General features: G+C 62.2%; 53 protein-coding genes and 2 pseudogenes (1 of these 55 only partly in view). 29 read left to right on the forward strand and 26 right to left on the reverse strand.

Annotated elements, in window-relative coordinates:
* The 4 genes from ACIPSK_RS24420 to ACIPSK_RS24435 all read left to right on the forward strand — a co-directional run.
* Window positions 1–282, forward strand: the end of a protein-coding gene (locus tag ACIPSK_RS24420) for a sensor histidine kinase (protein WP_206119877.1). The gene continues 1,299 nt to the left of window position 1, outside the view; the window shows 282 of its 1,581 coding nt (coding positions 1,300–1,581); its start codon lies off the left edge, out of view; it ends in the stop codon at window positions 280–282.
* A complete protein-coding gene (locus tag ACIPSK_RS24425; protein WP_162118074.1) occupies window positions 254–1,207 on the forward strand; it encodes a peptidoglycan-binding domain-containing protein in 954 nt (317 codons plus the stop codon). Before ACIPSK_RS24420 ends, ACIPSK_RS24425 begins: the two co-directional genes overlap by 29 nt.
* Window positions 1,208–1,268: 61 nt before the next feature.
* Window positions 1,269–1,400 (forward strand): hypothetical protein, encoded by a 132-nt coding sequence (locus ACIPSK_RS24430; RefSeq protein WP_281410328.1) that lies wholly within the window; start codon window positions 1,269–1,271, stop codon window positions 1,398–1,400.
* A gap of 62 nt (window positions 1,401–1,462) precedes the next feature.
* Window positions 1,463–1,807: a DUF1491 family protein gene (locus ACIPSK_RS24435; RefSeq protein WP_162118073.1), complete on the forward strand. Its 345-nt coding sequence runs from the start codon at window positions 1,463–1,465 to the stop codon at window positions 1,805–1,807.
* A gap of 70 nt (window positions 1,808–1,877) precedes the next feature.
* Here ACIPSK_RS24435 and ACIPSK_RS24440 read toward each other — a convergent pair whose 3' ends face one another.
* Window positions 1,878–2,927 (reverse strand): DUF2336 domain-containing protein, encoded by a 1,050-nt coding sequence (locus ACIPSK_RS24440; RefSeq protein ID WP_162118072.1) that lies wholly within the window; start codon window positions 2,925–2,927, stop codon window positions 1,878–1,880.
* 248 nt (window positions 2,928–3,175) lie between these two features.
* Window positions 3,176–3,382 carry a hypothetical protein gene (locus tag ACIPSK_RS24445; protein ID WP_017963548.1) on the reverse strand — a complete coding sequence of 69 codons (207 nt, stop codon included), beginning with the start codon at window positions 3,380–3,382 and terminating at the stop codon, window positions 3,176–3,178.
* A gap of 539 nt (window positions 3,383–3,921) precedes the next feature.
* Here ACIPSK_RS24445 and ACIPSK_RS24450 point away from each other — a divergent pair.
* Window positions 3,922–4,089, forward strand: coding sequence for a hypothetical protein (locus ACIPSK_RS24450; RefSeq protein ID WP_017963549.1), 168 nt, complete (start codon window positions 3,922–3,924; stop codon window positions 4,087–4,089).
* A gap of 13 nt (window positions 4,090–4,102) precedes the next feature.
* On the opposite strand, the gene ACIPSK_RS24455 is transcribed toward ACIPSK_RS24450, so the two are convergent.
* The 3 genes from ACIPSK_RS24455 to ACIPSK_RS24465 all read right to left on the reverse strand — a co-directional run bounded on the left by ACIPSK_RS24455 (window position 4,103) and on the right by ACIPSK_RS24465 (window position 7,732).
* Complete coding sequence (locus tag ACIPSK_RS24455; RefSeq protein WP_162118071.1) at window positions 4,103–4,651, reverse strand: DUF1254 domain-containing protein; 549 nt, start codon at window positions 4,649–4,651, stop codon at window positions 4,103–4,105.
* A complete protein-coding gene (locus ACIPSK_RS24460; RefSeq protein WP_162118070.1) occupies window positions 4,644–5,231 on the reverse strand; it encodes a DUF1214 domain-containing protein in 588 nt (195 codons plus the stop codon). Before ACIPSK_RS24460 ends, ACIPSK_RS24455 begins: the two co-directional genes overlap by 8 nt.
* Before the next feature lie 302 nt (window positions 5,232–5,533).
* Window positions 5,534–7,732, reverse strand: a complete 2,199-nt coding sequence (locus ACIPSK_RS24465) for a transglycosylase domain-containing protein (protein WP_162118069.1) — start codon at window positions 7,730–7,732, stop codon at window positions 5,534–5,536.
* 204 nt (window positions 7,733–7,936) lie between these two features.
* Between ACIPSK_RS24465 and ACIPSK_RS24470 the strand changes: the two genes are divergently transcribed.
* A complete protein-coding gene (locus ACIPSK_RS24470; protein ID WP_017963553.1) occupies window positions 7,937–8,410 on the forward strand; it encodes a YcgN family cysteine cluster protein in 474 nt (157 codons plus the stop codon).
* Window positions 8,411–8,416: 6 nt separating this feature from the next.
* Here ACIPSK_RS24470 and ACIPSK_RS24475 read toward each other — a convergent pair whose 3' ends face one another.
* Window positions 8,417–8,977: a TetR family transcriptional regulator gene (locus ACIPSK_RS24475; protein WP_162118068.1), complete on the reverse strand. Its 561-nt coding sequence runs from the start codon at window positions 8,975–8,977 to the stop codon at window positions 8,417–8,419.
* 119 nt (window positions 8,978–9,096) lie between these two features.
* Here ACIPSK_RS24475 and ACIPSK_RS24480 point away from each other — a divergent pair, with 119 nt between their 5' ends.
* On the forward strand, window positions 9,097–10,011 hold the full coding sequence (locus ACIPSK_RS24480) for an SDR family oxidoreductase (protein ID WP_017963555.1): 915 nt from the start codon (window positions 9,097–9,099) through the stop codon (window positions 10,009–10,011).
* A 99-nt stretch (window positions 10,012–10,110) separates the two neighbouring features.
* Here the strand turns inward: ACIPSK_RS24480 and ACIPSK_RS24485 are convergent, their stop codons facing one another.
* The 5 genes from ACIPSK_RS24485 to ACIPSK_RS24505 form a co-directional block, all read right to left on the reverse strand.
* Window positions 10,111–11,178 (reverse strand): fatty acid desaturase, encoded by a 1,068-nt coding sequence (locus ACIPSK_RS24485; protein ID WP_168724878.1) that lies wholly within the window; start codon window positions 11,176–11,178, stop codon window positions 10,111–10,113.
* Window positions 11,179–11,483: 305 nt separating this feature from the next.
* Window positions 11,484–11,720 carry a hypothetical protein gene (locus ACIPSK_RS24490; protein WP_162118048.1) on the reverse strand — a complete coding sequence of 79 codons (237 nt, stop codon included), beginning with the start codon at window positions 11,718–11,720 and terminating at the stop codon, window positions 11,484–11,486.
* A 373-nt stretch (window positions 11,721–12,093) separates the two neighbouring features.
* The gene (locus ACIPSK_RS24495) at window positions 12,094–12,384 is read right to left on the reverse strand and encodes a hypothetical protein (RefSeq protein ID WP_162118127.1); all 291 of its coding nucleotides are present in this window, start codon (window positions 12,382–12,384) and stop codon (window positions 12,094–12,096) included.
* A gap of 109 nt (window positions 12,385–12,493) precedes the next feature.
* Window positions 12,494–12,907 carry a hypothetical protein gene (locus tag ACIPSK_RS24500; protein WP_017963559.1) on the reverse strand — a complete coding sequence of 138 codons (414 nt, stop codon included), beginning with the start codon at window positions 12,905–12,907 and terminating at the stop codon, window positions 12,494–12,496.
* A 95-nt stretch (window positions 12,908–13,002) separates the two neighbouring features.
* On the reverse strand, window positions 13,003–14,403 hold the full coding sequence (locus ACIPSK_RS24505) for an MFS transporter (RefSeq protein ID WP_017963560.1): 1,401 nt from the start codon (window positions 14,401–14,403) through the stop codon (window positions 13,003–13,005).
* Window positions 14,404–14,526: 123 nt separating this feature from the next.
* Here ACIPSK_RS24505 and ACIPSK_RS24510 point away from each other — a divergent pair, with 123 nt between their 5' ends.
* A complete protein-coding gene (locus tag ACIPSK_RS24510; protein WP_162118066.1) occupies window positions 14,527–15,489 on the forward strand; it encodes a LysR family transcriptional regulator in 963 nt (320 codons plus the stop codon).
* Window positions 15,490–15,492: 3 nt separating this feature from the next.
* Here the strand turns inward: ACIPSK_RS24510 and ACIPSK_RS24515 are convergent, their stop codons facing one another.
* From ACIPSK_RS24515 to ACIPSK_RS24540, 6 genes are all read right to left on the reverse strand, one after another.
* On the reverse strand, window positions 15,493–15,873 hold the full coding sequence (locus ACIPSK_RS24515) for a VOC family protein (protein WP_017963562.1): 381 nt from the start codon (window positions 15,871–15,873) through the stop codon (window positions 15,493–15,495).
* A gap of 335 nt (window positions 15,874–16,208) precedes the next feature.
* The gene (locus ACIPSK_RS24520) at window positions 16,209–17,051 is read right to left on the reverse strand and encodes a transglutaminase-like domain-containing protein (protein WP_017963563.1); all 843 of its coding nucleotides are present in this window, start codon (window positions 17,049–17,051) and stop codon (window positions 16,209–16,211) included.
* Window positions 17,052–17,078: 27 nt separating this feature from the next.
* Window positions 17,079–17,354 (reverse strand): DUF1488 domain-containing protein, encoded by a 276-nt coding sequence (locus tag ACIPSK_RS24525; RefSeq protein ID WP_017963564.1) that lies wholly within the window; start codon window positions 17,352–17,354, stop codon window positions 17,079–17,081.
* The gene (locus ACIPSK_RS24530; protein ID WP_017963565.1) at window positions 17,345–17,674 is read right to left on the reverse strand and encodes a hypothetical protein; all 330 of its coding nucleotides are present in this window, start codon (window positions 17,672–17,674) and stop codon (window positions 17,345–17,347) included. The genes ACIPSK_RS24525 and ACIPSK_RS24530 overlap by 10 nt, the downstream gene beginning before the upstream one ends.
* Window positions 17,671–18,006 carry a hypothetical protein gene (locus tag ACIPSK_RS24535; protein WP_017963566.1) on the reverse strand — a complete coding sequence of 112 codons (336 nt, stop codon included), beginning with the start codon at window positions 18,004–18,006 and terminating at the stop codon, window positions 17,671–17,673. The genes ACIPSK_RS24530 and ACIPSK_RS24535 overlap by 4 nt, the downstream gene beginning before the upstream one ends.
* A complete protein-coding gene (locus tag ACIPSK_RS24540; RefSeq protein WP_026154074.1) occupies window positions 18,003–18,266 on the reverse strand; it encodes a hypothetical protein in 264 nt (87 codons plus the stop codon). The genes ACIPSK_RS24535 and ACIPSK_RS24540 overlap by 4 nt, the downstream gene beginning before the upstream one ends.
* A gap of 511 nt (window positions 18,267–18,777) precedes the next feature.
* Here ACIPSK_RS24540 and ACIPSK_RS24545 point away from each other — a divergent pair.
* The 4 genes from ACIPSK_RS24545 to ACIPSK_RS24560 all read left to right on the forward strand — a co-directional run bounded on the left by ACIPSK_RS24545 (window position 18,778) and on the right by ACIPSK_RS24560 (window position 21,401).
* Window positions 18,778–19,017 carry a co-chaperone GroES gene (locus ACIPSK_RS24545; RefSeq protein WP_017963568.1) on the forward strand — a complete coding sequence of 80 codons (240 nt, stop codon included), beginning with the start codon at window positions 18,778–18,780 and terminating at the stop codon, window positions 19,015–19,017.
* Window positions 19,018–19,066: 49 nt separating this feature from the next.
* Window positions 19,067–20,701, forward strand: a complete 1,635-nt coding sequence (gene groL, locus ACIPSK_RS24550) for a chaperonin GroEL (protein ID WP_017963569.1) — start codon at window positions 19,067–19,069, stop codon at window positions 20,699–20,701.
* 69 nt (window positions 20,702–20,770) lie between these two features.
* Window positions 20,771–21,163, forward strand: a complete 393-nt coding sequence (locus ACIPSK_RS24555) for a hypothetical protein (RefSeq protein WP_162118065.1) — start codon at window positions 20,771–20,773, stop codon at window positions 21,161–21,163.
* Window positions 21,164–21,230: 67 nt separating this feature from the next.
* The gene (locus ACIPSK_RS24560; RefSeq protein WP_168724869.1) at window positions 21,231–21,401 is read left to right on the forward strand and encodes a hypothetical protein; all 171 of its coding nucleotides are present in this window, start codon (window positions 21,231–21,233) and stop codon (window positions 21,399–21,401) included.
* 139 nt (window positions 21,402–21,540) lie between these two features.
* Here the strand turns inward: ACIPSK_RS24560 and ACIPSK_RS24565 are convergent, their stop codons facing one another.
* From ACIPSK_RS24565 to ACIPSK_RS24575, 3 genes are read right to left on the reverse strand one after another with little or no spacing between them, the layout of a single operon-like run.
* Complete coding sequence (locus tag ACIPSK_RS24565) at window positions 21,541–22,704, reverse strand: Gfo/Idh/MocA family protein (protein WP_162118064.1); 1,164 nt, start codon at window positions 22,702–22,704, stop codon at window positions 21,541–21,543.
* A 9-nt stretch (window positions 22,705–22,713) separates the two neighbouring features.
* Window positions 22,714–23,637, reverse strand: a complete 924-nt coding sequence (locus ACIPSK_RS24570) for a TIM barrel protein (protein WP_162118063.1) — start codon at window positions 23,635–23,637, stop codon at window positions 22,714–22,716.
* A gap of 42 nt (window positions 23,638–23,679) precedes the next feature.
* On the reverse strand, window positions 23,680–24,594 hold the full coding sequence (locus ACIPSK_RS24575; RefSeq protein WP_162118062.1) for a sugar phosphate isomerase/epimerase family protein: 915 nt from the start codon (window positions 24,592–24,594) through the stop codon (window positions 23,680–23,682).
* Between the two features lie 202 nt (window positions 24,595–24,796).
* Here ACIPSK_RS24575 and ACIPSK_RS24580 point away from each other — a divergent pair, with 202 nt between their 5' ends.
* Window positions 24,797–25,798: a LacI family DNA-binding transcriptional regulator gene (locus tag ACIPSK_RS24580; protein ID WP_162118061.1), complete on the forward strand. Its 1,002-nt coding sequence runs from the start codon at window positions 24,797–24,799 to the stop codon at window positions 25,796–25,798.
* 68 nt (window positions 25,799–25,866) lie between these two features.
* On the opposite strand, the gene ACIPSK_RS24585 is transcribed toward ACIPSK_RS24580, so the two are convergent.
* Together ACIPSK_RS24585 and ACIPSK_RS24590 are read right to left on the reverse strand one after the other, a co-directional pair.
* Window positions 25,867–26,772: a S1C family serine protease gene (locus ACIPSK_RS24585; protein ID WP_026154076.1), complete on the reverse strand. Its 906-nt coding sequence runs from the start codon at window positions 26,770–26,772 to the stop codon at window positions 25,867–25,869.
* 155 nt (window positions 26,773–26,927) lie between these two features.
* Window positions 26,928–27,647 (reverse strand): annotated as a pseudogene (locus ACIPSK_RS24590) (helix-turn-helix domain-containing protein); the annotation flags it as partial.
* Between ACIPSK_RS24590 and ACIPSK_RS24595 the strand changes: the two are divergent.
* The 3 genes and pseudogenes from ACIPSK_RS24595 to ACIPSK_RS24605 all read left to right on the forward strand — a co-directional run.
* Window positions 27,622–28,467 (forward strand): annotated as a pseudogene (locus ACIPSK_RS24595) (SDR family NAD(P)-dependent oxidoreductase); the annotation flags it as partial. The pseudogenes ACIPSK_RS24590 and ACIPSK_RS24595 overlap by 26 nt on opposite strands.
* Before the next feature lie 348 nt (window positions 28,468–28,815).
* Window positions 28,816–30,219: an aminotransferase-like domain-containing protein gene (locus ACIPSK_RS24600; protein WP_162118060.1), complete on the forward strand. Its 1,404-nt coding sequence runs from the start codon at window positions 28,816–28,818 to the stop codon at window positions 30,217–30,219.
* A 325-nt stretch (window positions 30,220–30,544) separates the two neighbouring features.
* On the forward strand, window positions 30,545–30,913 hold the full coding sequence (locus ACIPSK_RS24605) for a DUF983 domain-containing protein (protein WP_162118059.1): 369 nt from the start codon (window positions 30,545–30,547) through the stop codon (window positions 30,911–30,913).
* A gap of 98 nt (window positions 30,914–31,011) precedes the next feature.
* On the opposite strand, the gene ACIPSK_RS24610 is transcribed toward ACIPSK_RS24605, so the two are convergent.
* On the reverse strand, window positions 31,012–31,911 hold the full coding sequence (locus tag ACIPSK_RS24610) for a LysR family transcriptional regulator (protein WP_162118058.1): 900 nt from the start codon (window positions 31,909–31,911) through the stop codon (window positions 31,012–31,014).
* 143 nt (window positions 31,912–32,054) lie between these two features.
* Here ACIPSK_RS24610 and ACIPSK_RS24615 point away from each other — a divergent pair, with 143 nt between their 5' ends.
* The 4 genes from ACIPSK_RS24615 to ACIPSK_RS24630 all read left to right on the forward strand — a co-directional run bounded on the left by ACIPSK_RS24615 (window position 32,055) and on the right by ACIPSK_RS24630 (window position 34,785).
* Complete coding sequence (locus ACIPSK_RS24615; RefSeq protein WP_162118057.1) at window positions 32,055–32,666, forward strand: glutathione S-transferase family protein; 612 nt, start codon at window positions 32,055–32,057, stop codon at window positions 32,664–32,666.
* A 60-nt stretch (window positions 32,667–32,726) separates the two neighbouring features.
* Complete coding sequence (locus ACIPSK_RS24620) at window positions 32,727–33,659, forward strand: pyridoxamine 5'-phosphate oxidase family protein (RefSeq protein WP_162118056.1); 933 nt, start codon at window positions 32,727–32,729, stop codon at window positions 33,657–33,659.
* A gap of 83 nt (window positions 33,660–33,742) precedes the next feature.
* Window positions 33,743–34,204: a nuclear transport factor 2 family protein gene (locus ACIPSK_RS24625; protein ID WP_162118055.1), complete on the forward strand. Its 462-nt coding sequence runs from the start codon at window positions 33,743–33,745 to the stop codon at window positions 34,202–34,204.
* 20 nt (window positions 34,205–34,224) lie between these two features.
* Window positions 34,225–34,785: a TetR/AcrR family transcriptional regulator gene (locus tag ACIPSK_RS24630; protein WP_162118054.1), complete on the forward strand. Its 561-nt coding sequence runs from the start codon at window positions 34,225–34,227 to the stop codon at window positions 34,783–34,785.
* A gap of 142 nt (window positions 34,786–34,927) precedes the next feature.
* Here the strand turns inward: ACIPSK_RS24630 and ACIPSK_RS24635 are convergent, their stop codons facing one another.
* On the reverse strand, window positions 34,928–35,059 hold the full coding sequence (locus ACIPSK_RS24635; RefSeq protein ID WP_003546730.1) for a hypothetical protein: 132 nt from the start codon (window positions 35,057–35,059) through the stop codon (window positions 34,928–34,930).
* Window positions 35,060–35,216: 157 nt separating this feature from the next.
* On the opposite strand from ACIPSK_RS24635, the gene ACIPSK_RS24640 reads away from it, so the two are divergent.
* On the forward strand, window positions 35,217–35,921 hold the full coding sequence (locus ACIPSK_RS24640) for a hypothetical protein (RefSeq protein WP_162118053.1): 705 nt from the start codon (window positions 35,217–35,219) through the stop codon (window positions 35,919–35,921).
* Window positions 35,922–35,972: 51 nt separating this feature from the next.
* Window positions 35,973–36,278, forward strand: coding sequence for a Dabb family protein (locus tag ACIPSK_RS24645; RefSeq protein WP_162118052.1), 306 nt, complete (start codon window positions 35,973–35,975; stop codon window positions 36,276–36,278).
* A gap of 243 nt (window positions 36,279–36,521) precedes the next feature.
* On the opposite strand, the gene ACIPSK_RS24650 is transcribed toward ACIPSK_RS24645, so the two are convergent.
* Window positions 36,522–37,748: an MFS transporter gene (locus tag ACIPSK_RS24650; protein WP_162118051.1), complete on the reverse strand. Its 1,227-nt coding sequence runs from the start codon at window positions 37,746–37,748 to the stop codon at window positions 36,522–36,524.
* A gap of 353 nt (window positions 37,749–38,101) precedes the next feature.
* Here ACIPSK_RS24650 and ACIPSK_RS24655 point away from each other — a divergent pair, with 353 nt between their 5' ends.
* The 7 genes from ACIPSK_RS24655 to ACIPSK_RS24685 all read left to right on the forward strand — a co-directional run bounded on the left by ACIPSK_RS24655 (window position 38,102) and on the right by ACIPSK_RS24685 (window position 44,833).
* On the forward strand, window positions 38,102–38,350 hold the full coding sequence (locus ACIPSK_RS24655; protein ID WP_017963587.1) for a hypothetical protein: 249 nt from the start codon (window positions 38,102–38,104) through the stop codon (window positions 38,348–38,350).
* A 55-nt stretch (window positions 38,351–38,405) separates the two neighbouring features.
* Window positions 38,406–39,077: a response regulator transcription factor gene (locus ACIPSK_RS24660; RefSeq protein WP_003546765.1), complete on the forward strand. Its 672-nt coding sequence runs from the start codon at window positions 38,406–38,408 to the stop codon at window positions 39,075–39,077.
* The gene (locus ACIPSK_RS24665) at window positions 39,067–40,470 is read left to right on the forward strand and encodes a sensor histidine kinase (protein ID WP_018070966.1); all 1,404 of its coding nucleotides are present in this window, start codon (window positions 39,067–39,069) and stop codon (window positions 40,468–40,470) included. Before ACIPSK_RS24660 ends, ACIPSK_RS24665 begins: the two co-directional genes overlap by 11 nt.
* Before the next feature lie 118 nt (window positions 40,471–40,588).
* Window positions 40,589–41,011, forward strand: coding sequence for a lipA protein (locus ACIPSK_RS24670; protein WP_017963589.1), 423 nt, complete (start codon window positions 40,589–40,591; stop codon window positions 41,009–41,011).
* A 137-nt stretch (window positions 41,012–41,148) separates the two neighbouring features.
* Complete coding sequence (gene ccmI / locus ACIPSK_RS24675) at window positions 41,149–42,324, forward strand: c-type cytochrome biogenesis protein CcmI (protein ID WP_446532976.1); 1,176 nt, start codon at window positions 41,149–41,151, stop codon at window positions 42,322–42,324.
* Window positions 42,321–42,848, forward strand: a complete 528-nt coding sequence (gene ccmE / locus ACIPSK_RS24680; protein ID WP_170257659.1) for a cytochrome c maturation protein CcmE — start codon at window positions 42,321–42,323, stop codon at window positions 42,846–42,848. The genes ccmI and ccmE overlap by 4 nt, the downstream gene beginning before the upstream one ends.
* A complete protein-coding gene (locus ACIPSK_RS24685) occupies window positions 42,845–44,833 on the forward strand; it encodes a heme lyase CcmF/NrfE family subunit (RefSeq protein WP_170257658.1) in 1,989 nt (662 codons plus the stop codon). Before ccmE ends, ACIPSK_RS24685 begins: the two co-directional genes overlap by 4 nt.
* A 5-nt stretch (window positions 44,834–44,838) precedes the next feature.
* Here the strand turns inward: ACIPSK_RS24685 and ACIPSK_RS24690 are convergent.
* Window positions 44,839–45,042: hypothetical protein (locus ACIPSK_RS24690; protein WP_446532975.1), on the reverse strand; the 204-nt coding region annotated here is incomplete at its 5' end.

Here is a 45,042-nt window from a genome sequence, read left to right on the forward strand (position 1 = left end):
AACGACTATACCCGCCGCTTCGAAGGCTCCGGCCTCGGCCTCTCCTTGGTCAAGGGGCTGGTGGCGCTGCATGGCGGGTATTTCGCCATCGCCAGCCAGCCGGGCGAGGGCACGATCATCACCATCGAGATCGCGGTGGACGGCTCGGGCGCCCAGCACGCCGAAGACGCCGGTCATGGCGCGACTGTCGAGTTTCCGCCGCGGCTGAAGGGCGCGGTCAATAGTGGTGCAGAATTGGAAGAGGGGCGTTTCGATGGCCGCGCGCAAGCGAAAATCGCCTAAGGGAAAAAGGGGACGGCAGCAGCCGGGCCTTCTGATGTCAGGCGCTGCCGCCCTCGGCGGGCTCGGCCTGCAAGGCGCCTCCGTGCTCGGCGGGCTCGGCCTGCAGGGCGCATCCGTGCTCGGCGGCGTCATCGGCCGCAATCCGTCGGTCGCCGGCGGCACGATCACCTTCGTCGTCATCTTCTCCTTCGTCGCCGCCAATGCGCTCTGGTATCAGCCGGGCCTGCATCCGCATCCGATTTTCCGCACCCGCGATCCGCAGTCTCCGACCGTGCTCGGTGCCCGCCGTCCAGCCGAGGAGCAGCAGGGCGAGGTCACCACCTTCCGGATCGAACGGCCGCAGGATACAGCCACCACCAATGCGACGCCGGCGCCTGCCGCTCCTGGCCAGCAGCCGAGCCAACTCGTCATGGACATCCAGCAGCAGCTGGTGCGCCGCGGCCTCTATAACGGCATACCCGACGGCATCATCGGCCCGCGCACCAGTGCGGCTATTCTCTTCTTCGAGGAGACCGTCGGCATGACCCAGACCGGCGATCCGACGCCGGAGGTACTGGCGGCGCTGAAGACCGATGCCGCCGGCCCCTCGACCGTGCCCGCCGAAAAGCCGCCCGAGGATGTGAGCTCGAAGGCGGCGGCGGAAGATCCGGTGGCGGCCGCGATCCGGAGCGCTGAAAAGACGGTCAAAACGGCTTCGTCAGCTGCAAAGCAGGTTCCATCAAGCGAAATCACCAATGTCGACCTGGTGCTGAAGATCCAGAAGGGTCTTTCCAACATGGCCTATGCCAATGTCGGCGTCGACGGCGTCGCCGGCGAGCAGACCCGCGCGGCTATCCGCCATTTTCAAAAGCACTACAACCTGCCCGAAGACGGCGAGCCGAACCAGGCGGTGCTGAAGAAACTCGAGGAAATCGGCGCGATATAGAACATAATGCCGAAAAGTGTGAGAAGGGCGGTGGCAGCGGTATCTTGAAACTGGAGCGTCGGTGCCGTTTGAAACGATCCGGGCCAGGCGCGACATGGGCGGCGGTAATTTCGTGATGATGAAGGATATCTCCGCCCCGATCACCGTCCGCGGATGGCATTGGGGAGGATTGCGCCTGGCAGTCAAGGTCTGACCCCTGAGGGCAAACTCTGACCCTGCATTGCCGCCACCGGCGCGCCAGTCTATACCGCGCCGATGAGATTACGCGCCGACATCTTCGTTTCAGCCCTCCTGCGCCGCGTCTTCGCCAGCGGCGATTTCGCCGCCGTCGAGAAGAAGGGTGCGGAGGAGGCGGGTGCGATCTTCATCCGTCAGCACTGCCGCGACGGCCTGGAAACTCTCTATGCGCCGGCGCCGCAGACCGCTTTCGACGAAGGCCAGGCCGGCGACCGCCTGTTCGAGATCCGCCTGTTGCGCAGCGAACCGGAAGCGGTGCGCGCGATGCTGGAGCGCGAACGCAAATTCGATCCCGATCTCTGGATCGTCGAGCTGGAGGCGGATGAACTCGGAGATATAATCCCACTTGCGAAGGGCGGCTGAGAGTCGAGGCGCTCGTCAGTTCAGCGCCATTTCGGGCAGTTCATATGTGGCAAGGCCGCTAATCCGCGGTTCAGCGAGACCGCCGTCCCATGATGCGCATGTCGCGCTGCGGCGGCGCCTGGCGGATGAAGCGGTGGTTGGGCGCTTCCTGAGGTGCGGGCACATTGGGCAGATCGTGCCTATAGGTGTAGCGATCGGCACGCCGCCAGGCTTCGACGCGTTCGTGGCATTCTTCCGGGTCGAGTGCATCGAGCACCATCCAGCCCCGAGTGACGTTGTGCTGCTGTTCGGCCAGGTGCGGATAGAGCCTTTCGAGCACGAAGACGGCATCAAGAAAGCCCATGCCGAGGCTCGTCAGTGTCGTGGCAAGCTGCTGGCCGGAAAGATCGAGCATGATGCGCTCGGCAAGCCAGCGGCTGGCGGAAAGCGCATCGGCAAGTGCTGTTGCGAAATGCGTCGCCTCGCGTGAGCGCGCGAAGCGCACCAGCAGCGCCTCTTGAATGTCGCTGAGCGTGCGCAGACCGAGCCTGTCTTCGTCGGCACGGCCGAGATGACCGGCAAGCCCGAGGATACGCTCGCGCAACGCCTCTTCATTGGCAACCCGCTGTTCCTCCAGCGCATCGGCCTCGTTGGTCTCGGCCGGCACCGGCGAAAGCGGGACCGCCGGCGATTCCATGATCGGCGCCGAGGCGCCCACGGCCCGAGGCTGGCTCTGGCGCAGCGCCACTAGCGCATCGATGACCTTCGGCGAGAGTGAATCGCGGCTGACGATCGCCTTGACATGCGCTGCGCCCTGCATGCGCGCGATGGTAATCAGCGTATCGTCGGCGATCGCCTTGGAGGCGGCAAGAAAAGGGGCCGCGATCTCGATCGGCTGGTTGCCGATAAACAGTGCCACCGCGGCTGGCATGTTCTCGCATTGGGACAGCGCTGCGACCGCCTGCCGCTTGGCCTCGTCGGACGAGGCCTGGAACAGCGGCATGAAAAGTTCGGCGAATTGGCGCAGTTCGGACCGTGTCGGATGAGACAGGTTCTCGAAACTGCTGACAGTCGCCATCAACACCACGTCCTTTTTCCTGACGGCCAAGGGGCCTTCTAGGTCTCGAAACCGGTCACGCACAAAAACACCCCGAAAACGCAGAACAACGGGACCATGGGCCGATATGCGCTGGCGGAACGCATGTCAGGCCATACGGTTATGAACAAATCCTACACCGGTAGGGTTAATGCATGCTGAAGATTTTATTAAAAAGCAACAGAAATATACACGCTTAGCGTGTTTCTGCATAGTTAGCCGGCGATATAAAAATGCACAGTTTGGAACGGCGCTATGAGGATTCCTCACCGCCGAAGTGATGGTTGAAAAGTTCAGGCGATCCTGTGATCGCGCAGCGCGTGCAGCAGCTTTTCGCGGCTGTCATAGCCGGCCTGATAAAGGTCGAGGGCCGCGGATGCCGCGAACTGCGCCTCGACGCTTTTGATGTCGATGCGCCGTTCCGAGCACCAGGCATCAAGTGCACTGCGCAGCACGTCGAGATCGTCAGGCGAGAAGGATGAATTGACCAGCAAAGACACCGCTTACCCTCCGCATTCCGGCAAGAGCGTAGAAAATCCCCGATCGATCGATGCCCGGAAACTGTGATCGACCGAGCGAAACATACGCGCATCTGAGCGCCTCGCAATTAAATATTTTCATGACGCATTTTTGCAACACCGCTATTTTCGAGGTAGAGAGATTGCCGCGCCAATGCCAACTATATGAATTATTTCTAATTTTAGCGCCGATGCCAAGCCAGGCCCTTGCGTAGGCGGCGTGAAACCAAATCAACTCTTCGAGCGTTAATGGGAAGGCGAGTCGAACGGTGTTTGGCATCGCCGAACATTAGTAAACTGTTAACTGTCATGTGTCTCAATTCGGATAGGAACGACGCGATTTGAGTAGTTGGATCGTCGAAACTCCGCATCACGGTATTTTAAATCAGGTGCCGTGGGAAAGGCGCGAATGCCCTCGGTCCGGTCATTCCGGCACTGCAGGACGCGCCGGCCCGCACATTGGCGGGCAGGGTGAAATCCATCGCAAGTTCATCCGTCTCGGGCAGTGCATGGAGACGAGAATGGCAATAGTAGTCGCATTGGCGGATCGGCAGCCGCGGGCGCCGCGTCGCCCGGACAAAGAGCCCCGCGAAGCCAAGATCCTCTGGTTCACCGGCGTCCGCTACGAGCGGTTGGCCGAGAGCCCTAGACATAGTCCGGCGCCCGCGCCGCGCGTCAACAAGAAGTAACCGCTCTTCAACCTTAGCGAGCGGCGAATTGCTCGCAGCCGGCTTCCGTCAGGAAGTTGCGCGCAGCCTCATTGAAGCTCGCCTGCGGCGCCAGCGTCCGCAGCACGGCATAACCGTCCGGCCGTGCCATTTCCACCAGGATCGCCTGCTGCAGCTCCTGCGGCAGATTTTTGCGCAGGTCGGTCAGCTGGATCGGACTGCCGGCCAGCACATCGAGCGCACCGCCGACCGATGTCCTGTCGTTCATGCTGAAGACCTCGTTGGAGGCGCTGTCGTAGATCGCGATCGACCAAAAGGGCACATTGCCCTTGGCGGTGAAATGCACCGGCGCATCCTCGACATCGAAGGAGCAGACGGCGGTGCGCAGGAACGGGTCGCCATTGGCAAGGCCGGCCTCGTCATACTGGTCGCCGAGCAGGTAGAAATTGTTGAGATCGCCCTCCGCCTCCACGCGGGTTGCCGCATCCCTGCCGGTGAAATGCGGCAGCGACAGGATGATGACGAGATGCAGCAGGGCTGCGCCGAAAAGACCGGTCAGGACGGCGAAGAATATCCTAAGCATTGCCGCATCCGGTCTTGGTGAGTTTCGGCATGGCGAGGTCGATCACGCCGGAACTGCCGGCGGTCGGGGTGTCGAACAGCGTCAGTACCAGCCGGAAGGAACCGGCCTGTGGTAAGGCCAGCCAATTGCCCGGTTGGGCGACGGCGGAGATCTCGATCGAGAAACTGCTGTCTTGCTTGCGCAGCACCGTCCAGGAATTGAGCGCAGAGGGATGCCCGGCCGTCACCGCCGCTGGATTGCCGCCATTGTCGGCGGTAAAGAGGGTCCAGAGCCGGGCAGGCGGCGTCTGCCCGCTGATGCGGTAGCGGCAGCCGGCATTCAGCCGCGCGCCCTCGTCGTCGACGCTCGCCGTGAAGGTCAGGCCCTCGGCGCTGCCGTAGAGCAGCTTGCCGGCGCGCGCGCGGTGCGACTTGGCATAGGGATCGGCCTCGACCGTCTGCAACGCCGGAAAGGCCTCCCAGGCGCCGAGTTTGATCGCCCCAAAACCCTGCGTCGCATCCAGCGCATAAAGCGAAATCATGATCCCGCCGCCAAAGGCGACGATCAGCGTGATCGCGATAAAAAGGGGAAATCGAAACACGTCATGACCTTGGAAACCATATCGGATGAAAGGGTTACCACTGATTCTGGCGGGGTGGAATGCCAAGCCGTGCCATAGAGGCCGATTGATCCACGTTATGCAAAGTGCGGCAACAGGGCTGTCCGGTTTGCGCGAATGGCTGCCCCTCACCCTAACCCTCTCCCCGTAAACGGGGCGAGGGGACGTGCCCTACGAGAGGTGTGCGGGGAACGGAGAGGTGGCGACATGGTCCCTTCGCCCCGTTTACGGGGAGAAGGTGGCGGCAGCCGGATGAGGGGCAGTCCGGCAATCTCCTGGGCCAACTACTCCGCGCTCGCCACCTTCGCTGGCGCGAGCGGGGCGGCATCCTTCAGCTTTTCGCCGAGCGTCTTGAGGATGTCAGTCGATTGAACCGAGAGCATGCGCGGCCGGACAAGCTGCGGCAATCCGTCCTGCGGCTTGGCGGCAGACGTCTTGGCGAGGTCCTTTTCCGAGGGCAGGGGGTTTTCGACGCCGGGGATGGCGCGCAGCGTGACGCCCTGATGGGCGTAGTCCATGGCACGCTTGAAGGTCATCGCCGGCAGCGAGCCGCCGGTCATGTTGTTGGTCGAGGTGTAGTCGTCATTGCCGAACCAGACGGCGCAGGTGTAATTGCCGGTGAACCCGACGAACCAGGCGTCGCGATAGGCCTGGGTCGTGCCGGTCTTGCCGGCCGTCAGGATGCCGTTGTCGAGTGCGGCCTTGCGCGCCGTGCCGACATAGGGAACGCGCGACAACATCTGGTTCATATAGGCGTCGGCCTGTTCGGACAGCACGCGTTTCGGCGCCGGTTCGTCATGGTCGAAATCGTAAAGCACGTCGCCGTCGTAATCGAGGATCTGGGTGATGCCGTGGCGGCGCGACTGGTAGCCGCCGGCCGGGAAGGTGGCATAGGCCGTTGCTTGGTCGAGCACCGTTACCTCGGACGTGCCGATCGGGATGGTGACGTCGTCGCGGATCGGCGTTTCGACGCCGAGGTTCTTCGCCATCGCTCGGATCGGCTGAATTCCGAGTTTTTCCTTGGCAAGCCGCACCGGCACGGTGTTGATCGACTGGGCGATCGCGGTCTCAAGCGTGATGCGGCCGGCATAGTGATTGGCATAATTATGCGGGCTCCAATTGCCCCAGGAGATCGGGGCGTCGACGATAGTCGTCTTCGGTGTCATCCCGCTCTCCATCGCCACCGAATAGGTGTACACCTTGAAGGAGGACCCCGGCTGGCGCAGCGCTCTGGTGGCGCGGTTGAACTGGCTTTCGCCGTAATCTCGGCCGCCGACCATGGCGCGCACGGCGCCGCCGTTTTCGATCATCACCATCGCGCCCTGCTTGGCGTGATAGGCTTCGCCATATTCGCGCAGCGACGTCTCGACCGAATCCTCGGCCGCCTGCTGGATGCCCATGTCGATCGTCGTGCGCACGATCAGCGAATGCTGGTGGAAACGCGGTGAAAGCCGCTGCACCTCGTCGAAGGCCCAGTCGAGGAAGAAATCGGGCGATTCCACCTCGTTGCGATCGACGACGGTGGCGGGGTTGCGCCTGGCGGCGATCACCTGACCCTCGGTCATCAGCCCGCTTTGGACGAGATTGGTCAGCACCTCGTTGGCGCGTGCACGCGCCGCCGGCAAGTTGACATGCGGCGCATATTTGGCCGGCGCCTTGAACAGGCCGGCGAGCATGGCGGATTCGGCAAGGTTCACATCGGTGATATTCTTGCCGAAATAGAACTGCGCCGCTGCGGCTGCGCCAAAAGTGCCGCCGCCCATATAGGCGCGGTCGAGATAGGTGGAGAGGATTTCCTTCTTGGAAAGGTTCGCCTCGAGCCACAATGCCAGGAACGCCTCAGTGACCTTGCGGTCGATCGAGCGTTCATTGGACAGGAACAGGTTCTTGGCGAGCTGCTGCGTCAGCGTCGAGCCGCCCTGCACGACTTCGCCGGCGCGCGCATTCTCGCTCATGGCGCGGAAGAGGCCGATGAAATCGATCCCGAAATGGTCGAAGAAGCGCCGGTCCTCGGTGGCGATCACCGATTTGATCAGCGAATCCGGCAGCTCGTCGATCGGCACGGAATTCTGGTGGATCACGCCGCGATGGCCGATAACGTTGCCGTAGCGGTCGGTGAAGGTGACGGCGAAATCGCCGCGATTGCGCCAGTCCTCCTTGGTCGCCTCGAAGGCGGGCTGGGCAAGCAGCAGAATCAGCACGGAGCCGGCCGCCCCGAGCGTCAGCCCTTCGCCGGCAAGTTCGAAGACCATGCGCTTCCAGCCGCGCACGCGGAAGCGGCGGAAGAAGATGGTGATGTCTTCCCAGATCTCGGCGGCGCGGAAGCCGGCGTTCCAGACGGTCGAATCGATCCAGGAATCGATACGCAGCAGAATGTGACGGCTCTTCGCCGGCCGCTTTTCCGCCGCCTCGTTCGCCGCTTTTCCGGGCCTGTTTTCTGGCCCGTTTTCTGGCCCATTTCTTGGGTTGTCCGGATCCTGCACGTCCTGTATTCCCGCCTGATCGCGCTTCGGTCATATCCGACGAAAGCGCGAGGCCCGCATATGGCCGCAAATCTCTCCGATATCGGGAGAGAATTCTCCGAGTACCAGGAGTATACTGAAGGATTGATTGATTTTGCGGCCGATAACAAGAGAGATGCATGAGGGTCACGCGAATTTGCGGGCCGCTGTTGCAAGAAACGAACGATGAACGATCTGCCCTTCTGGAAGAGCAAGACGCTTGCCGAAATGACCGTCGCCGAGTGGGAAAGCCTCTGCGACGGCTGCGGCCTCTGTTGTCTCAACAAGATCGAGGAATGGGATAGCGGCGATATCTATTTCACCTCGGTCAGATGCAAGCTGCTCGACGGCGAAAGCTGTCGCTGCTCAAGCTATGAGAACCGCTGGGATTTCGTGCCGGACTGTGTTCAGCTGACGAAGGAGAACGTGCCCGATATCGCCTGGCTGCCGCCGACCTGCGGCTATCGGCTGGTCAATGAAGGCCACGACCTCTACTGGTGGCACCCGCTCGTCTCTGGCGACCCGGAGACCGTCCATGCCGCCGGTATTTCTGCGCGAGGCCGCACGATCAACGAAAGTGAAATCGATATCGACGATCTCGAAGATTACGTCGTCGACTGGCCGCTGACCGTGGGCGAGAAGGACGATGAGGAAGCATAAGCGGGCTCAGGGCTTTATTGCCGCGAGGAAGCACCGCAGCTCCGTCTCCACATAGGCGGCCACCGGCCCCTCCGCGCCAAAACCCCACCAGATGAGCGAACCCTGCCATTGCGAAAGCAACAGCCGGGCGATCGTCTCCGGCGCAGTCGCCGATCCGAAACATCGCGCGATCGCCGCCGTCAGGGCCGTTCCCCAGGCCGCTCCTCGGGCGCGCAGGACCGGATCGCGGAAATCCTCGCGAAGCACCAGCAGTCCCTCGCCATAGGCGGCGGCATTGTCGCCGTAATCCTGCGACAAGCCGACGAGCAGCGTGATGGCGCCTTCCGGCGTTTTCGGGACGGTCTCGGCAAGCCGCGCCGTTTCCGCATCCAGCCTGTCCCAGGCATAAAGCAATGCGGCGCGCAGCATCGCCGCTTTCGTGGCGAAACGCTGCACCAGCGTCGAACCGGAAAGTCCGCTGGCTTTCGCCACCGCCGCAAAGGTCGCCGCGTCCGGGCCCTCGGCCTGGATCAGCGCCAGCACCATGGCGAGAAGCTGTTCGTCGGACAGTGTGCGGCGTCGCGGCATGAAATTCCTCTTGCATTCACGTCATGTGTAAACGATCATTCGTTTATAAACAAGGAGCGCCGGGTAATTCCTGGTGCAACCATTGCGGCATGAGGCGCTTTAGCGTGGAGGATGGAGAAGTGACAGCGAACTTGCGGGAGAAAGTGGCATTGGTGGCGGGTGCTACGCGCGGCGCCGGCCGAGGCATCGCGGTGGAACTCGGTGCTGCCGGCGCCACCGTCTATGTAACGGGGCGCACGACGCGCGCTCAGCAATCTGAATATTCCAGGCCGGAGACGATCGAAGAGACGGCTGAACTGGTAACCGCCGCAGGCGGTAAGGGTATCGCCGTGCAGGTGGATCATCTCGTCAAGCAACAGGTCGACGCGCTGGTCGCCCGCATCCGCGGCGAGGCCGGCCGGCTCGATATTCTCGTCAACGACATCTGGGGCTGCGAGAAACTGTTCGAATGGGACAAGGCCGTCTGGGAGCATTCGCTGGACAAGGGCCTGCGCATGCTGCAGCTCGGCATCGAGACACATCTGATCACCGCCCATTACGCCCTGCCGCTGATGATCGAGCGGCCCGGCGGGCTGCTGGTGGAGATGACGGACGGCACGGCTGATTACAATGCCACGCATTACCGGCTTTCGCCCTTTTACGACCTCGTCAAAACGGGTGTCACCCGCATGGCCTGGGCGCATGCGCAAGATTTGGAAAAACACGGCGCCACCGCTGTTTCGATCACGCCTGGCTGGCTGCGCTCCGAAATGATGCTGGATGCTTACGGTGTCCGTGAGGAGAACTGGCGCGAGGCGACCAAGGTGCAGCCGCATTTCGCCATTTCCGAAACCCCCCGCTTTGTCGGCCGCGCCGTCGCCGCCATCGCCGCCGATCCCGACCGCGCCCGCTGGAACGGCCAGTCGCTGTCGAGCGGCGGAGTGGCCAAGACCTACGGCTTCGACGATATCGACGGTTCGCGGCCGGACTGCTGGCGCTACATGGTGGAAGTGCAGGAGCCGGGCAGACCGGCTGACGTGACGGGTTATCGCTAAATAATTCCAGGGAAACGGCTTTCCCTGGAATTGGATGCAGGCAAAAGGTTAGGTCGGCTCTGCGCTTCCGTGAAAGCTAAGCCGCTCTAACGCCCGCTATCATGCTGCGGCAAGCCGCGCCGCCTCGCGAAACGAGACCAGCCGCTTCGTCTGTTCGTCCCATAGCACCAGCTTGACACAACGCAGGCTTTCCATGAGCGTGATGCGGCCGATATCGGCAAGCTCAGGATGGTCCCGCAGCACCTCCGGCAGCCGATAGTAGGGCACCCGGCTCGACAGATGATGCACATGGTGGATGCCGATATTGCCGGTGATCCAGCGCAGCACCGGCGGCAGGTCGTAATGCGAGGCACCGTGCAGGGCCGCATGCTGGAACTGCCAGTCCGGCTTCTTCGACCAGTGCGTTTCCTCGAACTGATGCTGGACGTAGAACAACCAGACGCCGGCAGCACCTGCCAGAAGCACGATCGGCAAATGCACCAAAAGAAAGGGAATGATCCCGATCGCCCAGATCAACAGCGCGGCGGCCACTGCGACGGCAAGGTTGGTCGCCATGGTCGAAACCCAGGGCAGAGCGCCGGAGCGCATCATGCCGAAAGGCAGGCGTTGCTTGAAGAGGAACAGCCATGCCGGTCCGATCCCGAACATCACGATCGGGTTCCGGTAGAGCCGATAGCCGAGCCGGCCCCAGCGTGACAGCGCGTTATATTCGGCGATCGTCAGCGTTTCGATATCGCCAACACCGCGCTCGTCCAGGTTCCCGGCCGAAGCATGGTGTTCCGCATGCGCCCGGCGCCAATAGTCGTAAGGTGTCAGCGTCAGGATGCCGATCGTGCGTCCAACCCAGTCGTCGACGCGGCGACGGGCGAAAAACGAGCCGTGGCCGCAATCATGCTGGATCATGAACAGTCGGAGCAGGAAAGCGGCGGCGGGAAAGACGAGGATCAGGCCGGGCCAGAAGCTGTAATGAACTGCTGCCCATGCGGCAGCCCAGAACAGCGCGAAGGGGACGACGGTAACGGCAAGCTCGAAGGCGCTGCGTCCGGCCCGCGGCTGGCGATATCCGGCAAGGATCTTCAGCCAGCGCTTTTCAGCGAAAAGCGCGGCTTGCTCGGCGGATCGATCCGGGTTTTCGGATCGCTCCGAGTTGTCGTCGGGCTCGCCCAAAGGGGCCACTTGGATTTCCTCGCACTCGCTGCGGCGCGCAGATTCGATCACAGAGTGACGCCGTGAAAGGCGGCGATCGCCGAAAAGCCGAGTGCAATCACCACGGCCGAGCGAATGAGGAAGAGCGGATAGTCGAAGTGGTACATGGTATGAAGAGTGGTCATAGTTGCAGCAATTCCTGTTTTTCTGAGAACATGTCAATGGGTGATGGTGTCACGCCGGAGCCCGGCGCGTTCGACAAGGACGCGCTAGCACTTGCGCTGTTATGCGCATGGGGGCGGAGCGGGGGGGCTCGATAAGAAGTTCTATTTCTTTGGAGCACTGCCCTGCGGGGCGGTCTTGGTCGCCGTCTTCATCTGATTGGCGAATGTGCTTTCCACCTTCGCTGCCTGCTTGTCCTTCTTCGGCTTCCGGACCTCGCGATTACTTCTTACTTGTCCTTTTGCCATCGATAAAATCTCCCTTAGATCGAAATTGAAAGCCGCAGCCTGCGTGGTATTCGCCCCGCTGTCGGTCGCGATCAGAGATCGCGGGATCGTCATGAGGGGCAACCCGACAACACCGGGCCGCAGGGATGGAATGAAAATGATGCCTGCTGAAACCGCATCGCAGTCTGGAGGCGGATGACCGGAGAGGTCACCGAAAGCCAAACCCGACGTTGAGACGGGACGTCACCATGCTTTCGCGATCGGGAAAATGGCGGGGCCGGAAACCCGGTCACCGCAAATGCCGCATCGGCCAAATCAGCGAGCCCCCCTTGTAGAATAAAATTGAGGTGCCATTAAGGCCGTTGCCGCAGGAAAGCCATATTTCCACAGGGATTAAACGTGCCGCGCAGAATTATGAAGCGGCTTTGCGATAACGACATGCGTAAAAACAGGACCTGAAGCGCGAGGGGTGAATCTTGCGACGCGCTCAGTCATTTACGGGAAACAGGCGGATCAGCTTCGTTCTTTCCATCTCCGCTCGGCCCGATGCCGACATGATGCCGCGGGCCAAACAGAGTTCTACGTCCCGTCCGATATCGAGCGGTACCAGCATCGACAAAAGCATATCCACTTGCGCCTGGCAGCCATCGATTTCCAGGAGCGCCACCCGGCGCCCCCTGTCGAAGTCTGCCAAATCCCTGGCGTGCTGCCGCTGTTGATAAGCCCCGGACTGCACCCATCCGAAATAACCGGCCGCTGCGACGCAGATACAAAGCAAGAGGGTTTTCGCACAATAATTCTTCGGGCCGAGCGGCTCGCTTGCCGCTAGCGCATAACCCCGAAATCGGAATCGATTTTCCGAAAGGATTACGCGCAAACTCAAAGTGTTAGAGCGTCCTTAGTGCGTCTGAAAAGACGCGCGGCGCCCTTGCCGGCGCGTCTTCGCGGGGCAATCCCTGTATCGCATATCGGTTAAAGATGGGGGTTACCGGTTTCGGCGGCGTCTTCAGCTTGCCGAAATGATGTTCGAGCGCCAGCGAGAGCATGGCCGGCGAGGTGACGCCCTCCTCGAACAGCCTGATCAGCAGCACGGCCGCAACGTTGAAGACCCTTTCGTCGTCGATCAGGATTCTGGCGTCGTAACCGGCGTCGTCGAGCACGCCCTGAAGCATGTCGAGATCGGATGAGGTCAGATGCGATTTTTCGGAAGTGGAAGACATCGGTCCTCCTTTCATCGGGGCGAGGATACGAAGATCCTCAGTCGGCAGCGCCCGTTCAATGGCTGCCGAAGTTGCGACCATGCGCCTTTCGCCCAGGCAACGCAACGGGATTCTTGCCGCCGATTTAGCTCCGGTTCATGAGCAGCCCGCACCGGTCAGAGTGCGGGCTGTGAGGATCATTCCGCCGCTTGATAGGCAGGACTCCGGGCGGCCGATGTCCGCGGACCGGCGGCGGCAAGCAGGGTGATCGCCACCGCAAGCGATGCCACGAAGGCTATGCCGGCGACATAGGGGTTCCAGCCGAAATGCGGTGCGGCGCCGAAGACCGCCGAGGCGGCCGCAAGCACGATGCCGCCGCCGATCTGGAAGGAGGCGAAGAGCAGCCCGGAGGCGAGCCCCGCCTTGTCATCCTCCACATCGGAAAGGGCCGCAACCTGCACCGAGGGGTAGGTCAGGGCGTAACCGAGGCCGAGCGGGATCTGCGAGAACACGACCAGCAGGATCGGATCGACATGTCCGAGTGCGGTCACCCAGAAGACGTAGCTGAAGGCCTGCAGGCCGACACCCACTGCCATCAGCCGAGTAGCGCCGCGATTTTGCGCGACCGTCGCAAAACGTGGCGCCAGGAACATCACGAAGACACCGCCAAGCGCGAAGCAGAAGCCCGTCGTGAAGGCCGACCAGCCGATGACGTTCTGATAGTAGAGCGTCGCCAGAAACTGGAAGCCGACATAGGCACCCTGGAAGAGGGCGGCGATCGCATTGGCATGCCGGAGTTTGGCGCGGCGGAACATGCCGAGCGGCACCATCGGATCGGCATGGCGCGCTTCGACCAGGAGGAAGAGCAGGATCAGCACCAGCGACGCAGCGAGCGAACCCCAGGTCGGGAACGCCTGCCAGCCGGCGGCCGCGGCGTTGGTGATGCCGAAAACGAAGAGCAGCAGCCCGGGCGTGATCGTCAGCGCGCCGGCCCAGTCGAAGGCAGGTCTCGGTCCCGCCCTTTTCGGGTCGGCGGGCAGCACCAGCGGCGCCAGAACGAGCGTCAGGATGGCGACGGGCGCGCCCATGACGAGCGTCGCCCGCCAGCTGAAGATCGTCGCGGCACCGCCGAGCACCATGCCGAGCACGAAGCCGGCGGCGCCGGTGGAGGAGAAGACACCGAGCGCCTTTGCCCGTGCGGTTCCTTCGCCGAAGACGGAGAGCAGCAGCGCTAGGGCTGCAGGCGCCGTGAAGGCGGCGGCAATGCCTTTGATCAATCGGGCGGCGATCAGCGTCGGCCCGCTATCGACGAAGCCGCCGGCGATGCTGGCGGCGGCAAAGATCGCCAGCGACCAGAGGAAGACGCGGCGATGGCCGAAGACGTCGGCGACCCGGCCGCCGAGCAGCAGGAAGCCGCCATAGCCGAGCACATAGGCGCTGACGGCCCATTGCAGCGATGTCGCCTCCATGCCGAGTTCGGCCTGGATGGCGGGAAGCGCAACGCCGATGGTGGAGACGTCCATGGCGTCGAGAAAATTGGCGGCGCAGAGCAGCAGCAATGCCAGCCCCGCCCCGCTTGGCGATTTGGAAAGAGTCATCGAAATCGTTCCTTCTTCGCTGCCGCCTCATCGGGGGAGGTTGCCGGGCGGCAGGGAACGAGAAAATGTACAGCTTCCTTTCCTATTGCAAATTGATAGTAGCCATGCCAGGTATTACTGACGATGATGAATGATGCCACGCTTCGCAAGATCGACCTCAATCTCCTGCTGGCCTTTTCAGTGCTGATGCAGGAGCGCAACGTCAGTCGTGCCGCCGAACGGCTGCTGCTTGGCCAACCCGGCCTGTCGGCCGCTTTGCGGCGCCTGCGCGAGGCCCTGGACGACGAATTGTTCGTACGTGTCGGCCGCGGCCTGCAGCCGACACCGCGCGCCCTTTCCATCGCCCCGGCGATCGAGGATGCACTGTCGGGCATCGAGCGCGCCATCCGCCCGCAGGCCGAATTCGATCCGGCAGGCTGGCAGGGCGAGTTCCGCATCGGCATGTGCGACAATCTCGAATCGGCCTTCTTCGGCCCGCTTGCCGCCCGTCTTCTCCAGCTTTCACCCGGCGCCCGGCTGATCGGCGTCGCCTCCGAGAAACGCGATGCCGCGCGCCGGTTGGACGAGGGCGTCTTCGACTTCAGCGTCTCCGTGCACGACGAACCGGCCTCTTGGCACATTCGCGCGCCCTTGTTCGACCAGGCCTCAATCTGTATTTACGACGAAGCTCAACTCCGGCTAAAGGCGCCGCTGAGCCTCAAGGATTTTGCCAATGTGGCGCATGTCACGGTCTCGTTCGAAGGCAATGCCGCGACCAGCATCGACATCGCGCTGAGCCGCACCGGGCATGTCAGACAGGTGGTGGCGACGGTACCGCGCTTTTCCGCCTTGCCGACGGCGCTGCGGGCCATGCCCGCCATCGCCACCGTGCCGGAATCGATCGGCCGCTGCATGGCGCAATTGCATGGGTTGACGATCTGTCAGCCGCCGCTTCCTCTCCCCGCCGATCCGGTGACGATGCTCTATCGCCGTATCGACCAGGCCGACGGCCGGGCGCGCTGGTTCCGTCGCCTGTTCCTCGACGTCGCCAGCCAGGCGCTCGAAGCCTCCGGCTGCCGCGTATCGATATCGAGAGTTGCCGCCTGATCCTTAAAGTTCGCCTTTGTGAAAATACGCTTCGAGGCGGTAGCCGTCCGGGTCGATGATGAAAGCGGCGTAATAGAATTGCCCATAATCCGGCCGCACACCCGGTTCACCATTATCCGTGCCGCCGGATGCGACGGCCGCCGCGTGAAAGGCATCGACCGCGGCCTCATTAGGCGCGACGAAGCAGAAATGCAGCCCGGATCGCATGTCGGCAACCACGGGCTGTTCGACCTGCATCACCCAGAGCCCGACCCTTTCAGGGCCGTAGCCAATCATGGTGTCGGAATTGGACAGGCGCTCATATCCGAGCGGCGCCAGCGCCGCATCGTAAAAACGCCGGGCTCTTTCGAGGTCTTTTACGCCGATGGAGATATGATCGAACATCAACTGCGAACTCCCTATCTTCCGCTAATCCCCGAAGGACTGCTCACACCCAAGATGGCTCGACGCCAACAACTTTCAACCAAAGCATGTCATGCAAAAGTCTACAGCGGATTTGCGACAACGACATGCGTAAAACAAAGACTTAAAGCGCGAGGAGTGAATCTGAAAGATTGCGATGCGCTTTAAGTCAACGAAGGGGCCTGTATCGTGGGTGTGGATCATTCATGGCCGGCGATCCTGTCCAGCGCCTTGGCGAAAAAGGCAGTCCTCCGACTGCAACTGCCTGCGGCAATGCCTGAGGCTGGACATTGCCGCGCATCCGCCCAGGTCTCGTTCTAAACAGCGCCCCCGGCGACGCTTTGCATCGGCTGCAGGTTCGTCACCTCATAGGTCCAGACGCGAAACGCCTTCAGCATGTGCGGCCCGAAGGAATTGATGAGCGGTATGTCGGCGGCGTCGCGCCCGCGTGCGACGATGATACGACCGATCCGCCGCGTGTTGTTGCGTGGATCGAATGTATGCCATGCACCGTCCAGGAAGACCTCGATCCAGGCGCTGAAGTCCATCGGATCGACGACGGGAATGCCGATGTCGCCGAGATGGCCATTGATATATCGAGCAGGAATGTTGAGGCAACGGCACAACGCTACCGCGAGATGCGCAAAGTCGCGACAGACGCCGACACGTTCGTGAAACGCCTCGAAGGCTGTCCGAGTCGACCGCGCCTGCATGTAGTCGAATTGGATATGGCCGTGAACGAAGTCGCAGATCGCCTGAACGCGGCCCCAGCCCGGAGAGACGGTGCCGAACATATCCCACGCGATTTGACTGAGACGATCCGTCTCGCAATAGCGGCTGCCCATCAGGTAGACGAGGCAATCATCCGGTAATTCCGAAACTGGGAGTTCCCTGGCGCCTGGCAGCAACCTGTCCGGTTTGCCGTCGTCTTCGATCGTCGCATCGCCCCATATGGTCAGGTCGCCCGCTGGGGCAACCAGCCGGAGACAGCGGTTGCCGAAGAGATCACGGTAAGTCGAAGTGCGAACATCCGGCGTGGTGAAGACCGTTTCCGGAATTCTGATGTCGGCCGCACGATCATCATGAACCGACAACAGGCATACCAATGCGGTCGGCTGCGGGCAGGTCAGCGTCATTTCATAGCCGTAACGGATCAACATGGAGCGTTCTCTCGCGTCCGGATCCGCCTAGCGGAAATCCGCCGCAGTTAGAGTATAGAAGGCGCGGCGGCGGTGGGAGTAGGCTTTGTGTGCCACGTCCTGAATGGAGTTGCGCAGGGCGTCGAATAACGAAAGCCAGTTCATTTCCGAAGGCTCGGTTCTTTGCAATGCGGTGTCGGATTTCGCCAGAGCGCCAACCTCGATGAAGAACAACACCTGGAACATGCCGTCATGGCCGACGAAGCGCACAGCATTTCGCGCTGCATCGAAGCTACGGCTTTGGTTCAGGAAGGCTAGCGCCACGGTTGAACCGGCGGGGTCTCGCGAGCACTCCGAGCGGCGTCCGACAGCCTGAGCCATTCCTTCCGGTATTCTATGTTGAGAAGATTGAAGGACATCATGTCTTTTCCGGCGTCCGAACGGCTCTTGCCGGTCATGGCATGGTCGGCGTGCACTGGAACGCCTGCGGAGACACGATAGACGGTCCACGAACGGGCGGATTCGATCCGGCGGTCGTGTTCGATCTCCATGGAGTAGCGACCGGACGCGCCACATTTGATTTCCCATGTGCCGACGGCAAAGGCATTCCGTCTTCGTTCGGCTTCGACTTCATGGCTGGTCACGATGTCAACCTTTCGTCATTCGGGCCGTGGCCAAGGCCAAACGTCCTCTCGATCAGTGTTGCGCCGCTGCCGGCGGGCGAAAGGTTTATCAGTTCCAGGCTGTCTTCCGTCGCGACCCGCTCATGACGTTCATCGTCACTGCGGATGCGGTATTGCAGCACATTTCCTCTCAGAGGCAGTGTGGCGGTAATGCGATATGTCTCAGGGAGCTTGGAGGGAACGACCAGGAACCCGTCCTTCACCCGGACGGTTTGCCCCACCTTGAAGATATGTGTTGCTGCCTCGCGTCGGATCGAGCGTCCATTGCGTTGCGGGATGCGCGTAGCGGTCATGACGGTTTGTGGTCCTTTTCGAGCGCGGTTTCGAGATCTGACAGGTGGACAGGCATCATCTGCTGCGTCGAACTCTGCGCGGCGATCGCCGGCAGGTGGATGAAGGCGCCGACCCGTCGCCAGGCAAGTCTGGAAACGCTGTCGATCGATTCCTCGTCATAGTCGACGCGGTATTCTCCGGCTGGCTGCGCCCTGTCGAAACCGGGCAAGCGGAATGGAGATGAAAAACGGACGACGGTTTCTGTGGTGCGACTTGTCACGGCTGAGGCCTCCGCAGGAATACACTGATGCGTTCCTGTATCGTTGAGATCCGAGCCGGACGAACTCGAGGCTGCCGGTACATCCGCGGTCAGCGCCAAGCTCATTCCGGATCGGAACAGGCGAAATGAACGCCGGAACGACGTCATACATTCGCTATCGAGAATTCAGTGGTGATGGCGGGTCGTAGGTCTCTGACACCGCGAAGCCAAGTCGGCCAAATCGACGAGGCCCATCATTGCGCCTTGATTGAGTTTAAATCAAGATAATTCGGATTTATCTATAAAAAACGCCAAATTAACGCGACGACATGCTAAATAAAGTTGAGCGCTGCGGCGAAAAAAATTCTATTCATTTCCAGATTAATACAAAATATCCGCTCAAATTGATTTCCTGAATTTTTCAAGAAATTCCCTGGGTGAACAATATTTCTTGGCACTCCTATCAATCGAGTGCCACGGATGCTATTTATGTACTGCAGCCGCCATACGCGCCGGCAGCAGAAAGACCTCTATGAAATTCCGCTCACTTCACGACCGCGTCGTCATTCGACGTGCGGAAGGCGATGTCAAATCCAAGGGTGGGATCATCATTCCAGACACCGCCAGGGAGAAGCCGCAGCAAGGTGAAGTGGTCGCAGTCGGCCCGGGCTTGCGCGACAAAGGCGGCACTCTGGTCCCGCGCGATGTCGAGGTCGGCGACATCATGGGCATCGTCGAAAAGACCGAAACGGCTGCCGACAAAGCCGCCTGAGGGTCGAATTTCCGACCCGCATCTCAAGACCGAACTGGGAAGAAATATCATGTCTGCCAAGGAAATCAGATTCTCCACCGACGCGCGCGACCGCCTGCTGCGCGGCGTCGAATTGCTCAACAACGCCGTCAAGGTGACGCTTGGCCCGAAGGGTCGCAACGTCGTCATTGACAAGGCCTATGGCGCACCGCGCATTACCAAGGACGGCGTTAGCGTCGCCAAGGAGATCGAACTCGAAGACAAGTTCGAGAACATGGGCGCGCAAATGGTGCGCGAGGTGGCTTCGAAGACCAATGATCTTGCCGGCGACGGCACGACGACGGCAACGGTGCTCGCCGCCTCCATCTTCCGCGAAGGCGCAAAGCTTGTCGCTGCCGGCATGAACCCTATGGATCTCAGGCGCGGCATCGATCTCGGCGTTACCGCCGTCGTCAAGGAAATCCAGGCGAGGGCGATGAAGGTCAAATCGTCAGGCGAGATCGCGCAGGTCGGCACCATTGCCGCCAATGGCGACGCCACCATCGGCGAGATGATCGCCAGGGCGATGGACAAGGTCGGCAATGAGGGCGTCATAACAGTCGAAGAGGCGCGAACCGCCGAGACCGAACTCGATGTCGTCGAGGGCATGCAGTTCGATCGCGGCTATCTCTCGCCCTATTTCGTCACCAATGCCGAGAAGATGCGCGTGGAACTGGAGGAACCTTATATTCTCGTCCACGAGAAGAAACTCGGCAGCCTGCAGGCGATGCTGCCGATCCTGGAAGCCGTCGTACAGACCGGCAAACCGTTGCTCCTCATCTCGGAAGACGTCGAAGGCGAGGCGCTGGCGACGCTTGTCGTCAACAAGCTGCGTGGCGGCCTGAAGGTCGCAGCCGTCAAGGCGCCGGGCTTTGGTGATCGCCGCAAGGCCATGCTGGAAGACATTGCCGTGCTAACCGCCGGCCAGATGATTTCCGAGGATCTCGGTATCAAGCTCGAGAACGTCACTCTCGATATGCTCGGCCACGCCAAGCGTGTGCTGATCGACAAGGAGACCACCACGATCATCGACGGCTCGGGCGAGAAAGCGGCCATCCAGGCGCGCATCCAGCAGATCAAGGCGCAGATCGAAGACACCACCTCCGACTACGACAAGGAAAAGCTGCAGGAACGCCTGGCGAAACTCGCAGGCGGCGTCGCGGTCATCCGCGTCGGCGGCGCGACCGAGACGGAGGTCAAGGAAAAGAAGGACCGCATCGACGATGCGCTGAACGCCACCCGTGCGGCGGTCGAAGAGGGCATCGTGCCCGGCGGCGGCGTGGCACTGTTGCGCGCGAAGTCGGCGCTCACGGGACTGACCGGGGAGAACGCCGACGTGACGGCGGGCATCTCGATCGTGCTCAGGGCGCTCGAAGCCCCGATCCGGCAGATCGTCGACAATGCCGGGTTCGAGGGCTCGATCGTCGTCGGAAAACTCGCCGGCAGCAATGATCACAATCAGGGCTTCGATGCACAGACGGAGACCTATGTCGATATGATCGAGGCCGGCATCGTCGATCCTGCCAAGGTCGTGCGCACCGCTCTGCAGGACGCCGGTTCGATCGCGGCGCTGCTGATCACCGTCGAGGTAATGATCGCCAACATTCCCGCAAGAGATACTGCGTCCGCTGCCGGAAATGGCGGCATGGGCGGCATGGGGTACTGAGGACAGCCTAAACCGTTCGGCCAAAGTGGTCAGACGGCGCAACCCGAACAATAGACAGGGAGAATTCCAATGTCCGTGCAGAGCAGCAGCAAGACATCGATTACCCAGCGTTTCGACAGTTACCAGCCATCCAAGACGCTTCTCGCCTGGGCCTGCGTCGTTACGGCGATCGCCACGATGATCATCGGCTTCAGCTGGGGAGGTTGGGTAACAGGCGGCACATCAAGCAAAGCGGCAGCCGCCGCCGGCGACATCGCACGCGGAGAGCTGGCGTCGGCCATTTGCGTCGAGCGGTTCAAGGCGGCACCGGATGCGGCCGCTAAACTCATCGAGTTCAAGGCGATTACCGAAGGCTACAAGCAGCGTCAGTTTGTCGAGGCCGGCGGTTGGGCGACCATGCCTGGGCAGACCTCACCCGACAGCCGAAGTGTTCAAGGCTGCGCCACTGCGCTTGCCGTCTGACACCGTTTTTGCAGAGCGCTCCGATATATCTGCGGAGCGCTCCCACTGTTGAAGCAGGAAATGACCCATGATCCGTTTCGTGAAAAAGAGCGACCCGCAGCCAGCCGCAGAAGACGCCGGCGGCGAAAACTCCAAGAAAATCCTCGATGCAGCCGCCGACGAGCATAAGAAGGCGGCCAACGATAGCACGCGTCACCGCGTGCCGCGGGCGGCGGAAGAGGACGACCGGCTTATCTAAGGACAGCGCCGCATGGCAGTTCACGATCTAGAACAGGATGATTTTAGACCTGTTCGGCCTAAAATCTGAATCCTGTTCTAAATTAAAGAGTTAGAGCTGATGTCGTCCGAAAACCGCTCACACTTTTCGGCATCATGCTCTAGCTATAGTCCAGCCAGATCCCACCCGCGTCGGCGGAGCGCACGCAGTTTTCCACCCAGCGCACGCCTTCCAGTCCGGCATCGACATCGGGAAAGACGAGGTCTTCTATGCCCGCAGGGGCGAGGCCGCGCTCATTGTTGATGGCAAAGCCGAAGCGGCGATAGAGGTTCGCCCAGGCTTCGAAGAGACCTTCCGGGTGACCGCCGCCGATCCGGTCGTCGATCCTGGCCTCGGGATAGAGATAGTCCATGCCGCGCTCCAGGATGCGGGCCGGTTCGCCCTGGATCTCGTAGGAGAGTTGGTTCGGCCGCTCGTCCCACCATTCGATGCTGGCCTTCGAGCCGACAATGCGAATCTTCTGGCCATGCATGGAGCCGGCATTGACGGCGCTCGACCAGATGGTGGCGATCGCGCCATTGTCATATTCCATCAGAGTCATCGCATTGTCTTCCAGCGGCGCGCGGCTTTTGACGAAGCTCTGGCGGGTGCAGAGCAGCCGCCTGATCTTCAGATGCGGCAGGATGACCTTGGCGATATAAAGCGGGTGGGTCCCGACATCGCCGAGGACATAACTGGGGCCTGCGAATTTCGGATCGACGCGCCAGCGCGTCGCGGGATTCTGCTCCTCTACTGCAGCGCTATGGAAACCATGGGCAAATTGCAGGTTGACGATGCGGATCTCGCCAAGATCGCCATTCTTGACCATGGCACGCGCCTGTTCGATCATTTGGTGGCCGGCATAGCCATAGGTCACGCCGACGATACGGCCTCGCGCCTCCGAAAGCGCCTTCAGCTCCTCGGCTTCGGCAATCGTGAAGCAGAGCGGCTTTTCGCAGATCACATGCAAATCGTGGTCGAGTGCTGCCTTGCAGATCGCGAAATGGGTATTGTTGGGTGTTGCGATCGACACCGCCTCGATGCCGTCGGCCCGCCGGGCCTCAGTAGCAAACATCGCCGCATAATCCCGGTAGCTTCTGGCTTCGTCGAGCCCGAGATCGACGCCGAAGGCGCGGCCGCGTTCCGGATCGATATCGAAGGCACCCGCCGCAAGGGCAAAGACGTCGTCGCGATGCGCTGCCGAGCGATGAATATAGCCGATCTGGCTGCCTCTGCCGCCGCCGACCATACCCCAGCGGATCGGCTTTCTCCTGTTGTTCGCCATAATGTTGTCCTAGAACCCAACTGACCTGAGATAGTCGCGGCTTTGCTTCACATCTTCGAGGCTGCCGGCGACATTGAGCGGATCGCGCTCCTGCTCGACGGTGATGAAGCCGTGATAGCCGATCTCCTCGAGCGCTCGTTTGACAGCGGGATAATCGATGACGCCGCGGCCGATCGGGCACATCACATCCTGTCCGCAGGCATCGAAGAAGCGGATGTTCTCGCCGAGCACACGGTCGAAGACGGTCTGGTCGATGTCCTTGAAGTGGACGTAGTCGAGCCTGTCGGCATAGCGGCGAAGCATCTCCACCGGATCCATGCCGGCATAATAGCTATGGCCGGTATCAAGGCAGAAGCCGGCGATCTCCTGCGGAATGTCAGCGGCCACCCGCTCGATCTCATCGACGAATTCGATATAGCCGCCTGCATGCGGGTGGATGACGGCGCGCACGCCGTATTTGCGCTTGGCGCGTTCGGCGATCGCCGTGATATTGGCGACCATCCCGGCCCAGGCCTTGTCGTCGAGACGCGGCGCACGATCGGAATGGCCGGCGGCATAGTCCCGCTCGTCGTGCCCCCAGTCCATGACCGTGAGATAGGGTGTTCTGAACCGCTGGCCCGCCACCTGTTCCGGCTGCGGCAGCCTGGTGATGACGGCGCAGATTTCGTCCGTCTGTCGCAGCAATGTCTCCCGATTTTGAGAAGAGACGAGATCGTCGAAGATCGTGCCGGCGACGATGAAGAGATTGCGCTCGGAGAGCGCCTTGGCGACGAGCGCATCATCGAGCGGCACGTAACCATAAGGCCCGAGTTCGAGGCCGCCATAGCCGGCCGCTGCCGCCTCGTCGAAGACGCGTTCCCAGGCGGGAAGGTTTGGATTATTGACGTCATCCACGCCCCAGCAGCAGGGGGCGGTCGTAATCGTGATGGTCACGGCTTTATTCCTGATTGTGGGTGCCGGGGCGGATATTGACGATCAGCCAAGTTTCCCGGGCCAGTATTTGTCGACATATTTCTGGATTTCAGAGCGCATGAAGCGGCCGGAATCGTCGGCGCGCTCCTCCCAGCCGAAGACGCAGGCGGTGATGATGCCGTCGAACCCGACAGCGGCGAGCGAGGAGAAAAAGACATCCCAATCGATCTCGCCCTGGTACATATCCATGTGCTGATGGATGGTGACCTTGGCGCCCGGCGGATTGATGATATAGCGCAGCCCGGACGACGCCTTGTGATTATAGGTATCGGCCACATGCACATGGGCGATCAGCGGGCCGGCATCGCGGATCATCCGCGCCATGTCGTCACCGAAATAGAAGGTATGCGGCGCGCAGTAGAGGAATTTGACGTTGTTCGAGCCGATGGTCTTCAGCATGTCGATCGCCGGATGCAGCGTCTCGCACCAGTCTTCCGGATGCGGTTCCATGTTGAGGGTGACGCCCTCGCGTTCGAACACCGGGACGAGCTCTTCGATCGAGCGCCACCAGGCGGCCTCGCTGTGCTCGTGGGTATGCATGCCGCCGCAGCAGCTGGCGCGGTGGCTGCGATCCGGCGACGGCCCGCGGCCAAATTCCGAGTTCATCGTATCGCAGCCCATCTCGGCCGCGATCGCGATTGCTTCCTTCCAGTAGCGCACTGCCGCCTGCCGCTCGTCCTCATGCGGGCTCGCCCAGCGGTACATCGGCAGGATCGAGGCGAGCTGGACGCCGTGATCCTTCAGGGCCGACTTGAATTCCGCGATCCGTTCCTTGTGCGCCCGCGGGCGCACCCACCAGGGCAGAAAGTCGTCACGCGGTGACAGCTCGATATGCTCGTAGCCGAGCTCCGCCGCCTTGCGGCAGAGGTCGCGCAGGTTGAGGTGACGGTGCATATGCGGGTCGAGTGCGATCTTCATCTGGCTCCTCCGTCATCCCCGGCCGCATCGGGCCGGCGGATAATCCTTGATCTCGTTTGTTTCGGACGTCCGGTGCTCCTCCCGGATTGCTGGCACGATACGGCTGCGGCGCCCCCATGCTCCAATGCTTCCTTGATCAAATTTGATCATTGACCGCGAAGCCTGCCGATGCTCTGCTGTGTCAGCTTTGGGAGTGAGCCTGATGAAGGTGACTTTGAAGGATGTCGCAAGCCAAGCCGGCGTTGGCACCGCGACCGTGGAGCGCGTCCTCAACGGCCGCGGCGGCGTGCGGCCTGAAACGGTGGAGAAGGTCTTCCTGGCGGCAAGACGGCTTGAATACCGGCAGAGCCTGGGGGTCGCCCATCGCGGCCTGATCCGGATAGAGGTGATCCTCGTTCGCCCTGAGACCAGCTTCTATTCGCGTCTGAACCGGGCGTTCGAGCGCATTGCCGCCTCGCTCGACGACAGCATTGTCGTTCATCGCACCTTCGTCCGCGAGAACGAGCCGGCGCAATTCGCCCGCTATATCGCCAACCCGACGGCGCGCCGGTCGGCGCTGATCGTGGTTGCGCCCGACCATGCCGATGTTGTCACAAGCGTGCGGAAGGCGGCCGGTCTCGGCATTCCCGTCGTCCAGATCATGACCCGTCCGGCCCCCGAACTGCCCTATGTCGGCATCGACAATTATGCTGCCGGACGCACCGCGGCTCACTATATGTCGGGCATGCTGGCGCAGCGCCCCGGTTCGTTCGTCGCTCTCTGCCACAGCGGCGCCTATGAGAACCATAAGGAGCGGATCCGCGGCTTCTCCAGCTATCTCTCGGAGAAGGGTTCAAACGAGCATCGTTTCATCGAGGTCATGTTCGACCTTGATGACGAGCACAATGCCATGGAGCTGCTGCAAGCGGCACTTCGGCGCGAACCGGGCATCATCGGCGTCTATAGTGCAGGCGGCGACAACAAGGGTGTTGCGAGCGTGCTCGCGGCCAACAGGGCTGGGCGGCCGTTCTGGGTCGGCCACGAATTGACGCGAGAGACGCAGGACTATCTCAGCCGCGGCATCATGTCGATCGTGCTCGACCAGGCGCCGGAGGTGCAGGCGAGACGCTCGATAGACCTTGCGCTGAACAGGCTTGGTCTCATCGAGGTGGAGGTCAGCGCCGAGCCGGTGCGCTTCCTGACGATCACATCGGAAAATCTCTGAGGCGGGATAGGATGCGCGGAGAATCCGCTCGAACGAGCGCCCGTGTCTGTCACGACGCCGGCGCGACCTCACTGCAACTGCGGCTTCTTGAGAAAGCTGTTGCGGTCGGCGGACTTGATGCGCAGCCATGCTTCCCGGCCGTTCCGGAGGATCCGCATGGGAATCTCGGCGCCGGCCGGGCCGCTGCTCCAGAGCTTGCGGTAGAAATCGGCCAGGCCATCGACCTCTTCGTCGCGGATCTCCGAAATGATATCGCCTTGACGCAGGCCCGCCTCGGCGGCCGGGCCGCCTTCGGCCACGCTCATGACCACCACGCCGCCATTGCTCTCGGCGGAGAAGGCGCCGAGCCAGGGCCGCGGCGGTCTGTTGACCTGACCCCGGTTCAAGAGATCGTCGAGGATCGGCGGCAAAAGGTCGATCGGCACGACCATGTTGATATCGGCGACCTCGTCGCCCTGGCTCATCTGCAGGCGAAGCGAACCGATGCCGAGAAGCTTGCCGTCCGAGCCGATCAGCGCCGCACCGCCCCATGAGGGATGGGCCGGTGCCGTGAAAATCGCCTCGTCGAGCAGATATTCCCAATAACCGGCGAATTCCTGCCGGGCGACGATATTTGCCTCGACGAATTCTCCGATGCCATCGGCCAGCACGACGGGATCGCCGGCCTTGGCCGTCGCCGCGTCGCCGAGATCCACCGCCGGCGCATTCAGAGAGCCAAGCGCCTGGACCAGGCCGAAGCCGCTTTCCTGATCATAGGCAAGCGCATGCGCGGGAACCACCCGCCCGTCATGGGTCGTCAGCCAGACCTCTTCGGCCTCGGTGATGAGATAACCGATGGTCAGCACCAGCCCGTTGTCGCGAATGACCACGCCGCTGCCTTCCCGGACGGTGCCCAGCGTCTCCGCCGTGAAGGCATCTTCCGGAATGGAAGAACGGACGGCCACGACTGACCGCAAAATCGGATCGATATTCATGCTTTCATCCCGATAGGCGCCGGCACGAAAGGCCGAAAGCCGGCGCATTCTTCCTTGAATAGGTAAGAGAATAGACGGCGGGTGCAAGACCGTATCGGAGGGAATTTCGGCAGGCCAACGCGCGACCTTTCCCCCTGCCTGCACCAATCAAGGTTTCACTGAGCGCCGAGACTATTGCGCATGGCACCGGCGGGCGGCTGAGCGCGACCATATTGCCGCGGCGAGCATCCCATCACTCTCTTGAAAGCGGTGCTGAATGCGCTTTCGGATTCATAACCGAGCGACAGCGCGACACCGGCAATTGCTTCGGCCGAGCTTGTCAATCGGTCACCTGCGAGAAGCATGCGCCAGCGCGTCAGATAATCCATCGGCGCCAGCCCGACCTTTTCCTTGAAGTGGAGAGCAAAACTGGACCGGGACATCGAGGCCCGTTCAGCCAGAGACTGCAAGGTCCACTTGCGGGCTGGATCGGCATGCAGGGCAGCGATAGCCGCGCCGATCCGCCGGTCGGTAAGCGCGAAAAGCCAGCCGACGCCTCGCGCATTCGGCGATGCGATATGGAGGCGCAACACCTGCATGAGCATGACATGCGCAAAATGCTCCGCCATCAGAAAGCCACCCGGCTGCTGGTTGCGCAATTCGCGCGTCATCCGATCGAGGCACCAGCGCAGCACGGCGGCGTGATCGGAATCCCTCTTCACATGGACGATCGGTGGCAGGATTCCGAGAAGGATGTCCGAATTTCCTCCCGAAAAGGAAAAACGGCTGCCGATCAGGAAGAAATCGCCGCCGCCGTTGCACGTCGCAATGCCGTCGCGGGCGATCGAATAGATCGCATCGGATGGCTTCGAGAGCCTCGGGCTCGAGACCACGCGCGCTCTGGCGGGCGCCGGCGCCAAGGTGACCATCGGCGCAAGGAACATCGAGGCGGCGCGCAGTGCGGTCGCCGGTATCGATGGCGTAGAGATTGATCGGCTCGACCTTTCCGACCTCGAAAGCGTTCGCGTCTTTGCCGAGCGGTTCGTCGCGTCTGGCCGCAGCATCGACATCCTGATCAACAGCGCCGGCATCATGGCCTGCCCAGAAACGCGTGTCGGCGACGGGTGGGAGGCACAGTTCGCGACCAATCATCTCGGCCATTTCGCCTTGGTCAACCGCCTTTGGCCGGCGCTCTCGCGCGGCGCTCGCATCGTTTCGGTTTCCTCCGGTGGCCATCGCAACTCCGCCATGCGATGGGAGGATGTGCAATTCGAGACCGGTTACGACAAATGGCAGGCTTACGGCCAGTCGAAGACCGCCAACGCACTTTTCGCCGTGCATCTGGACAGGCTCGGGCGCGACACCGGCATCCGCGCCTTCTCGCTGCACCCGGGCAAGATCTTGACCCCCTTGCAGCGCTATCTCGCAAAGGAGGAAATGGTCGGCGCCGGCTGGATCGATGCGGACGGCAATCCGGTTGATCCGACATTCAAGACCCCATCCCAGGGGGCCGCCACGCAGGTTTGGGCGGCGACCTCGCCGCAACTCGACGGTATGGGAGGCCTCTATTGCGAGGACTGCGATATCGCCATCCGCGCAACCGATGGAGAACCCGGCGGCGTCAGCGACCATGCCGCCGATCCCGAGGAGGCGGCACGCCTGTGGATCTTGTCGGCAAGGCTGACCGGCATTGATGCTTTCGCGGCGCATGCCTGAACCCATAGCGCGCGGCAAACCCTCGTCAATGCGCGCCGAAGACACAGCCGATTGTCTTGCCGTCCTCGCGCCTCACCCGGGCCTTCTCGGGTGAAGGCGTCATTGGCGCGCACGCTGCCGAAATCGGCCTGCAACAGCGCGGTCGCCGTGCCAGATTGTATTTGCGCAAATAGCAGTCAAATCCGGCGACAATCCGTCATTAAAACGTATCAAGGCGTGCGCAAAAGCTGTGGCATTCCGTCCTGCGTCGCTCTGCGGACCCAGAGGCGCGACATTTTTCGTGACAGCGACATTGTGCAACAATATACGGTCAATCTCATCAGGAATCAGACTGACACGGATCACGACATGAAAGACTGGCATCCAGATCTCAGCCGCAGCAGCAGCCCCCGTTATATGGCGATCGCCGATGTGATTGAAATGGATCTGCGCAGCGGACATCTGGTGGCTGGGGATCGGCTGCCGCCGCAGCGCGAACTCGCCAAGCGGCTGAATGTCGATTTCACGACGGTAGCCAGAGGGTACGTCGAGGCGCAGAAGCGCGGGCTTGTGGATTCGCATGTCGGCCGAGGCACCTTCGTCACCGGTGGCGCGGACAAGGAGCGCCGGGGATTCGCGCCCGACGCCGCGCCCGATCCCCGCCGCGCCTCCATCGTCGATTTCTCGATGAATATGCCGCCGGAACCGGATGATCCCGAGTTGATTGCCCGCATGCGCGAGGGCATGTCGGCGGTGGCGGCGAACCTCATTCCGCTCCTGCGCTACCAGGGTTTCGGCGGCTCCAGCATGGACAAGGAGGCTGCTGCCTCCTGGCTCAGCCGCCGCGGGCTGGTGCCCTCGCAGGAGCGCATCTTCCTCACACCCGGCGCCCATCCGGCCCTGCTGGCGATCTTCGGCTTGCTGGCAAAACCCGGCGAGACCGTGCTTTCGGAGATCATCACCTATCCCGGCATGCGCTCGATCGCCGCCCAGCTGCGGCTCAATCTGGCCGGCTTGCCGATGGACGAGGACGGTATCCTGCCGGATGCCTTTGCAGACGCCTGTGAGAGATTTAAACCGAAGGCGCTCTATCTCAATCCGACGCTGCAGAACCCAACGACGCTGACCATCCCGGCCAGGCGCCGCGAGCAAATCTCAGCCGTCGCCCGCAAATATCATGTGCCAATCGTCGAAGACGATGCCTACGGCTTCATTCCGCAGCAAGGCCCGGCGCCGCTCGCGGCAACAGCGCCCGATCTGACCTGGCATATCGGCGGGCTGGCAAAATGCATCGGCGCGGGTCTGCGCCTTGCCTATGTCGTGGCGCCTGACAGCAAGGCAGTGTGGCCCTTCGTCAGCGCCATGCGCGCCAACAATGTCATGGCCTCGCCACTGACCGTGGCGCTCGCCACCCGCTGGATCGAGGACGGCACCGCCGATACGATCCTGCGTTTCATCCGCGCTGAGGCCGCCGCCCGCCAGCAGATGGTCGCCGCCATCCTGCCGGCCGGCAGCTACCGCGCCGATCCGATCAGTTTCAACATCTGGCTGCCGCTCTCCAACGGCTGGACCCGCTCGACCTTCGGCAGCCACACCCGTTCTTCCGGCATCGGCGTCGTCGCAAGCGATGCCTTCACGGTCGAGGGCGCGGCGCCCGAGGCCGTGCGTGTCTGCCTTGGCGGACCGATCACCCGGGAGAAACTGCAGGGCGCACTGGAATTCATGGCCCACGCGCTGGGAGGTCCGCCTGAGATGGCGGCGTCGTTCTTCTGACGCAGAACCCCGCCTTGGGCTGATCAGGCCCGGACGAAAGCTGGAAGCGGTCGGGATCAGATCGGCCGCACCCTAAGCTGTCCGGGCATGGGCAAAGCATAGCCGTCACGTTCACGTCTGACCCGCCCAGGCTTCTAGGCCCGGCTGCGGCCTCAAATGCCGTTTCAGAAATCTGCAGTCAGCTTGCCGCCAGCCTGCGCTGCGAGATCTGCGGCATTCTGACGAATTGACTGGCAATATCCCAACAATGTAATTATATTGTATGCATACATTGATGAAACAATTGATCACATCAATATTCACGGTACAGCAAAGTGAGATCGTCATGGAAACGGAATATCCCCCACTTCCTCCGATACAGACCGGCATCAGGGGACGCTGCCCGCGCTGCGGCCAGGGCCATATGTTCAAGGGCTTTCTGACGCTGCAGCCGGAATGCGAAGTCTGCGGCCTCGATTATTCCTTCGCCGATCCGGCCGACGGTCCGGCCTTCTTCGTCATCTGCTTCGCCTGCATCCCGAGCGTGCTGCTCGGCGTGTGGCTGGAGGTGGCCTTTTCGGCGCCGATCTGGGTGCAGCTTCTGGTCACCGGTCCCTTCATGCTCGCCACCTGCATTCCGCCGCTCCGGCCGCTGAAGGGCTGGCTGGTTGCCAGCCAGTATTTCTACAAGGCGGAAGAGGGCAAGCTCGCCTAAAGCATGTCGCGCAAAAGTGTGCACCGGTTTGCGCAAACGACATGCGTAAAAACAAAGACCTAAAGCGCGAGGGCGAATCTGAAAGATCGCCACGCGCTTTAGGACTTGTTTAGCGTCGCGCGCAGTCGCGGCGTCGCGAAATCGAGCAGCGCTCGCAGTTTCAGAGGCACCAGGCCTTGCGCGGGATAGACGAGATGGACCGGCGCCGGCGGCGGTTCGAAATCTTGGAGCAGCGGCACCAGCAACCCGGCCATCTCGGCGCGTGCGGCCTGGTAGGAGAGCACGCGAGTGATGCCGAGGCCGGCGACAGCCGCATCGACCGCGGCCTCGGCAGTGTTGACCGCCAGCCGCGAGCGGATCGGCACCGCGAGATCATGTTTCCCCTCGGTGAATGTCCAACTCAGCATCGAGGCCATACCCTCGAAGGTGACGCAGTCATGCCCAACGAGATCGCCTGGATGCCGGGGCAGGGCGTGCCGCGTCAGATAATCCGGGCTGGCATAGACCGTGCGGCGGATCGCGCCGAGCCTTGTGGCGATCAGGTTGCTGTCCGGCAGGTTGCCGATCCTAAGCGCTACGTCGATATGATCCTCGACGAGGTTCGATATCCGGTCTCCGAGCATCAGCCTCAGATTGATATCGGGATAGGCTTTCAGGAAATCCACCACGACAGGCAGGACGTGCAGCCGCCCGAAGACGATCGGCGCGGTCATCGTCAACTCGCCCTTCGGCGCGCTGTATTCACCGGCTGCCGTCCGTTCCGCCTCTTCCACTCGATTGAGAATCTCCCGCGCCGCCTCGACATAGGAGCGGCCGGCTTCCGTCAGCGTGATCTTCCGGTTGCTCCGTTGCAGCAGCTGGGCGTTGAGATGGGCTTCCAGTTCTGAAACCTTGCGGCTGACAGTTGCGAGCGGGGATCGCAGATGCCGTGAGGCGGCCGACAGGCTGCCCTGTTCGACGACGGCAAGGAGCACGGTCATGGCGTCGAGGCGGTCCATTCTATCCTTCCATGAATTGGTAGCATGCCTTCCAGATTAGCATTCTACTGCAGCCAGATGGAAGGCAGTAAATTACACAACAGATGGTTCGAAGCGGCCATCGCCAATCGCGTCCCGTCAATCGGAAGACCAAAGGAACCATCATGAAACTCTATCACTACCCGCTTTCCGGCCATTCGCACCGGGCTCACCTGTTCCTGTCGCTGCTTGGCGTGCCCTATGAACTGGTCGAGGTCGACATGGCGGCAGGCGCCCACAAGGCGCCGGACTTTCTGAAGCTCAATCCCTTTGGCCAGGTGCCGGTGCTCGACGACAATGGCACGGTCATTGCCGATTCCTCTGCCATTCTCGTCTATCTCGCGCGCAAATACGGCCGCACCGACTGGCTGCCGGAAGAGGCGGTGGCCGCGGCGCGGATACAGAAATGGCTCTCGGTTGCGTCAGGCGAGATCGCCTACGGACCATGTGCCGCGCGGCTGGTCACCGTCTTCGGCGCCGATTTCCGCACCGACGAGGTGATCGCCCGGGCGCACCGCATTCTCGCGCTGATCGAGGCGGAGCTCCACGGCCGCAGCTTCCTGCTCGGCGACAATCCTGTGGTCGCCGACGTGGCGCTCTACAGCTACATCGCCAACGCACCGGAGGGCAATGTCGATATCTCAGCCTATCCAAGCGTTCGTGCCTGGCTTGCGCGCATCGAGGCGCTGCCGGGTTTCGTCGGTTTTCGCAAGACCAAGATCGGCCTTGCCGCGTGACAAGCCGCCGGGGCAGGTCGCTGTCCCGGTTCCCTAAATGCTGCCCAAAAGGAGGCCGTGATGCTGGAGCAGACAAGACAGGACGCCACATCGCCCTGGCATGTGGGTGAACTCGCCATGCAGCGCAATGTCGGTGTCGCTGAACGCATGGATGGGCCGGGAAGGAATTTCGTCCGCAAGGCCATGCCGGAGCAGCACCGCGCCTTCTTTCCGATGTTGCCTTTCGTCGTGCTCGGCGCAGTCGATTCCATGGGCGATGTCTGGGCGACGGTCAGGGCTGAGCGCCCTGGTTTCATGGCCTCGCCGGAGCCGGAGATTCTCGAGGTCCGCCTGCCGCGCGACGCAGCCGATCCTGCCGATGCCGGCATGGAGGATGGCGACGCGATCGGAATGCTCGGCATCCAACTCGAGACCCGGCGCCGCAACCGGCTGAACGGCGTGATCCGCAGGGCGGATGCTGGAGCTTTCCAAGTGCGCGTCGGCCAGAGCTTCGGCAATTGCCCGCAATATATCCAGCTTCGCTCTTCCGCCTTCGTCCGCGATCCGGATATGCTGAGCGCAATGCCGCCCGTTCATTCCGGCCAACTCGACGATCGGGCGCTAGGGATGATCGAGGGCGCCGATACGTTTTTCGTCGCCTCCTATGTCGACCGCGACAATGGCGAGCGGCAGGTGGACGTGTCCCATCGCGGCGGCACTGCCGGCTTCGTCCGGATCGGCACCGACGGCGTGCTGACCATTCCCGACTTTCCCGGCAATCGGTTCTTCAACACGCTCGGTAATTTCCTCGTCAACCCGAAGGCGGGTCTGGTGTTCATCGATTTCGAAAGCGGCGACCTGCTGCAGATGACGGGCAGGGTCGAGGTGCTGCTGGATTCGCCTGAGATCGCCTCCTTTCAAAGGGCGGAACGGCTGTGGCGTTTCACGCCCGAAGCGATCGTGCTTCGCCCGGATGCCCTGCCGCTGCGGTGGTGCCTGCATTCCAACCGCTGAGGCGAAACGCCGCCTCGGCTTGCTAATCATTGTACCGATCAGTACCATGAAAACCGTTCAGTACAGAAGCGCCCCGAGAACCTATGTCCAGCCTCGTCCCGCCTTTCACCCTTGAGACCGCCACCCAGAAAGTCCGTCTTGCCGAGGATGGCTGGAACAGCCGTGATCCCGAGCGCGTCTCGCTCGTCTATACGCCGGACAGCCGCTTGCGGAACCGTGCCGAATTCATCACCGGCCGCGCCGAGATCGTCGCCTTCCTCACCCGCAAATGGGCAAAGGAGCTGGATTACCGGCTGATCAAGGAAATCTGGGCCTTCACCGATCATCGCATCGCCGTGCGCTTCGCTTATGAATGGCACGATGACAGCGGTAACTGGTTCCGTTCTTATGGCAACGAGAACTGGGAGTTCGACGCCGCCGGCTTGATGCAACGCCGCTTCGCCTGCATCAACGACCTGCCGATCCGGGAATCGGAGCGCAAGTACCATTGGCCGCTCGGCCGGCGGCCGGACGACCATCCCGGTCTGACCGAACTCGGCCTCTAAACAAGCCAAGGAAGCCGCGGGTGAAGACCGTCTACGAACGCGCCGACATCGTGCCGCTGCTGGCGGAAATCTTCCGCGAGTTCGGCTATGAGGGCACGTCGCTCAGCCGGATCACCGAACGCACCGGCATCGGCAAGGGCAGCCTTTACCACTTCTTTCCCGGCGGCAAGGAGGAGATGGCGGGTGCCGTGCTCGCCGATGTCGATGCCTGGTTCGAACATGCGATCTATCAGCCGCTGAGAAAGGACGACGCCGATCAGGCGATTGCCGCGATGTGGACGAATGTGAGCGATTATTTCCGCTCCGGTCGTCGTATCTGCCTCGTCGGCGCCTTTGCGCTTGACAAGACCCGCGAGCGGTTTTCAGCAGCGATCGGTGATTATTTCATCCGCTGGATCGACGCCTTGCGGTCGGCGCTGATGCGGGCAGGCTGCCCCGAGGGGGAGGCGCAAACGCTCGCCGAGGAGGGCGTCGCGGGCATTCAAGGCGCGCTGGTGCTGTCGCGCGCGCTTGATGATAGAATGGTTTTCACCCGATCGTTGGACACGTTGGCGAAGCGGCTCGATGCTGTGATGAGATGAGGGGCGGTAATGTGCTGAGGGGCAAACCGCTGGACGTTGATTGCAATTGGGAAAAATTCACCCGGCCACGAGTGACTGGCCGGGGCATTGATCGGGCGCTGGCAGGCGCTCGAGCTTACATTGGTAGCGTTTTGCGTCTATTTCAGCGTTGCTGTTGAGGCTGCTGGGCCGGGCGCGTATTTTCGCGTTCAGGGCGAACCTGGCGCCATTCGTTTTCCATCTGATCGACGACATGCTGGGGAATGGTGGTTTGGCTGTTGGCGGGCGTCTGCATCGGAAGTCTCCTCTGTTCGTGGTAAGGCTTCGGGGCAAGAAGATGCATTGCATAAGACAAAAGGCGTGTAAATCAGTGGCTTAAACACTTTAAACGATTAAATTGAATTTAATCGATTAAGACGGTTTTAACCATGATATTTCGAGGGAAGCGCGGAATGGTTGTCCACATGGACCGGACATTCTTTTTCGATACGGTGAGGCACCGACTCTTCAAAGGAAACCTGACTCAGCCTCAGGTAGTGGGCATCACGGCGATTCTCGACGCTTGGGAAGAACGCTTTGCCGATGCCGACCGTCGGTGGCTCGCCTATATCCTCGCAACCGCTTATCACGAGACTGCCTATACGATGCAGCCGGTACGTGAGACGCTGGCGGAAAGCGATGCCCGCGCGGTCGAGATCCTGGAGACGGCCTTTGCCGCAGGCCGGCTGTCCTGGGTGAAGACGCCCTACTGGCGGCCGGACGAGGATGGCCGCAGCTGGATCGGCCGCGGCCTGGTGCAGCTCACCCATAAGCGGAACTATCAGGCGATGAGCGTACTGACGGGGATCGACCTCGTTGCCGAACCCGACCGGGCGATGGAGATGGATGCGGCGGTGACGATACTGATCGACGGCATGCTGCAGGGCAGCTTTACCGGCCATAAACTCGCCGATCACCTGAACGCGACGACCGCCGACTGGGTGAATGCGCGCCGCATCGTCAATGGCACCGACCGGGCGGAAAAGCTCGCAGCCTATGCCATGGTCTTCGATGCGGCGATACGTCCCGATGCGGCCCATGGCATGCTCGCGCGGTTGAAGGCCTGGGGCGCACATGTTATCGCCCGGCTGACAGCCGGAGCGCCGCGCGTCCGATAGGATGCGCCAAGGTCGCTCCATCATTTTGACAAATCCGACAGGAGCTTCCGCGTGATCCGTCATATCGTCTTCTTCACCGTGCAGGAGGAACATCTGCAGGAGGTGAGGGCCGGGCTTTCGATCCTGACCGGCATTCCGCATGCGCGGCTGCTGGAAATTGGCAGCAACGTGAAGACCGATCAGTTGGGCACCGAGATCGATCTCGTGGTCTACGGCGAATTCGACGATGAGGCGGCCCTTGCCGCCTACAAGGCGCACCCCGATTACCAGCTCTCGATCGAGCGCGTACGGCCGCTCCGGGAAAAACGCATCGCCGCCGATTACGACAGCCGCACGGCGGTGACGCGGCCGCTCTGAATTGCCCAAGCGTTTAACTGGGAAGCTACATTCCATTGAAATTTCAAATGGATGACTGATTGTCCGGATTCGGATCGTCGCCAAGCTGACTCAGCTTCTGAGCCACCGAACTCAACTTTCGAAAAAGCGGCGGCAAGCGATTCGAAAGATTCGTCAAAAAGGGGCTGCTGCTTCATGGTCTGGCTGCCGCAGCGGTTGCGGCGCGCGGGCGAAAAGCCTCTCTCGTTCATGCGTGGATGATAATCAGGAGACATTAAGAATGGCTGACTCCGATGCGCGGGCGCCGCGCACCAGCGCCATCAGCATCAGCACGAAGATGAGCGACAATGCCGCGAGAACGGCGCAGGCGACGAGCGCCGGGCCGGTGCCGGCGCGGTCGAGGATGGCGGTGAAGACGACCGGGGCGATGGCGTTGGCGAGATTTTGCGGCAGCGACAGCCTGGCCGATTGCAGGCCGAATTCGCGCGGTGAAAACAGTGCCAGCGGCAGCAGCGCGCGGGCGACGGTCATGACGCCGGCACCGAATCCGTAGAGCAGGATGAAGGTGACGAGCAGCGGTGTCGACGGACTGGCGAAGAGCATCATCAGGAAACTCATTGCCATGAGGCTGATACCCATCGCCGCGCTGAGCATGGGGTTGCCGCGCCGGCCGAGCAGCATGTCGAGGAAACGCGCCGAGATGCCGAGGACGCCGCGCGCCGAGCCGAGCTGCAGCGCAAAGGCCGGCGAGGCGCCGGATTGGCGGAAGATCTCGAGTAGAGATGGGGAGATGCCGAAGGTGATGAAGGTCGAGATCGTCGTCGCCGCGGCGATCAGCAAGAAGGCCTTGCGCTGCGCCGCTTTCGATAGCGGCACCGGGGCGATTTCAGCCATGCCGCCTTCGACATGCGTTGCGATCGGTTTCGGCAGGGCGAAAAGATGCAGCGGCAGGCAGACGAAGAATTGCAGCGCCGCGCAGACGAGAAAGGTGAGGCGCCAGCCGACCGTCTCGTTGAGCAGGCTGAGGATCGGCCAGAAGATGGCGCTCGATAGGCCGGTGAACAGCATCAGGATGGCGATGACGCGTTTGCCGTTCGCGCCCTCGCGCTCGACGACGGCGGTATAGGCTGGTGCCGAGAGGCCAAGTGCGCCGCCGAGACCGATGATGACCCAGGCACTGGCATAGAGCAGGATGCCGTTTGCGGCGGCAAGCAGAAGCAGGCCAAGCGCAAAGGTCAGCGAGGCGGCCGAAAGCACTCGGGCAGCACCATGGCGAGCCAGCCATCGGCCGGTCGCGGGACCGACAATGGCGCTGACCACCATCATGATCGTCAGGCCGGCAAATACCACCTCGTTCGCCAGGCCGAGATCCGGCGCTACGACGCGGCCCATGACCCCGAGCATGTCGAAAGTCGTGCCCCAGCCGATCAGCTGGGTAACGGCAAGGACGGTGACCGTCTGCGCCGAGCGGAAGCGGGAGGATTTTGGCATTGGTGCTGAAACGGTCTGAGATGCGGGGGCCGCAAGGACATAACAGTTTCAACCGGCCGGCGAAAGCTGCGGTCGGCAGAATGCGATGAGCGCGGACGACTCGCAGACAAAGACTATGGTGTCGGTCCCGCCGGCTCCCCACCTTTACGGGAGGTGATAAAGAACGCGCGGATTCCAAGGCTGGAGGGCATCGTTTGGGGACGCTATGGCGGCAGTTTCCAGGCGCTGAAACAGGCTGTCCCGAACAGTCGAGAACAGTTCTGGACACCCTGCATTACAGCGCATTCATTTGCCATTCAGGTCGCGTGAGTACATATTCGGGGCAAGTTGGCATTACCTTGAAAGCATAACACATGGCCTTTCCTCTGAGCGTCGCAGCATTGGCCGCCGGACTGGTGGTATCGGCGCCCTCACCGGACGCCACGAGCACTTTTGTCGTGCGTGTCGGAGGCGATTGCAGCGCCGCCGCAGCCCAGGTCGTCGAGCAGACCGGCGGCCAGCTGCTGTCCGTGCAACCGGTGGGCGATACCTGCATCATCACCGTTCTTGTGCAGGGCAATGGCCAGCGCCCACGCAAAGTCACGGTAAAGGTTCCGATGTAGGCGGAATCGGCTTATTCAGGACATTGATCGATTTGAAGCGGACGAAAGTGGACCGATGCGCATCCTGGTAGTCGAAGACGACGTTAATCTGAACCGGCAGCTGGCCGACACGCTGAAGGAGGCGGGCTATGTCGTCGACCAGGCGTTCGACGGCGAGGAAGGCCATTTCCTCGGCGACACCGAACCCTATGACGCCATCATCCTCGATATCGGCCTGCCGGAGATGGACGGGGTCACCGTTCTTGAAAAATGGCGCGGCGCCGGCCGCGGCGTGCCGGTGCTGATCCTGACGGCGCGCGACCGCTGGAGCGACAAGGTCGCCGGCATCGATGCCGGTGCCGACGACTACGTCACCAAGCCCTTCCACGTCGAGGAAGTGCTGGCCCGCATTCGGGCGCTGATCCGGCGTGCGGCCGGGCATTCCTCATCCGAGATCATCTGCGGGCCGGTACGCCTCGATACCAAATCCTCGAAGGCGACGGTCAACGGCACGACGCTGAAGTTGACCTCGCACGAATATCGGCTGCTTTCCTATCTCATGCATCATATGGGCGAGGTCGTCTCGCGCACGGAACTGGTCGAGCATATGTACGACCAGGATTTCGACCGTGATTCCAACACGATCGAAGTCTTCGTCGGCCGCCTGCGCAAGAAAATGGGCGTCGACCTGATCGAAACGGTGCGCGGTCTCGGTTACCGCATCCAAGCGCCGAAACATGCGAATTAAGTCGCTCACCGCACGTGTGTTGCTGCTGACCACGGTCTGGTCGACGGTGGCGCTGGTGGTGATCGGCCTCTTGATCTCCACCCTCTACCGCAAGAGCGCCGAACGCGGTTTCCAGGATCTGCTGAGGGCGCAGCTCTACAATGTCATCAATTCGGTGACGATCGGCGATCAGGGCGCACTCAGCGGCAGCCCGCAGCTCGGCGACCTGCGCTTTGCCCAGCCGAAGACCGGCTGGTACTGGGTGGTGGAACCGCTCGGCACCTATACGACAGCTCCGCTGGTGTCGCCTTCGCTCGGCTCGGCGCTCATCCCGGTTCCCTCCGTCGTCGAGGCGCCTTTCGACAAGAATTACGAGCGGTACTATCAGGTGACGGATGCCTCCGGGAACCGTGTGCAGGTGGCCGAGACCGAAGTGGTGCTTGATACCGACGGGCGCGCGGCGCGCGTCCGCGTCACCGGCAATGTCGATGTCGTCGAGGACGACGTGCGCACCTTTTCCCACAGCCTCTATCTGGCGCTTGCCGGTTTCGGCGTCGGCAGCCTGATCGTCAACGCCCTGGCGATTCTCTATGGCCTGAAGCCGCTCGACAAGGCCCGCGCCGCACTGGAGCGCATCCGCGCCGGCGAGAGCGAGCAGCTGAAAGGCGACTTCCCGCGCGAAATCCTGCCGCTTGCCAACGAGGTGAACGCGCTGATCGATAGCAACCGCCGCATCGTCGAGCGGGCCCGCATGCAGGTTGGCAATCTCGCGCATTCGCTGAAGACGCCGATCGCCGTGCTGCTCAACGAGGCGCGCGTCCTCGAAAAATCCCATGGGGAGCTGGTCCGCAGCCAGGCGGAATCGATGCAGGGGCAGGTGCAGTCCTATCTCAATCGGGCGCGCATCGCCGCGCAGCGCGAATCCGTGCTCGCCCGCACCGATGCCGAGCCGGCGCTCGAGCGACTGGTGCGCGTCATGCGCCGGCTGAACGTCGATACTGAATTCGATCTCGTCGTCTCGCCGCCGCATCTGGCCGTTGCCATGGAGCAGCAGGATCTCGAGGAGACCGTTGGCAATCTCCTGGAAAATGCAGCGCGCTTTGCCAAGAGCCGGGTGCGGCTTTCGGCCGTCGAGGCCGGCGAGGATGTGAAGGGGGTTGAGGCGAGCGCGCGCCGCCACTGGGTGGAGCTCGCCGTCGAGGATGACGGGCCGGGCCTGGAGCCGGATCAGATCCGCGAGGCGCTGAAGCGCGGCCGCAGGCTCGACGAAAGCAAGCCGGGAACCGGGCTCGGCCTCTCGATCGTCACCGAGATTTCCAATGAGTACCAGGGACGGCTCGAGCTTTCCCGCGGTGAATGGGGCGGGCTGAAGGCGAAGCTTATCCTGCCTGGCGTCACAAAGGATGTTGCATGAGCAACTGCTTGATGTCACAAAGATACTAGCAAATGTATAGCATGCTTTGCCTTAATGCTGACACGGGGACGCTGCACTTCGATCGGCTGAAATTGACCCCTGATCGTGGTTCGACGCAATGATTTTACGCTCGCAAGGCATGATCGTTTCTGCTCTTCTCGTCGCCGTCGCGCTGTCCGGCTGCACGACGACGAAGGGCGCCGCCTCGCGCGGCATTTTTTCGAGCAAGCCCTCGGCATCGGCTGCCTTCATCACCGCGTTGCAGGGCGGCATCGTCGGCCGCAGCGGCGTGACGCTTGGTGACAGCGACAAGCAGCGGGCGCTCGAGGCGGAATATCGGGCACTGGAAGGGGCCGCCGTCGGCCAGCCCGTGCTCTGGACCGGCAAGGACGTGACCGGCAAGGTCGTCGCGGCTGCACCCTATCAGGTCGGTTCGCAGAACTGCCGGCAATATACCCATACGCTGACCGTCGACGGCAAGGACACGGTGGCGCGGGGCGCTGCCTGCCGCAACGACGACGGTAGCTGGTCGCCGCTCTGAATTGCGGCCAATAGAGCGCGCGCTAAGGACGATCTATCGCTTTAAACCAGCACATGGGGATTATGTGCTAACCTCAAATCTTCGTCATTCCGGCTTTGGCAGTTGGAATGAAGGCGCGCTTCACGTATTTGGGCGACATGCTGTTCTGGATTCTCGTTGCCGCTTTGACGGCAGCCCTCGCCGTCATCCTGCTCTACCCCCTTCTGCGCGGAGCGAAGGCGGCGGATAATATCCGTGCGGGCGAGACGGCCGTCTATCGCGACCAGTTGCGCGAACTCGACCGCGATCTCGATGGCGGGCTGATCACCCCGGAAGAGGCTGATTATGCCAGGGCGGAAATCGGCCGGCGGCTGATCGCCGTCTCTGCCGACGAGCAGGCGCAGACACTGAAACCCGCGCGGCATCACCGTTTCACCGAGGCCTTCGTCCTCCTGCTCCTGCCGGTTCTCGGCCTCTGTCTTTATTTGACGACGGGCAGGCCGGACCTGCCCTCGCAGCCGCTGGAAGCGCGGCTGGAAAACCCTGGCAATGACGTAGCGGTGCTGATCACCAAAGCGGAACGGCACCTGGCTGAGAAACCTGATGACGGCAAGGGCTGGGACGTGCTGGCGCCGATCTATTTCCGCACGATGCGCATCAACGACGCGCAAGTGGCCTACCGCAACGCCATCCGGCTTCTCGGCCCGAGCCCGGTCCGGCTCGATGGCCTTGCCGAGACGCTGATGGCGGTCTCCGACGGGGTGGTGACGGAGGAGGCGCGGCAAGTGCTGGAGCAATCGCTGACGCTGGAGCCTGACAATCCGCGCGCCCGTTTCTACATCGCCCTCAGCATGGAGCAGGCGGGACGGCCCGATGAGGCGCGGCAGGCCTTCGAGGCGCTGGCAAAACAATCGCCGGCCGATGCGCCGTGGCTGCCGCTGGTCAACCAGCATATCGCCATGAACGGCGGCGCGCCGGCAGGCGCCGGTTCGGCTGCCCCGGGCGCCAATCCATCTGCCTCGGGCGCCAATCCGGCCCCCGGCAATCCCACGCAGCAGGATGTGACGGCGGCCGAGACCATGAACGCCGGCGACCGGCAGCAGATGATCCGCGGCATGGTCGAAAGCCTCGATGCCAAGCTCAGCGAGGATCCGAACAATTTCGAGGGATGGATGCGGCTCGTCCGCTCTTATGCCGTTTTGAACGACAAGGATCGCGCCGCCGGCGCCCTGAAGCGCGGGCTTGCGGCCTTTCCGCCGCCCGGCGAACAGGGCAGGCAATTGCTGGCGCTGGCCAGGGAACTCGGCATAGCCTCGGAGGGAGCGACGCAATGACGCGCAAACAGAAGCGCCTGGCGGTGATTGCAGGCGGGATGGGCTTCATTGCCGCCGCCGTGCTGCTGGTGATGTTCGCCTTCAGCCAGTCGGTCGCTTATTTCTACATGCCGGCCGATCTCGCCCAGACGCCGGTGGCGCCGGAAACCCGCATCCGCCTCGGCGGCCTGGTCGGTGAGGGCAGTGTCGTGCGCGGCACCGGCTCGACGGTGGAGTTTGCCGTCACCGACGGCAGCACCAATGCCGTCAAGGTCCAATATACCGGCATCCTGCCCGATCTCTTCCGCGAGGGCCAGGGCGTCGTCACCGAAGGCATGTTCACTGCCGGCACGAACATCTTCGTCGCCGACACCGTGCTTGCCAAGCATGACGAGACCTATATGCCGAAGGACGTGGCCGACAGGCTCAAAGCCCAGGGACTGTGGAAGGAAGGCCAAGGCCAGGAAGCTCAGGGCCAGGAAGGTCCTGGGAAGCAAGGCCCAGGAAAGGAAAGCCAAGCGCAGGAAGTGAAGGCGACGCCATGATCATCGAGATCGGCCATTACGCGCTGGTGCTGGCGCTGGCCACGGCGCTCATCCTTTCCATCGTGCCGGTGATCGGAGCCCGTCGTCACGACCGGGCGATGATGGATGTGGCGACGGTCGGCTCGCTGGCGATGTTTGCGCTTGTGGCCTTCTCCTTCGCCGTGCTGACCTATGCCCATGTCGTCTCGGATTTCTCGGTCGAAAACGTCTGGGAGAATTCGCATTCGCTGGTGCCGCTGATCTACAAATACTCCGGCGTCTGGGGCAATCACGAGGGATCGATGATGCTCTGGCTGTTGATCCTGACGCTGTTCAGCGCGCTGGTCGCCGTCTTCGGCCGCAATCTGCCGGAGACGCTGAAGGCCAACGTATTGGCCGTGCAGGCCTGGATTTCGGTGGCCTTCACGCTGTTCATCCTTTTGACCTCCAATCCCTTCCTGCGGCTCGATCCGGCGCCGGCCGAGGGCCGCGATCTCAACCCCGTCCTTCAGGATGTTGGTCTGGCGATCCACCCGCCGCTGCTCTATCTCGGCTATGTCGGCTTCTCCGTCTGCTTCTCCTTTGCCGTTGCTGCCCTCATGGAAGGGCGCATCGACGCCGCCTGGGCACGCTGGGTGCGGCCCTGGACGCTGGCGGCCTGGACCTTTCTGACGCTCGGCATCGCCATGGGCTCCTACTGGGCCTATTACGAGCTCGGCTGGGGCGGCTGGTGGTTCTGGGACCCGGTGGAAAACGCCTCCTTCATGCCGTGGCTCGCCGGCACCGCGCTGCTGCATTCGGCGCTTGTCATGGAAAAGCGCGAGGCGCTGAAGATCTGGACGGTGCTGCTCGCCATCCTCACCTTCTCGCTGTCGCTGATGGGCACCTTCCTGGTGCGCTCCGGCGTGCTGACCTCGGTGCATGCCTTTGCCAGCGACCCCTCCCGCGGCGTCTTCATTCTGTGCATCCTGCTGATCTTCATCGGCGGGGCGCTGTCGCTGTTTGCCTTCCGCGCGCCGAAGCTTGCGGCCGGCGGGCTGTTTGCGCCGATCTCGCGCGAGGGCGCGCTCGTCGTCAACAATCTGATCCTGACGGTCGCCTGCGGTACGGTGCTGACCGGCACGCTCTATCCGCTGCTGTTGGAAACGCTGACCGGCGACAAGATCTCCGTCGGGCCGCCCTTCTTCAACCTGACCTTCGGCCTGTTGATGGCACCGCTGATCGTCATCGTGCCGTTCGGGCCGATGCTGGCCTGGAAGCGCGGCGATCTGCTCGGTGCGCTGCAGCGGCTCTATGTCGTCGCGGGTCTCGCCTTCCTTGCCGCACTGATCTTCTTCTATATCGAGCATGGCGGGCCGGTGCTTGCCGTCCTCGGCCTGGCCGCCGGGCTGTTCCTCATCCTCGGTGCGGTGGCCGATCTCTGGTGCCGCGCCGGCATCGGCAAGGTGGCGGGCAGCCTTGCCTGGCGGCGGCTTTCCGGCCTGCCGCGTTCGGCCTTCGGCACGGCGCTAGCCCATGCCGGGCTCGGCGTCACCGTGCTCGGCATCGTCGCGGTGACGACGTTTGAGAGCGAGCATGTCATCGAGATGAAGCCCGGCGAGGTGACCGAGGCCGGCGGTTACAGCCTGCATTTCGACGGCATGCAGCCGGGGACCGGGCCGAACTATACCGAGGAGCGCGGCCACTTCACCATCCGGCGTGCCGGTGTCGCAGTTGCCGATACCTGGTCGGCCAAGCGCCTCTATACCGCCCGGCAGATGCCGACGACGGAGGCTGGTATTCTGACCTTCGGGCTCAGCCAGCTCTACGTCTCTTTGGGTGACGCCACCAAGGACGGCGGCATCGTCGTGCGCATCTGGTGGAAGCCGTTCATTCTCTGCATCTGGGGCGGCGCGGTGTTCATGGCCTTCGGCGGCCTGGTTTCGCTCAGCGACCGGCGCCTGCGTGTCGGCGCCCCGCGCCGCAAGGCGAAGCCGGCAGCTCCTGCCATGGAGCCGGCGGAATGACGCGCTCACGGCTTTCTTCCCCTTCTCCCCATCGGGGAGAAGATGCCCGAAGGGCAGATGAGGGGGCCGAGCGGCGGAGCTGCGAGGAGCTTGAGCGCAAGGGAAAGGTCGCCTGTGCTGCGAAGGGTGGCCCCCTTGTCCGCCCTGTCGGGCACCTTCTCCCCGAGGGGAGAAGGGGAATGCGGCTTCTCTCCCGGCTCCTCATCGTC

This window comes from Rhizobium sp. LARHSG275 (assembly GCF_052871115.1).

Bases quoted from the DNA above. Each gene is read 5' to 3' on its own strand.
- ACIPSK_RS24685 (WP_170257658.1), top strand. From the start codon at position 42,845: ATGATCATCGAGATCGGCCATTACGCGCTGGTGCTGGCGCTGGCCACG.
- ccmE (WP_170257659.1), top strand. From the start codon at position 42,321: ATGACGCGCAAACAGAAGCGCCTGGCGGTGATTGCAGGCGGGATGGGC.
- ACIPSK_RS24455 (WP_162118071.1), bottom strand. From the start codon at position 4,651: ATGCTTAGGATATTCTTCGCCGTCCTGACCGGTCTTTTCGGCGCAGCC.
- ACIPSK_RS24565 (WP_162118064.1), bottom strand. From the start codon at position 22,704: ATGGCGAACAACAGGAGAAAGCCGATCCGCTGGGGTATGGTCGGCGGC.
- ACIPSK_RS24450 (WP_017963549.1), top strand. From the start codon at position 3,922: ATGGCAATAGTAGTCGCATTGGCGGATCGGCAGCCGCGGGCGCCGCGT.
- ACIPSK_RS24535 (WP_017963566.1), bottom strand. From the start codon at position 18,006: ATGACCGCTACGCGCATCCCGCAACGCAATGGACGCTCGATCCGACGC.
- ACIPSK_RS24490 (WP_162118048.1), bottom strand. From the start codon at position 11,720: ATGACGATCCCGCGATCTCTGATCGCGACCGACAGCGGGGCGAATACC.
- ACIPSK_RS24520 (WP_017963563.1), bottom strand. From the start codon at position 17,051: ATGTTGATCCGTTACGGCTATGAAATGACGCTGACCTGCCCGCAGCCG.
- ACIPSK_RS24575 (WP_162118062.1), bottom strand. From the start codon at position 24,594: ATGAAGATCGCACTCGACCCGCATATGCACCGTCACCTCAACCTGCGC.
- ACIPSK_RS24665 (WP_018070966.1), top strand. From the start codon at position 39,067: ATGCGAATTAAGTCGCTCACCGCACGTGTGTTGCTGCTGACCACGGTC.
- groL (WP_017963569.1), top strand. From the start codon at position 19,067: ATGTCTGCCAAGGAAATCAGATTCTCCACCGACGCGCGCGACCGCCTG.
- ACIPSK_RS24635 (WP_003546730.1), bottom strand. From the start codon at position 35,059: ATGCAGACGCCCGCCAACAGCCAAACCACCATTCCCCAGCATGTCGTC.
- ACIPSK_RS24580 (WP_162118061.1), top strand. From the start codon at position 24,797: ATGAAGGTGACTTTGAAGGATGTCGCAAGCCAAGCCGGCGTTGGCACC.
- ACIPSK_RS24515 (WP_017963562.1), bottom strand. From the start codon at position 15,873: ATGTTCGATCATATCTCCATCGGCGTAAAAGACCTCGAAAGAGCCCGG.
- ACIPSK_RS24610 (WP_162118058.1), bottom strand. From the start codon at position 31,911: ATGGACCGCCTCGACGCCATGACCGTGCTCCTTGCCGTCGTCGAACAG.
- ACIPSK_RS24655 (WP_017963587.1), top strand. From the start codon at position 38,102: ATGGCCTTTCCTCTGAGCGTCGCAGCATTGGCCGCCGGACTGGTGGTA.
- ACIPSK_RS24605 (WP_162118059.1), top strand. From the start codon at position 30,545: ATGGAAACGGAATATCCCCCACTTCCTCCGATACAGACCGGCATCAGG.
- ACIPSK_RS24670 (WP_017963589.1), top strand. From the start codon at position 40,589: ATGATTTTACGCTCGCAAGGCATGATCGTTTCTGCTCTTCTCGTCGCC.
- ACIPSK_RS24425 (WP_162118074.1), top strand. From the start codon at position 254: ATGGCCGCGCGCAAGCGAAAATCGCCTAAGGGAAAAAGGGGACGGCAG.
- ACIPSK_RS24475 (WP_162118068.1), bottom strand. From the start codon at position 8,977: ATGCCGCGACGCCGCACACTGTCCGACGAACAGCTTCTCGCCATGGTG.
- ACIPSK_RS24435 (WP_162118073.1), top strand. From the start codon at position 1,463: ATGAGATTACGCGCCGACATCTTCGTTTCAGCCCTCCTGCGCCGCGTC.
- ACIPSK_RS24620 (WP_162118056.1), top strand. From the start codon at position 32,727: ATGCTGGAGCAGACAAGACAGGACGCCACATCGCCCTGGCATGTGGGT.
- ACIPSK_RS24600 (WP_162118060.1), top strand. From the start codon at position 28,816: ATGAAAGACTGGCATCCAGATCTCAGCCGCAGCAGCAGCCCCCGTTAT.
- ACIPSK_RS24560 (WP_168724869.1), top strand. From the start codon at position 21,231: ATGATCCGTTTCGTGAAAAAGAGCGACCCGCAGCCAGCCGCAGAAGAC.
- ccmI (WP_446532976.1), top strand. From the start codon at position 41,149: ATGCTGTTCTGGATTCTCGTTGCCGCTTTGACGGCAGCCCTCGCCGTC.
- ACIPSK_RS24625 (WP_162118055.1), top strand. From the start codon at position 33,743: ATGTCCAGCCTCGTCCCGCCTTTCACCCTTGAGACCGCCACCCAGAAA.
- ACIPSK_RS24545 (WP_017963568.1), top strand. From the start codon at position 18,778: ATGAAATTCCGCTCACTTCACGACCGCGTCGTCATTCGACGTGCGGAA.
- ACIPSK_RS24500 (WP_017963559.1), bottom strand. From the start codon at position 12,907: ATGGTCGCAACTTCGGCAGCCATTGAACGGGCGCTGCCGACTGAGGAT.
- ACIPSK_RS24615 (WP_162118057.1), top strand. From the start codon at position 32,055: ATGAAACTCTATCACTACCCGCTTTCCGGCCATTCGCACCGGGCTCAC.
- ACIPSK_RS24555 (WP_162118065.1), top strand. From the start codon at position 20,771: ATGTCCGTGCAGAGCAGCAGCAAGACATCGATTACCCAGCGTTTCGAC.
- ACIPSK_RS24470 (WP_017963553.1), top strand. From the start codon at position 7,937: ATGAACGATCTGCCCTTCTGGAAGAGCAAGACGCTTGCCGAAATGACC.
- ACIPSK_RS24585 (WP_026154076.1), bottom strand. From the start codon at position 26,772: ATGAATATCGATCCGATTTTGCGGTCAGTCGTGGCCGTCCGTTCTTCC.
- ACIPSK_RS24660 (WP_003546765.1), top strand. From the start codon at position 38,406: ATGCGCATCCTGGTAGTCGAAGACGACGTTAATCTGAACCGGCAGCTG.
- ACIPSK_RS24640 (WP_162118053.1), top strand. From the start codon at position 35,217: ATGGTTGTCCACATGGACCGGACATTCTTTTTCGATACGGTGAGGCAC.
- ACIPSK_RS24510 (WP_162118066.1), top strand. From the start codon at position 14,527: ATGATGAATGATGCCACGCTTCGCAAGATCGACCTCAATCTCCTGCTG.
- ACIPSK_RS24650 (WP_162118051.1), bottom strand. From the start codon at position 37,748: ATGCCAAAATCCTCCCGCTTCCGCTCGGCGCAGACGGTCACCGTCCTT.
- ACIPSK_RS24505 (WP_017963560.1), bottom strand. From the start codon at position 14,403: ATGACTCTTTCCAAATCGCCAAGCGGGGCGGGGCTGGCATTGCTGCTG.